Below are 54,629 nucleotides of genomic sequence, written 5' to 3'. Positions count from 1 at the left end.
AGCCCGATGCAGGCGCATATGCGCGCCGGAAATGTCGAGCCGCCCCATTTCGCCGACTGGTTGATGCTGTTCGACGAGACCCTGCGCCGGACCCTGCCCGCAGACGTTGCCGCGGCTTGGTCCGATCTGGCCCATCGTATCGGTGCCGGTCTGCGCATGGGGGTCGAGAATATGCGCCCTGCGCCGGGCGGGCGTCCTCCGATCTTGCGTTGAACCCGCGCAGGGCGTAAACAAAACGGGAACAAACCCGGAGGCTGCCATGCAGATCGACTATCTGGAATTCAGTTCCCCCGACATCGCCGCCACCAAGGATTTCTTCAGCCGCGCCTTTGGCTGGAGCTTCAACGATTACGGTCCTGAATATCAGGAACTGGCGGATGCGGGTGTCTCGGGCGGGATCGCGGCTGCACCGCTGGCCCCGCCGCTGGTCATCCTGAAGGCCGAGGATCTTGAGGCCGCATTGGCGCAGGTCAGCGGGGCAGGGGCGGAAATCACCAAGCCGATATTCAGCTTTCCCGGCGGGCGGCGCTTCCAGTTCCGCGAACCCGGCGGGACCGAGATGGCGGTCTGGTCAGAGGCCTAGCCCTTGTTCCTGGGCGGGCGGGGGCGATAGGTGGGCAGGTTCCAGCCCAGCAGCATGCTGCCTGCCCGCAGCGCGAAAACCGTGATGCCGCAGGCGATCAGCGCCCATACTCCGGGGCAGCCGATGCCGATCAGCACGACGGCGACGACCGCGCCGCCGAATGTCGCGGTGACGTAAAGCTCGCCCTGTTTCAGGATCAGTGGCAATTCATTGGCGACGGTATCGCGAGCCATGCCGCCGAAAGTGCCCGTGATGATCCCCATGGCAACCGTGACGATCGGACCGGCTCCGGCCCCGATCGCGACATCGACCCCGGCGGGGACCGCCACGGCCAATGCCAGCGCGTCCAGCCACAGGATAAGGCTGTAGCGGCTTTCGAACAGATGCGCGGTGAAAAACACCAGCACCGCGGCCAGCGAGGTCAGCACCAGCAATCCCGGCCGCCCGACCCAAAAGACCGGGTCCTGACCCAGCAGCAGGTCGCGCAGCGTGCCGCCGCCGATGCCGGTCAGCGTCGCGAAGAAGATGAAGCCGACCAGATCAAGCTGCGCGCGGCTGGCGACCAGCGCTCCGGTCAGGGCAAAGACCAGCACGCTGGCGTAATCAAGGAAAGGAACGGCGTCCTCGGGACTCACCCGGCGGCCTTTGCGGGCTTGTAGGGGGCCATTCCGGCGCGGGCCAATTCATCGGCGCGCTCGTTTTCAGGATGCCCGGCATGGCCCTTGATCCATTCCCAGCGCACCTGGTGGCGGGCCTGAGCCGCGTCCAGACGCTGCCACAGCTCGACATTCTTGACCGGCTTGCGGTCGGCGGTGCGCCAGCCATTGCGCTTCCAGCCGTGAATCCACTGGGTCACGCCATTTTTCACATAGGCGCTGTCGGTGGTGATGGTGATCTCGCTGGGGCGGGTCAGCACCTCCAGCGCGGAAATCGCGGCCATCAACTCCATGCGGTTATTGGTGGTGTCGCCCTCGCCGCCGGACAGTTCGCGCTCCTTCAGGATCGCGTCCCCGTCCATGGCGCGCATCAGCACGCCCCATCCGCCGGGGCCGGGATTGCCGCTGCATGCCCCGTCGGTCCAGGCGAAAAGCGCGTTCATGCGTCCAGCGCCTTATAGCCGGGCAGGGCGGCGATGCGGTCAAGCCAAGCGTTGATCGCCGGGAAGCGCGACATGTCGAAGCCGCCACGCGTCCCCGCCGTGCAGGTATAGCCGTAAAGGCAGATATCCGCGACCGATGCCTTGTCGCCGACCAGCCAGTCCTGTGCCGCCAGACGATCCTCCATGACCTGCAGCAGCGCATGGCCGCGATCCAGCAGCTCGGCCAGACGTTCGGGCGTGGCCAGATGGCGACGCTGGGGATAGTAGAGCAGCGCGGCCCGGACCGCGACGACGCCCTCATGCTGGTTCTGTTCCCAGAACATCCAGCTGAGCATCTCGGCGCGGGTGAAGGGATCGGCGGGGACGAAATCCGTGCCTTCGCCCAGCCAGTTCAGGATCGCGTTCGATTCCGGCAGCAGGCGGCCGTCGTCCAGTTCCAGCACCGGGGCCTTGCCAAAGGGCAGGCGGCCCTCGGCCTTGGCCGTGTCCAGCGCGGTGGTCTCATATTCGACGTCAAAGGTCGGGCAGTCCCGGCCCAAAAGCGACAGAAGCAGCCGCACCTTGTAGCTGTTTCCAGAAGAAGGCATTGAATAAAGACGCATTTTTCGATCCGACTACTGAAATCACCAAACCCTTGCGGGCCATATGGCGGGCACTATAGGCGGGAAGTCCGGGGGCGGCCAGTGCAAGCGGGATGCAACCGACCGCCCTGCAATCTCAGGAGGGCTTGTTCAGATAGGGGATGGCCCCGGCAATGTCGGTATCGTCGATCAGGCGGAAATGGCTGACCGAGCCATCCTGCCGCGCCTTGCCAAAGGGCAGGTATTCGGGGTCGCTGGTAAAGGCCAGCGCATCCTCGCGGGATGGAAACTGGATCAGCGCGATCAGGGTCTCGTCGGTGGCCTCGCCTTCCAGCGTTTCGATATTGCCGCTGCGCGACAGGTAGCGGCCGTTATGGCGCGCCGCGATGTCATGGACCTTTGCCGCGTAATCGGGAATCCAGGCATCGTCGGTGACTTTCACTTCGGCGATCAGAAAGACGGTCATTCTGGGGTCTCCTCCCTCGAGCCTCTGCCGTGGCCAGCCCGGCCCCGGTCAGCGCCGCCAGCATAAGCGGCGGAATCTGAAACGGGCAATCGGACAATGCGCCGAAGATTCAGGCGATGTCCGGTTTCGTCAGATAGGGGATCGCCCCCGCAATGTCGGTATCGTCGATCAGGCGGTAATGGCAGATCGAGCCCCTGCGCCTCGCCTCGCCATAGGGGACGTATTCCGGGTCACTCATCAGGGCCAGCACGTCATCGCGCGAGGGGAATTCCAGCAGCGCGATCCCGGTCACGTCGCGCGGTTCGCCTTCGAGCGTCTCGATATTGGTGCTGCGCGACAGGTAGCGGCCGTTATGGCGCGCGGCGATCTCATGGACACGCACGACATATTCGGGCAGCCATGCCTCGTCAGTCACCTTCAGTTCTGCGATCAGATAGACGGTCATGTCGGATCACTCCACCCAAGGGGCTGCGACCCGCTTGGCCGCAGCCGACGCGGTCAGAATAGCAGAACGCAGCCAAGGCGTCCTATCTGACCGATGGGGCAGGGTGCCGAGGCTTACGCCTCGCGCAATACGCGGGGAACTTTGAACTCGACGTTCTCGCGGGCCGTCTCGACCAGTTCCACCGTCACCTCGTAGCGGTCGCGGAAGGCGTCGACGACCTCATCGACCAGAACCTCGGGGGCGCTGGCACCTGCGGTGACGCCGACGGCACGCGCGCCTTCGATGGCCCGCCAGTCGATCTGGTCCGCGCGCATGACAAGCTGGGAATAGGCGCAGCCTGCCGCGGAACCCACCTCGACCAGACGGCGCGAGTTGGAACTGTTGGGCGCGCCGATCACGAACAGCGCATCGATCCGCCCCGCAATCGCCTTGACCGAGGCCTGACGGTTGGTGGTGGCGTAGCAGATATCTTCCTTGGCCGGACCGACAATGGCCGGGAAGCGGGCATTCAGGGCCGCGACGATGGCGGCGGTGTCATCGACCGACAGCGTGGTCTGGGTGATGAAGGCCAGACGCGCCGGATCGCGGGGCGTGATGCCTGCAACATCCTCGACCGTCTCGACCAGCAAAACCTCGCCCTCGGGCAATTGGCCCATGGTGCCCAGCACCTCGGGGTGACCGGCATGGCCGATCATCACCATTTGCAGGCCTGCGGCATGGTGGCGCTCGGCCTCGACATGGACCTTGCTGACAAGGGGGCAGGTCGCGTCGACATAGACCATCTCGCGGCGGCGGGCCTCGGCCGGGACGGCTTTTGGGACGCCGTGGGCCGAGAAGATCACCGGACGGTCCGTCGGGCACTCATCCAATTCCTCGACAAAGACCGCGCCCTTGTCGCGCAGGCTGTCCACGACGAACTTGTTATGCACGATCTCGTGGCGGACATAGACGGGGGCGCCCCATTTCTGCAGCGCCATCTCGACGATCTTGATCGCGCGGTCCACGCCCGCGCAGAAACCGCGCGGGGCGGCAAGGTACAGGGTCAAAGGCGGTTTCTTGTCCATGCTCATCACCTAGCCATCCGTCCCGCGCGCCGCAAGATCAGGCGCCGTCGAAGGCGGTCAGGGCGTGGACTTCGTGACCCAGATCCTCAAGCAGCTTGCGCCCGCCCAGTTCCGGCAGGTCGATGACAAAGGCGCAGCCGATCACCTCGGCCCCAAGGCGCTCGCAAAGCGAGATCCCCGCCGCGGCCGTGCCGCCCGTGGCCAGCAGGTCGTCGACGATCAGCACCCGGTCGCCGGGCTTCAGCGCGTCGTCGTGGATTTCCACCACGGCCTCGCCATATTCCAGCGCATAGGCCTGGCTGAGCACCGCGCCGGGCAGCTTGCCCTTTTTGCGGATCGGCACGAAGCCCACCGACAGCTGATGCGCCACCGCGCCGCCAAGGATGAAGCCACGCGCCTCAAGCCCCACGACCTTGTCGATCGGCTCGCCCGCATAGGGTGCCAGCAGCTGGTCCACGGCCATGCGGAAACCGCGCGCATCGGCGAAAAGCGTGGTCACGTCGCGAAAGATGATGCCTTCCTTGGGGAAGTCCACGATCGTGCGGATATAGTCGCGGACCTCGCGGGTGTCTCGGCTGCGCTTGGCCGGTTTTTCCATCAGGGGCGCTCCATTTCGAAAGTTTCAGTCGTGGCCGTATAATCCTTGTACCCAAGCCGGGACAACCAGCCGTGGCGGCGCAGGTCGAAGCGGCCATTCACGATGCAGTCCTCGCGCATGTGGATGCCGGTCACGACGCCCAGCACCATGACATTGGCCTCGCCGGCAAGACGGATGATCCGGGTCATGCGGCATTCAAGCGAGGCGGCGGCGCGCAGGACGCGCGGGCAGTCGATGGTCTCGCATTCGGCGGCCTCGATCCCGGCGGTCTCGAACTCGTTGGCTCCGGCGGGCAGCGCGGCCGAGCTGGCATTGACCTGATCGCGCATCGCGCCATCGGCGATGTTGACGCAAAACACCCGCGTCTCGGCGATCTGGGCCACGCTGTCCTTGGTGCCCGGACGGTCGGGCTTCTGCGAGGTCGAGGCGAACATCACCTGCGGCGGCGTATAGGCCGTCAGGTTGAAGAAGGAATAGGGGGCCAGATTGTCGCCCAGATGGCCACGGGTCGAGACCCAGCCGATCGGCCGGGGAGCCACGATGGCATTCAGCGGGTTATGGGGCAGGCCATGGCCAGCCTCGGGTCGATAGAACATCGTGCAGCCTCGCATCCGGGGGTGTCGGGTGTCGCGCTTACGTCACGCGACTATGGGAACGCTGTGCCTGCCCGGCAGTTTCCCGTCAAGCATGACCCCAACGGCACGGGTCCTGCCGCGCGCCGGGCAACTTTTTGCGCGCTGCCGGACTTGGGATGTTTTCGCGCGCGCGCATGCATGTTAGGGGGCCGCGAAACACCGCCCCCAACACGCATGCGCGCGCAGTGAATCGGGAGACTCAATGTACGAACTCTGCCCCGAAACCCCCAATGACACGCCCGAAGTCGAGGCGCTGATGGACCTGTGCTTTGCACCGGGACGGACGGCCCTGTCCTCGTATCGGCTGCGAGACGGCGTGCCCCCGGTCGAGGCGCTGTGCCTTGTCCTGCGGGACGGGTCGGGGGTGCTGCTGGGGGCGATCCGCTACTGGCCGGTGCGGGTGGGGGACAAGCCCGCGCTGCTGCTGGGGCCGGTCTCGGTTCACCCGACCACGCAGGGCGAGGGTCTGGGCGGGCTGTTGATGCGCGAAAGCCTTGGCCGGGCGCGGGAGCTGGGCTGGGCGCGGGTGATGCTGGTCGGCGATCTGCCCTATTACCGCCGCTTTGGCTTTTCCAAGCTGGAACGCGTCGAGATGCCGCCCCCCACCAACCCCGACCGGGTGCTGGGGCTGGATCTGGTCGATGGCGCGTGGCTGGGGGTCGAAGGCCATGTCAGCCGCGAAACCGGCGGCGATGTCGCGGCCGGTCTGGCCGAGATCCGCCGCGATCCCCCCGAAAGCCAGACCTGCGTCGAGATGGACGGCTCTGCCAAGCGCTGAAATCCGCCGGGATGCCGCAGGTCGATGAAACTGAACCAATCGGTTCCTATATGTTTCATCATGGCCCGCCGATTGCGGGCGAACAGGAAAGGCCAAGTGTCCTCAGGATGACCGATCATTCCCCAGTCCCGACCCGTCAGGCGGTGCTGCCGCCGATTACCGATCCGACCGTCCATGCCGAGATCGACCGGCTGGCGCGGCGCTACCTGAATGCAGGCGGCATCGGCATGGAGCTGCTCAGCGCCATCGGCGGCAAGGCCGAAGGGCTGATCGACCGCCTGCCCAAGCCCGTCCGCTCGCGAATGGACCGGCTGACCTATGCCGCGCTGAACCGCGCCTTTGACGCGGCCTCGCGGTCGCGCGGCGTGCTGACCGAGCGTGGCGATTGGTTCAACCGGATGCTGTCGACCACATCCGGCGCGGTGGGCGGTCTGGCCGGTGTCGCCGGGGCGACGCTGGAACTGCCGGTGACGGTGACACTGCTGCTGCGTGCGATCATGGATATCGCGGCTGAACATGGCTTTGATCCCGACAGCGACATTGCCCGGCGCGAGGCGCTGCAGGTCTTTGCCGCGGCGGGGCCGCTGGCGGCGGATGATGCCGCCGATCTGGGCCTGCTCACTGCCCGAATGACCATTACCGGCCAGACGGTGCAGACGCTGATCGCACGGGTTGCGCCAAAGCTGTCGACCTCGCTGGCGCAGAAATTCGCGGCGCAGGCTGTGCCGGTACTGGGCGCGGTGGCGGGGGCGGCAATCAACTACAGCTTCACCCGCTACTATCAGGAAATCGCGCGGGTGAATTTCGGGCTGCTGCGCATCTCGCAGGAAACTGGCCTGCCGCGCGAATCCGTGGTCGAGGCGCTGCTTCTGCGCATGGAGCAGATCCGCCCCGGCTCGACCCGCAAGCGGCTGCGCCGGGCCGAGGCCTAGTCCTCGGTCTCGGCTTCCAGTTGCAAGGCGGCTGGCCCGGCTTCCAGATGATCAATGCCCAAGGGCGCGCTGGGCCGGGCAAGGCGTGACCGTACGATCCAATGCAGCCGCTCTTGCGCGCGGGTGATCGCCACATAGGTCAGCCGCTTCCACAAGGGCACGCCTGCTTCGGTTCGGCCCGACCATGCGGCGGCGGAAATATCCGGGGCAAAGACCTGCACATCCGGCCATTGCGACCCCTGCGCCTTGTGGATGGTCACCGCAGCGCCATGCAGGAAGGTCGCGCCCATGCGCGCGGCGAAGGGGATGAAGGGCTCCTCGACATCGGGGATCTCGATCTTGACGATCGAGGCGGCGGACAGGCGCGGGTCCTCGGCCCCCACGACATGCAGGCGTGAAAAGCCGGGTTTGCGGCCCGGACCCAGATAGATGACCTGCGCCCCCTTGATCAGCCCGCGCGCCTCAAGGTCGATGCGCTTCTTGCGATGCTTCAGGGGCAGTTCCAGCCCGTCGCAGATCAGCGGCTCCCCCGGCAGCAACGCATCGCCCGGCGCGCCATAGGCCGAACGAAAGGCTTGGATCAGCTTGACGCGGGTGATGTTGCGCCAGACCAGAACCGGGCTAAGCGCCATCAAGTCGCTTTCGACCCGTTCGGCCCAGATCACGCGGTCGTCGCGGCGGGCGGCGTCCTGCACCAAACGCTCGAAGGTCGGAAAATCGACATCGGGATCGGCCAGCGCATGGGCCAGATCAAGGATCGGGCTGTCGTCGGTCTGGCGATGGATGCGCGACAGTTCCAACCGCTGGGATTTCGCCAGCTTGTCAAAGACCATTTCGCCTGACTGTCCGACGGGTGCCAGCTGGGCCGGATCGCCGAACAGGACAAGGATTGGAAATATCTCGCGCAGGTCCTCGAACTGGCGCTCATCCAGCATCGAGGCCTCGTCGATCAGCCCGATATCCAGCCCGTCCTCGCGCCGCTTCCAGCCCTGAATGAAATCCGAGCCGCGCAGCCCGGCGGCAGCCAGCGCGCCGGGGATCGAGGCGTGCTGCTGGTAAAAGGCATGGGCGCGGTCCAGCGCGGCATCGGTCAGCCCCTCGATCACGCCCTCGACCTGCGGACGCTCACCCGCGCCGGTCAGCCAGTCGGCAATGCGTTCGTAATCCGGGTCATAGACCGGGGTGTAAAGGATGCGGTGGATGGTCGTTGCGGGCACGCCGCGCATGCGCAGCACGAACGCGGCCTTGTTGGTCGGCGCCAAAATCGCGACGGTGCGCCGTTCCTTGCGCTTGCGGCCTTCGTAATCGCCCGAGACGATATCGACCCCGGCTGCCTTCAGCGCCTTGGTCAGTTCCGCCAGCAGCAGCGTTTTGCCCGACCCGGCCTTGCCGATCACCGCCATGACGCGTCCCTTGCCGGGCGTGGCCGGGACGACCTCCTCGGAAACCAGATCGACGCCCGATTCCTCAAGCATCGCGGCCAGCGTGTCCCAGGCTTCGGCCTGATCGTGGGAAAGGGTGGGCAGGGTCATGCGACCTTGTATCCGCTCGTGTCCAGGGCCGAAAGTCCGTTTCCCTTGCCGGCGTTGCGATATGGGTATTTGGGAAACGGTGAATGGCGGGCCGCGACGCCTGAATTTCACCGTTTCTTAAATACCCCTGCAGCGGTTAAATCCGCGGCCGACTTGCCGATCAGGCGCGGTCATCCTTGGGCGAGTTCATCACGACATGGGTGGTGATCGTCGATATCTGCGGAAAAGCCCCCAGCACTTCGGTGTGGAAGCGGCGATAGGCTTCAAGGTCGCGGACCTCGACCCGCAGCAAGTACTCCACCGATCCGGTGATGTTGTGGCATTCGCGAACCTGCCACGAGGCCAGGCAGGCACGCTCGAACGCCTGCTGGGCCTCATTCGAATGGCGCGACAGGCCCACCGTGACATAGGCGGTGAAACCCGCCTCTCGGGCCGAGGGATGAATGACCGCGCGGTAGCCGGTGATCGCACCGCGGCGTTCCAGTTCCTGCACCCGGCGCAGGCAGGCCGAGGGGGACAGGCCGATCTCGGCGGCGAGTTGCTGATTCGGGATGCGTCCATTGCGGGAAAGGATCTGCAATATCCGCGCGGATATTGCATCGGTGTCGGTATCTGGTTGCATCATATGATTGCTCTGGAAAATCTCTGATCAAAAATTGCAGGCGATTTGTAATAGAATTGCATCGCAACCCAAGAGATCCATCCCATGTCCCAACACGTCCTTCTTGCCCTTGTCGCCTTTGCCTTCGTGACCTCGGTCACGCCGGGGCCGAACAACCTGATGCTGATGGCCTCGGGGGCGAATTTCGGCTTGCGCCGGACGCTGCCGCATATGCTGGGGGTGGCGCTGGGATTCGGGGCGATGGTGGCTCTCCTCGGGCTGGGGATTGCGCAGATCATCACCGCCAACCCGGCCATCGCGCAAGTGATGAAGTGGGTTAGCCTTACCTATGTGTTATGGCTGGCATGGAAGATCGCGGGCTCGGCAGCGCCGCAATCCGATTCCGCTGCAAGCACCGCCCGGCCGATGAGCTTTCTGGCGGCCTGCGCCTTTCAATGGGTCAATCCCAAGGCGTGGATGATGGCGCTGGGCGCGCTCTCGGCCTATTCGGCCGGGGCGGGCGGAGAGTTCGCCGTGGCGCTGGTCTTTACGCTGGTCAACCTGCCGTCGGTCGCGATCTGGGCGGCAATGGGGCAGGGGTTGCGCGGCGTCCTGCAAGATCCGCGGCGGTTGCGGTTGTTCAACTGGGCGATGGCCGGGCTGCTGGTGCTGTCTGTCCTGCCGGTAATCACCGGGCACTGACCGCGATCAGGCCAGCTACGCCCGCCACGACCATGGCCATGCCAACCAGTTGGCGTGGCCTCGTGCCCTCGCGCAGGATGCGACCGGATACCAGCTGCGCCATCAGGACCTCGACCAAGGCCAAGGTTCGCACATTGGCCGCAGCCGTCAGCGCAAAGCCCAGAAACCAGAACAGTGAGGCGAAAGCGCCCAGAAAGCCCGCACGCAGCGAATCCCGCCAGTTGCGGGCAATGCCGGTCAGCGCGCGGCGATCCGCCACCCCCAGCCAGACCAGCATGATCAGGCTTTGCAGCGACAGGCTGATCAGCAGCACGGTGGCGGCGCGGGTGGCCTGATCCCCGTCCGGCAAAGCAAGGATTCCGCCCCGGAACCCGATCGCCGACAGACCGAACAGCACGCCTGCACCGATGCCGAGAGTGACCGCGCGCCATCCGCCGCCGCGCCAGTCCGTGCCCGAGATCAGCATGACCCCAAGGGTTGCGGTCCCAATCGCGGCCAGTCGCGCCGGGCCCAGCGGCTCGGACAGGATCAGTGCGCCGATCAGCGCCAGCGTCACCGGCTCGGTCTTCAGCAGCGCGGTGGTGACGCCAAAGCCGCGGGTCTTCATCGTCAGCAGCATCAGCGCTGTCGCCGCGATCTGGGCGGTACTGCCCAGCACCACCCAGCCTAGCACCGTCAGGTCGGGCAGGGGGATCGGCTTCCACAGCGACCACAGCGCCAGAAAGGCCGCCGCGAAGGGCAGGCCAAAGATGAAGCGCACCGCCGTTGCGCCGATCGTGCCGACTTGGGCTGTCAGCCCGCGCTGGGCGGCATTGCGTGCCGTCTGCGCCGCCGAGGCGATCAGCGTGGCCGCAATCCAAAGCATATCAGTCCCGGACCGCTTCCAGCATGCGGTGGACGTTGTCGGGGTCGGCATCGGGGGTGATGCCATGGCCGAGGTTGAAGATATGGGGCCCGTTCGAGAAGGCCTGCACGATGCGCCGGGTCTCGGTCGCCAGCGCCTCGCCGCCCGTGACAAGATGCCGCGGGTCCAGATTGCCCTGCACGCAGCCATCCTTCTGCACCTCGGCTGCCGCCCAATCCGCGCTGACGGAATTGTCCAGCGCCACGCAATCGGCCCCGACCGCGCGTGCGAATCCGGCATAGCGGGGGCCAGCCTCGCGCGGGAAGGCGATGATCGGGGTGTCGGGGTGCTTGGCCTTCAACGCGGCGATGATGCGGCGGGCGGGCTCCAGCGCGAAATCGTCGAAATCCTGTCCCTTGAGCGATCCGGCCCAGCTGTCGAACAGCTTGACGACCTCGGCCCCGGCCTCGATCTGGGCCGAGAGGTAGGCGATGGTCGCCTCGGTCACGCGGTCGATCAGCGCAGTGAAGGCGGCGCGGTCGGCGGCCTTGAAAGCATGGGCGGGGCCTTGATCGGGCGTGCCGCGACCGGCGATCATGTATGTCGCGACCGTCCAAGGAGCGCCCGCAAAGCCGATCAGCGTGGTTTCACGCGGCAATTCGCGGGCAAGGATGCGGACGGTTTCATAGATCGGGGACAGCGTCTCGTGGATCGCGTCCACGGGCTTCAGTGCGGCGACCTGATCGGCGTGGGTGATGGTGGACAGGCGCGGCCCTTCGCCGGTCGCGAACCACAGGTCCAGCCCCAGTGCCTGCGGGATCAGCAAAATGTCGGCAAACAGGATCGCCGCGTCGAAACCGTAGCGGCGGATCGGCTGCAGCGTCACCTCGGCGGCCAGATCCGGGTTGTAGCACAGCGACAGGAAGTCACCCGCCTGCGCGCGGGTGGCGCGGTATTCGGGCAGGTAGCGCCCAGCCTGGCGCATCATCCACACCGGAGGGGTAGGCAGGCGTTCCCCCGCAAGGGCGCGCAGGATGGTTTTCTGGGTCATGTTCACCTCGCTCGGGCCTTCATGGCGTGCGTGTCCCCGTTGTCAAGGGCGCGGGCGGGCGCTAAGCCCTTGTGCATGACCCAGATGCCCGACCCCCGGACCCCTTTACGCATCGGCACGCGCGGCTCGGCGCTGGCCTTGGCGCAGGCGCATGAAACCCGCGACCGGCTGATGGCGGCGCATGACCTGCCGCTGGATGCATTCGAAATCGTGGTGATCAAGACCACCGGCGACCGCGTGCTGGACCGCCCGCTGAAAGAGATCGGCGGCAAGGGCCTGTTCACGCGCGAGATCGAGGACGCCCTGACCGCGGGCGAAATCGACATCGCCGTGCATTCGATGAAGGATATGCCGACGGTTCAGCCCGATGGCCTGCTGATCGATTGCTACCTGCCGCGCGAGGATGTGCGCGACGCCTTTGTGTCGCGGGATTTTGCCAGCATCGCCGACCTGCCGCAGGGCGCGGTGGTGGGGTCGTCCAGCCTGCGCCGTCGGGCGCAACTGGCGGCGCGGCGGCCTGACCTGCAACTGGTCGAGTTTCGAGGAAACGTCCAGACACGTCTGAAAAAGCTTGAAGATGGCGTTGCTGTTGCGACTTTTCTTGCCATGGCGGGTCTGGCGCGGCTGGGCATGACCCATGTCGCACGCGGCGCGGTTGAGCCTGACGACATGCTGCCCGCCGTGGCGCAGGGCTGCATCGGTGTCGAACGTCGCGCCTTGGACGATCGTGCGGCCGCGTTGCTGGCCGCGATCAATCACGCTCCTTCGGCCCTGCGGGTCGAGGCCGAGCGCGCCTTCCTGCGCCGCCTTGACGGCTCGTGCCAGACCCCCATTGCCGGGCTGGCCGAACTGGTCGAGGGTGGGCTGCGCCTGCGCGGAGAGATCCTGCGCCCCGATGGGGGCGAGGTCATTGCCGCCGAGCGCTTCGGTAATCCCGCCGACGGTCCCGCCATGGGCGAGGATCTGGCCAGTGAATTGCTGTCCCGCGCGCCTTCGGACTTTTTCGACTGGAAGCCTGCGTAATCAGCCGGGCGCCAGCCGGTTCACGCATTCCACGGCCCAGCCGCCCGGATGGCGGATGAGGATCGTCAGCGATAGCGGCGCCACCGAGAATGACAGCGCGCTCGGGCCAACCGCCATCGCCAGCCCCGCGCGCACCGTGCCGGCATGGGCGATGATGGCGACGGTTCCGCGCGCCGCGTTCAGAACCGGCTGCACCCGCGCGGCCATGTCCAGAAAACTTTCGCCCTGATCGGGCCAATGGGCGGCCAGCGCCTCGGGTGACATCTCGCCCAGATCGGGCGCTCCGTCCCGCTCCCACTTGCCGAAATCCTGCTCCCACAGCGCCGGGATGAGTTGCGGCCCGAATCCCATCGCGTCGCAGGTCTGGCGGCAGCGCAGGGCGGGGCTGGACCAGACCTGCTCCGCCTGCAACTGCCCGCGCAACCAGTTCAGCGCCGCCCGGTCCGAGCAATCCGCCGCCACATCCCGCCGTCCCGCCAGCCCCGGTTGGGCCAATGGGGCATGTCGGGCGATCAGCAGGCGGGCGGTCTGGCTCATCTGCATGGGATCGCGCGGCGGCCAGCACAAGTCAACGGCGGGCTTGCCCGACTCAGGGAGCGCGGCGCAGCATCCAGATGCCTTGACGGGGGCGGGCGGGGCCCTCATAAACAGATTAAATGAACGTTTGTTCAATAACTGGGAGGGTTGGCGCTTGTTCACTTCGGGGATGGAGTTCGATCTGGGCGAGGACGTGAATGCGCTGCGCGAGATGGTACATCGCTGGGCGCAGGAGCGGCTGAAACCCATTGCCGCCGAGGTTGACCGCCAGAACGCCTTTCCCAACGATCTATGGTCGGAAATGGGCGAGCTGGGCCTGCTGGGCATCACCGTCCCCGAGGAATGGGGTGGGGCGGGCATGGGCTATCTGGCCCATGTCGTCGCGACCGAGGAAATCGCCCGCGCCAGTGCCAGCATCAGCCTGTCCTATGGTGCGCATTCGAATCTGTGCGTGAACCAGATCAAGCTGAACGGCACCGATGAGCAGCGCGCGAAATACCTGCCCGGCCTGTGCAGCGGCAAGACGGTCGGCGCGCTGGCCATGTCCGAGGAAGGCGCGGGCAGCGATGTCGTCTCGATGAAGCTGCGGGCGGAAAAGCGCAATGACCGCTACGTGCTGAACGGTAACAAATACTGGATCACCAACGCGCCTGACGCCGATACGCTGGTCGTCTATGCCAAGACCGACCCGGATGCGGGCAGCAAAGGCATCACCGCATTCATCGTGGAACGTGGCATGGCGGGTTTCTCGACCAGCCCGCATTTCGACAAGCTGGGCATGCGAGGCTCGAATACCGGTGAGCTGATCTTTGAAAATTGCGAAGTGCCGTTCGAAAACGTGCTGGGCGGCGAGGGGCGCGGCGTGCGCGTGCTGATGTCGGGGCTGGATTACGAACGGCTGGTGCTGTCGGGCATCGGGACCGGCATCATGGCCGCCTGTCTGGACGAGGTGATGCCCTATGTCCGCGACCGCAAGCAATTCGGCCAGCCGATCGGATCGTTCCAGCTGATGCAGGGCAAGATCGCCGACATGTATGTCGCGCTGAACACCGCCCGCGCCTATGTCTATGAGGTCGCGCGTGCCTGCGATGCGGGCCGCGTCACCCGTCAGGATGCGGCGGGCGCGGTGCTTTACGCCAGCGAACAGGCGATGGTTCAGGCCCATCAGGCGGTGCAGGCGCTGGGCGGCGCGGGCTTCCTGAACGACAGCACCGTCAGCCGCCTGTTCCGCGATGCCAAGCTGATGGAGATCGGCGCGGGCACATCCGAAATCCGCCGCATGCTGATCGGCCGCCAGCTGATGGATCTGGCATGAGGGTGCATTTCGCCTTGGTTCTGGCCCTGCTGCCCGTGTCGGCATGGGCGCAGGACGCGCAGGTCGACAAATCCGTGATCGCGGCCTGTTTCGACAAGGCCCCGCCCGGCGCGGTCGATCCCGACTGCATCGGCATGGCCGCCGGGATCTGCGAGGCGAAGGTGGGCTCGACCACCGTCGGCATCAGCAGTTGCGCCATGGCCGAGGCCGCGGAATGGGACACGATCCTGAACCGCGAATATAAGGCGACCCGCGACCAGTTCGCCAAGATTCCCGGCATCAGCGATCAGTTGCAGGTCGCGCAGAGGGGCTGGATCGCGCTGCGCGATGCCGATTGCCAGATCGCCTATGACCGTTTTGAGGGCGGCAGCATGCGCAGCATCGCCTCGGCCAATTGCCGGATGCAGCATACGGCGCACCGTGCCCTTGAACTCAGGAACATGCGGGAACCATGAAGCTTTCATCCAATGCCCTGCCGTCCTCGGATACGTTCCGCGCCAATCGCGAGGCGCATCTGACCGCGTTGTCCACCATCCGCGAGGCCGCGCTGAGTGCGGCGGCGGGGGGCGGTGCCAAGGCGCTGGAACGCCATGTCAGCCGGGGCAAGATGCCGCCACGCGAAAGGGTGGCGAACCTGCTGGACCCCGGCTCTGCCTTTCTAGAAATCGGCGCGACCGCGGCTCATGGCATGTATGACGACGCGGCCCCCTGTGCCGGGGTGATCGCAGGCATTGGCCGGGTTCATGGTCAGGACGTGATGGTTGTCGCCAATGACGCGACGGTCAAGGGTGGCACCTATTACCCGATGACAGTGAAGAAACACCTGCGCGCACAAGAGATCGCGCAGGAATGCCATCTGCCCTGTGTCTATCTGGTCGATAGCGGCGGCGCGAACCTGCCCAATCAGGACGAGGTCTTTCCCGACCGCGACCATTTCGGGCGCATCTTCTATAATCAGGCGCAGATGTCGGCCATGGGCATCCCGCAGATTGCGGTGGTCATGGGGTCCTGCACGGCGGGCGGGGCCTATGTCCCGGCCATGTCCGACGTGACCATCATCGTCAAGAATCAGGGCACGATCTTTCTGGCAGGCCCGCCTTTGGTCCGCGCCGCCACCGGCGAGGTTGTCAGCGCCGAGGATCTGGGCGGCGGCGATGTGCATACGCGCCTGTCGGGCGTGGCCGATTATCTGGCCGAGGATGATGCCCATGCCCTTGCCATCGCCCGCCGCGCCATCGGCAATTTGAACCGACCCCGGCCGCAGACGGTGCAATGGCAATCGCCCGAAGCACCCGCCTATGACCCGGGCGACATCCTCGGCGTGGTCCCCGCCGATCTGCGCACCCCCTATGACATCCGCGAGGTGATCGCCCGCGTTGTCGACGGCTCGCGCTTTGACGAATTCAAGGCCCGCTTCGGCGAGACCTTGGTCACGGGCTTTGCCCATCTGGAAGGCTGCCCCATCGGCATCGTTGCCAATAACGGCGTGATTTTTTCGGAAGCGGCGCAGAAGGGCGCACATTTCATCGAGCTTTGCTCGATGCGGAACATCCCGCTGGTCTTTCTGCAAAACGTCACCGGCTTCATGGTCGGGCGCAAATACGAAAACGAAGGCATCGCGCGCCACGGCGCCAAGATGGTGACGGCGGTGGCGACGACCAATGTGCCGAAAATCACCATGCTGGTGGGTGGCAGCTTCGGCGCGGGGAATTACGGCATGTCGGGGCGCGCCTATTCGCCGCGCTTCCTGTGGACCTGGCCGAACTCCCGCATCTCGGTCATGGGGGGCGAACAGGCGGCAGGGGTGCTGGCCACCGTCCGCCGCGACGGTATTGAACGTGCGGGTGGCACATGGTCCCCCGAGGATGAGGTCGAGTTCAAGCGGCCCACCATCGAGATGTTCGAACGCCAAAGCCACCCGCTTTACGCCTCGGCCCGGCTCTGGGACGATGGGGTGATCGACCCACGCAAGACCCGCGATGTGCTGTCCCTGTCGCTGCGCGCCAGCCTGAACGCCCCGATCCAGCCGACCCGCTTCGGCATTTTCAGGATGTGACGGATGACACAGGTCAGCTTCAAATTCGGCGACTCGCGTGAGCTGTGCGACCAGCTTCTGGCGCTGGTCCGCTCTGGTGCCAAGACCGCCACCTGCGGCGCCTTGCGCGATTTCGACGATGCCGAGCCCGTACCGCAGGTGGGCCGTCGCGATGTGGCGCTGGACTGGGACGGCAACCCGGCCCTGATCATCGAAACCACCGAGGTCACGCTCCGCCGCTTCTGCGATGTCCCCGAGGATTTCGCCCTGGCCGAGGGCGAGGGCGATTTCGACGACTGGCGTCAGGGCCATATCGCCTATTTCAGCCGCAATGGTGGCTATGACCCGGATATGGTGCTGGTCTGCGAGCGTTTCCGGCTGGTCGAGGTGCTGGCATGACCGCCCAGCCCCTGATCCGCGTCTGGCAAGGCGACATCACCACGCTTGGGGTCGATGCCATCGTCAATGCCGCGAACCGGACGCTGCTGGGTGGTGGCGGCGTCGATGGCGCAATCCACCGCGCTGCCGGTCCCGGCCTTCTGGAGGAATGCCGTAAGCTCGGCGGTTGCCCGACGGGGCAGGCCCGGATCACCGGCGGCTACAATCTGCCTGCCCGCCATGTCATCCATACCGTCGGCCCGGTCTGGCAGGGCGGCAACGCGTCCGAGGATGACCTTCTCGCCTCGGCCTACCGTTCCAGCCTGGCTCTTGCCCATCACCACGGCCTGACCACCATTGCCTTTCCGGCGATCTCGACCGGGATCTACGGCTTCCCGCCGGACCGCGCCGCCAGCATCGTCGTTCAGACCATCCGCAGCCATGGCGCTGGCCTGACCGTCACGCTGGTCGCCTTCGACGCGCAGACGGCCAGTGTCCTGTCCGGAGCGCTCGGATGATTTCTTCGTTTCAGAAATACCCCACGGGGGTCCGGGGGTGTGAAACCCCCGGCTCGGGGCCCAGCAACCGGGATGCCGTATGTTCCAGAAAATCCTGATCGCCAATCGCGGCGAGATCGCCTGCCGCGTCATCGACACCGCCCGCAGGCTGGGGGTACGCACGGTCGCGGTCTATTCCGATGCCGACCGTGGCAGCCGCCATGTCGCGCTGGCCGATGAGGCCGTCCATATCGGCGGCCCCGCGCCCCGCGACAGCTACCTGCGCGGCAACGCGATCATTCGCGCGGCGCTTGATACCGGCGCGCAGGCGATCCATCCGGGCTACGGTTTTCTGAGCGAGAATCCGGATTTCGTCGATGCCGTCACCGTAGCGGGTCTGATCTTCATCGGCCCCTCGGCGCAAGCGATCCGCCAGATGGGCCTCAAGGACGCCGCCAAGGTGCTGATGCAGCAGGCGGGCGTCCCCGTCGTTCCGGGCTATCACGGCGCCAATCAGGACCCGGATCATCTCGCCCATCAGGCGGATCAAATCGGCTACCCGGTGCTGATCAAGGCCGTCGCGGGCGGTGGTGGCAAGGGCATGCGGCTGGTGGAGGACCCCGTCGATTTTTCCACCGCCCTGCAATCCGCGCAGGGCGAAGCCGCTACCGCCTTCGGTAACCCCTCGGTCCTGATCGAGAAATACATCCAGCAGCCCCGCCATATCGAGGTGCAGGTCTTTGGCGACGGCCGACGCGCGGTCCACCTCTTCGAACGCGACTGCTCGCTTCAACGCCGCCACCAGAAGGTGATCGAGGAAGCCCCGGCCCCTGGCATGACCGATGACATGCGCGCCACCATGGGTGCTGCGGCGGTCCGTGCCGCCGAGGCGATAAATTACGCGGGCGCAGGCACCATCGAATTCATCGTCGATGGCCGCGACGGTCTTCGCCCCGACGGTTTCTGGTTCATGGAGATGAACACCCGCCTTCAGGTCGAACATCCGGTGACCGAACTGATCACCGGCGTGGATCTGGTCGAATGGCAGCTGCGCGTGGCCTCGGGTGAACCGCTGCCCGCATCGCAGGCGCAACTCTCGATCAAGGGCCATGCCTTCGAGGCACGGCTCTACGCCGAGGATGTGCCGGCAGGCTTCCTGCCGGCGACGGGTACGCTGGCACATCTGCATTTCCCCGCTCAGGCCCGCATCGAGTCTGGCGTCCGCCCCGGCGACCAGATCAGCCCGTGGTATGACCCGATGATCGCCAAGGTCGTCACGCATGGTGCCACCCGCGCCATCGCCCTGCGCGCATTGGAGGCGGCGCTTTGCGACACCGAGGTTGCGGGCTCGGTCACCAATCTGGACTTCCTGATCGCGCTGACCCGGCACGAGGGCTTTGGCAAGGGCGAGGTGGATACCGGCCTGATCGCCCGCGACCTGACCGCGCTGGTCAAGGCCGCCGAGCCGGATCCGGGGACGCGGGCGCTTGCGGTGCTTGGCCTTGCCGGGCTGGACGATCCGATGATCCGGGGCGGGATCACCCTGTGGCAACCCCTGCGCCGCACCATTGCGTGGGATGGGGGAGAGGCGGTGCTGGAGGTTCTTGGTCCCGGCGCGGCCCGCGTCACGCTGGACGGCACCACGCATGAGATCGGATATGAGGGCGGACGCTGGTGGGTGGATGGCCGGCCTCGACGGGCGCGGATCGTGTCCCATGCGGCGGGAACCAGCGTCTTTGGCGGGCGCTCGCTGACGCTGACCCCGCTGGATCCACTGGCGCGCGGCGGGGCCGAGACCGGGGGAGGGCTGACGCTCTCGCCCATGCCGGGGCTGGTCAAGGCGGTGTTCGTGACCGCCGGACAGCAGGTCGCGGCGGGTGATCGACTGGCGATCCTTGAGGCAATGAAGATGGAACACAGCCTGACAGCCGGGCGCGACGGCCATGTGGCCGAGGTGCTGGTGCAGGCGGGCGATCAGGTCGAGGCAGGTGCCCCGCTGGTCCGACTGGAGGAAGAAAGTGACTGACCTGACCCTGTGGCATGTGCCGCTGTCACGCTCGATGCGGGCGCTGTGGCTGCTGCATGAGATCGGCTGCGATTTCCGGGTAGAGGCGCTGGATTTCTTCGACGGCTCGATGCGCCAGCCGCCCTATGTGGGAATCCACCCGGTCGGGCGGGTCCCGGCGCTGCAGGACGGCCCCGTCACCTTGCACGAATCCGGCGCGATCACCGAATGGCTGTGCGAGACCCGCGCGCCGCATCTTGCCCGCGCGCCGGGTGCGTCGGACCGCGCCGCATGGCTGGACTGGCTGCATTTCGGCGAAACCCTTGGTCAGCATCTGGCCAACCTGACCCAGCACCACATCATGCTGCGCGAGGACTGGCAGCGCTCACCCACGGTGATGAAGCTGGAGGCCGCGCGGCTGTCTCGCGCTTTGGGGCTGGTTGAAGCAGCGCTGAAGGATCGCGACTGGCTGCTGGGGGAATTCTCGGGTGTCGATTGCCAGATCGGCTATTCGGTTTGGCTTGCCGCCCGTTTCGTGCGCTTCAGCGCACGCCCGGCGCTTGCCGCCTATGCCGCTCGCTGCGCTGCACGGCCAGCTTTTCAGGCGGCATTTCCGGCGCCCGGAACGCCCCTGATCTATACCCGAGAATTCTACGAGATTCCCGATGCAACGCGCTGAAATTTTTGAGATGGGCCCGCGCGACGGGCTGCAGAATGAAAGACGCCTGATCCCGGCGGCGAACAAAATCGCGCTGGTCGATCTGCTGTCCCGCGCAGGCTTTCGCCGGATCGAGGTGACCAGCTTCGTCTCTCCGAAATGGGTCCCGCAGATGGGTGACGCGGCCGAGGTCATGGCGGGGATCACCCGTGCCCCCGGCGTCAGCTATGCAGTGCTGACCCCGAACATGAAGGGCTATGAGGGCGCGCGTGCTGCGCGTGCGGATGAGGTCGCGATCTTTGCCTCGGCCTCGGAAGGGTTCAGCAAAGCCAACCTGAACGCGACCATCGCTGAAAGTCTGGAGCGCTTCGCCCCGGTGGCACAGGCGGCGCAAGCCGATGGCATTCCGGTCCGGGGCTATGTCAGCGTGGTGACGGATTGTCCCTATGATGGGCCGACGCCGCCCGGCAATGTCGCCCGCGTCGCAAGCGCTTTGCGCGATATTGGTTGCTATGAGGTCAGCCTTGGCGACACGATCGGACAAGGCCGTCCCGAAACCATCGACGCCATGCTGTCGGCGGTGCTGGATGAGTTGCCCGCCGAAAAGCTGGCGGGGCATTACCACGACACGGCGGGCCGGGCGCTGCAGAATATCGACGCAAGCCTTGCGCGCGGGTTGCGGGTCTTTGACGCCGCCGTCGGCGGGCTTGGCGGCTGTCCCTATGCGCCGGGTGCCAAGGGCAATGTCGCGACCGAAGCCGTGGCCGCGCATCTGGCGGCGCTGGGCTATGACACCGGACTGGACATGGCCGTGATCGAACAGGCTGCGGATATGGCCCGCGCCCTGCGAGGAGGGGAATGATGGAAACAATCCGCATCGACACCGACGCGCGCGGCGTGGCGACGCTGTGGCTGGCACGGCCTGACAAGCACAATGCCCTGTCGGCGCAGATGATCCGCGAATTGACCGAAGCCGCGCAGATCCTTGGCACCGATCCCGCCGTGCGCGTGGTGGTGCTGGCGGCCGAGGGTAAGACATTCTGCGCGGGCGGGGATCTGGGCTGGATGCAGGACCAGATGGCTGCGGATTCGGACACGCGCCGTTCAGGGGCGCGGGAACTTGCGATGATGCTGAACGCGCTGAACACCTTGCCCAAGCCCCTGATCGGGCGGGTCCAAGGCAATGCCTTTGGCGGGGGCGTCGGCATGATCTCGGTCTGCGATGTGGCCGTAGCGGTCCCGCAGGCCCGCTTTGCCCTGACCGAGACGCGGCTGGGTCTGATCCCCGCGACCATCGGCCCCTATGTGCTGGCGCGGCTGGGTGAGGGCAAGGCGCGGCGCGTTTTCATGTCGGGGCGCGCCTTTGACGCCGAAGAGGCGACGCGGCTGGACCTGATTGCAGGGGTTGTCGCGCTTGATGCGCTGGACGGGGCGATTGAGGCCGAAATCGCCCCCTACCTGTCCTGCGCACCCGGCGCGGTGGCGGCGGCGAAACGCCTTGCGCGCAGCCTTGGTCCGCGTATCGACGCGGATGTGATCGACAGCACCATCGATGCGCTGGTTGCTGTATGGGAGGGGGACGAGGCGCAGCAAGGCATCAACGCCTTCTTTGCTAAGGCAAAACCGGCATGGCAAAGCTAGCCATGCGCTAGGCGCAAGGCTGGCCTGTCCGGGGGCGCACTGACAGGGAAAGGGGCGATCTGTTATCGCAAACCTACCCCTCCCCTCAAAGTCCCGGAATGTGACGCCATGCCGCCCCAGCCGCACCTGAAACTTGCCATCCTTGCTCTTGGGCTGGGATCCTTCGCCATTGGCACCTCGGAATTCGCCGCAATGGGGCTTTTGCCTTGGTATGCCAGCGATCTGGGCATTACCGAGCCGCAAGCGGGCCATGTCATCAGCGCCTATGCGCTGGGCGTGGTCGTCGGCGCGCCGATCACCTCGATCCTGGGGGCCAGGCTGCCACGCCGGCGTTATCTGGCGGGGCTGATCGCGGTTTACGGCGTGATGAACCTGCTGGCAGCGGTGCTGCCGGGCTATGGCACGCTGGTCTTCACACGCTTTCTGGCCGGTCTGCCGCATGGCGGCTATCTGGGCGTCGCCATGCTGTTTGCCGCCGATGCCCTGCCGCGCGAGCAGCGCGCCAAGGGCGTGACACAGGTGCTGCTGGGCCTGACCATCGCCAATATCGCCGGGGTTCCGCTGGCGGGGGTGCTGGGGCAGGGCTTGGGCTGGCGCTGGGGCTTTGCGCTGCCGGGCGTTCTGGCGCTGATCGCGGGCTGGCTGATCCTGCGCCTGGCACCGCGTGTCGGTGCACCGGCCAAGGCCAATCCGCTGGGCGAATTGAAAGCGCTGAAGAACCCTGCCGTGATCCTGACCCTGCTGGTCGGCGCGGTCGGTTGTGGCGGCGTCTTTGCGGTCTATTCCTTCCTGTCGGCAGCGATGCTGGCGACGACCAATCCGCCGTCATGGGCGGTCGCGGCGCTGCTTTCGGCCTTTGGCGTCGGCATGACGATCGGCAGCATCGGCGCGGCAAGGCTGACGATCCGGCTGGGCGAGTTCCGCGCGGCCTTTGTCCTGATGGTTTTCATGGCGCTGACGCAGGGTATCGCCTCGTTGGCGGTGGGGAACTGGGTGCTGATGATCGCATCGTCCTTCATCATCGGGGTCGGGGCCTCGATGGCGGTGCCGTTGCAGACGCGCCTGATGGAGGTCGCCGGAGAGGCGCAATCCATGGCCGCCGCAATGAACCATGCCGCCTTCAACGCCGCGAATGCACTGGGCCCTTGGCTGGCGGGCATGGCGCTGGCCGCAGGCTGGGGCTGGCGTTCCTCGGGGCTGGTCGGCGTCGGGCTGTCGCTGGCGGGTCTGGTGGTTCTGGCAATCGCCTGGTGGCAGGCGCGGGCCTCAGGGCAGCCGCTCGAGGATTACCCGGCGCGAGCCTGAGGCGAATTCCCGCCGGATCGAGATGGCCAGCACCGCCATCGTGGCGATGAACAGCCAGAGCGGTCCGGCCAGCCATCCCAAGGCGCCCAACGAGAAATAGACGCAGCGCAGCCCGGAATTGAAGCTTTTGGCGGCGGTGATGTTGATCTCGGCCGCTTGCAGGGCGCGGGGCAGCGCATGGGGGTCGTCCGGTTTGTTCGGGACGGCGGCCATCATGATCGCGCAATAGCCGAACAGCCGATGCGACCAGATGAAGCGCAGCAGGGCATTGGCGACGAAAAACAGCGCCACGACGATCTTGATTTCCCATTTCAGCGCCGGGACATGCTCCATGTCGAATTGCCGCGCGACGCCGGCCAGCTGCTCGGTATTGCCGATCAGCGCCAGCCCGCCGCCAATGCCGATCAGGCAGGCCGAGGCGAAAAAGGCCGTTCCCTCGCGCAGCGAGGCGAGAATATTGCCGTCAAAGATCCGCGGCTCGCGCGTCACGAATTGCCGCATCCATTCGCGGCGGTATTCCTTCATCAGCACGGAAACCGACGGGTAGTGCTTGGGCGGGTGCTCGGTGAACCAGCCGACCGCGTACCAGGTGACGAAAAGCCATGCCACCGCGGCCAGATCGGCTGCGGTAAAGGGACCAGAGATCAGGGCGCTGCTGCTTTCCATGCCGCCAGACTAGCCGCGCCGTTCGGCGGTTGCCAGAGCATTGCCGCAGGTCTATCCAGTCAATGTTACCATTGCGTTGGAGGGGGCAAATGGCGGCAATCCCGAACAGGAACAGGGCGCGCATCTGATGCAGATGCCCCAGCCCGATCCGCGCGTCATTGCACGCCGCGAGGCTATCGCCGCGCGGCTGCGTCAGGTCGTGCCCGGCGCGGTCATCGACGACCCGGCCGAGACGCGCGCCTATGAATGCGATGCGCTGTCGGCCTATCGCTGCCCGCCCTTGGCGGTGGTGCTGCCCACCACGACCGAGGAAGTCGCAGCCGTCCTGCGCATCTGCCATGACATGGGGGTGCCGGTCGTCCCGCGCGGTGCGGGGACCAGCTTGGCGGGTGGCTCGATGCCGACGGCAGATGCCGTGGTCGTCGGGTTGTCGCGCATGAGCGCGGTGCTGGAGACCAGCCTTGAGGACCGTTTCATCCGCGTGCAGGCCGGGCGGACGAACCTGTCCGTATCCGGCGCGGTGGACGCTTCGGGCTTCTTTTACGCGCCCGACCCCTCCAGCCAATTGGCCTGCGCCATCGGCGGCAATATCGGGATGAACTCCGGCGGGGCGCATTGTCTGAAATACGGCGTCACCACCAACAATCTGCTGGGTGTGACCGTGGTCCTGATGGACGGTTCCGTCATCGAGTTGGGGGGGCCGATGGGTGAGGCACCGGGCTTGGATCTGCTGGGCGTCGTCTGCGGGTCCGAGGGTCAGCTTGGCATCGTGACCGAGGCGACGTTGCGTATCCTGCCCAAACCCGCAGGCGCGCGTCCCGTGCTGGTGGCCTTTGACGCCTCGGAAACCGCCGGGGCCTGCGTCGCTGCCATTATCCGCGCTGGCGTGTTGCCCGTCGCCATCGAATTCATGGACCGCCCCTGCATCCGCGCCACCGAGGAATTCGCCCATGCCGGCTACCCCGATTGCGAGGCGCTGCTGATCATCGAGGTCGAGGGCACGCCCCCCGAGATCGACGAACAGCTGCGCCTGATCGGGGATATTGCGGCGCGCTTTTCCCCGATCGAGTTCCGCGAAAGCAAATCCGAGGACGAATCCCGCCGCATCTGGCTGGGCCGGAAATCGGCCTTTGGCGCGATGGGGCAGATCAACGACTACATGTGTCTGGACGGCACCATCCCTGTCAGCGCGCTGCCCGAGGTTCTGGCCGGAATCGCGCGTCTGTCGGCGGAATTCGGGCTGGACGTGGCCAATGTCTTCCACGCGGGCGACGGCAACATGCATCCGCTGATCCTGTACAATGCCAACCAGCCCGGCGATCTGGAACGCTGCGAGGCACTGGGGGCCGAAATCCTGAAGCTGTGCGTTCAGGTCGGCGGCTGCCTGACCGGCGAACATGGCGTCGGCGTCGAAAAGCGCGAGCTGATGACGACCCAGTTCACCGATATCGACCTTGAGGCGCAGATGCGGGTCAAGGATGTCTTCGACCCGCATTGGCTGCTGAATGCGGCCAAGGTCTTTCCGCTGGCCGTCTCGGCCCCCCGTCGCGAGGGCATCCGCAATGCGGCCTGAAACCGAGGACGATCTGTCCCAGCTGATCCGTTCTGCCAGCGCGCCCCTGTCGCCGATCGGTGGCGGGACGCGGCTCAATCCCGGCGAGGGGCAGGGCGAGCGGCTGAATGTCTCGGGCCTGCGCGGGGTGGTGCTTTATGAGCCCGCCGCGCTGACGCTGGTGGTGCGTGCGGGCACGCCCTTGGCCGAGGTGCAGGCGGCGCTGGCTGCCGAGGGCCAGATGCTGGCCTTTGAGCCCGATGCCCGTCCCCGCTCGACCATCGGGGGCGTGGTCGCGGCCAATGCCTCGGGTCCGCGCCGGGTGCAAGCGGGGGCCTGCCGCGATGCGCTGTTGGGCGTGCGCTATGTCAACGGGCAGGGCGAGATCGTCAAGAATGGCGGGCGGGTGATGAAAAACGTCACCGGCTACGATCTGGTCAAGCTGATGGCCGGATCGCGGGGGCGTCTGGGCGTGCTGACCGAGGTGGCACTGAAAACCGCGCCGATCCCGCCTTGCGTGGCCACTTTGGCCTTGCCGGGCTTGGATGCGGCGGGATCGGTCGCCGCACTGACCACCGCGCTGACCGGGCCATACGATGTCTCGGGCGCGGCATGGTTTCCGGGGCAGGGCGCGCTGATCCGTATCGAGGGGCTGGAAGGTTCCGTCGCCATCCGTCGCCGCGCCTTGACTGAAAAACTGGCGGGTTTTGGCGAAGTGGCCGAGGGCGATGGCGCAAGCTGGTCCCGCATGGTTCCCACCGCCCCCGAGGGCGATCTATGGCGCATCATCTGCCGCCCGTCCGAGGCGCCCGTGCTGTTGGCGACCCTGCCACAACCCTTGGCGGTCGACTGGGGTGGCAGCCTGATCTGGGTGGCCCTGCCTGCGGGCGAGGTGCCCGCGTTGCCGAAATGGTCGGGCCATGCGATCCGCGTCAGCGGGGCCGCGGCCCTGACCCTGCCTTTGCCCGACCCGGTGGTCGCGCGCCTCAATGCCAGCCTGAGCGAGCGGTTTGACCCTCGCCGGATTTTTGCCAGCTAGGGTTCCATGCAGACGAATTTCACCGAAGAGCAGCTCAAGGACCCGCTGGTCGCGCGTTCGAACAAGATCCTGCGCGCCTGTGTCCATTGCGGCTTCTGCACGGCGACCTGTCCCACTTACCAAGTGCTGGGCGACGAACTCGACAGCCCGAGGGGCCGCATCTACCTGATCAAGGACATGCTGGAAAACGGGCGCGATGCGGATGAAAAGACCGTCAAGCATCTGGACCGCTGCCTGAGTTGCCTTAGCTGCATGACCACCTGCCCCTCGGGCGTGGACTACATGCATCTGATCGACCATGCCCGCATCCATGTCGAAAAGACCTATCGCCGCCCGTGGCGGGATCGCGCCCTGCGCTGGATGCTGGCGAAAGTGCTGCCCTATCAGGGGCGTTTCCGGCTGGCGCTGCTGGGTGCCAAGATCGCGCGGCCATTCGCCGGTCTGATGCCCGATCCGCGTCTGCGGGCGATGCTGGCGATGGCGCCGAAACAGTTCCCGCCGGTCAGCCGCAACGATCAGGGGCAGGTCTTCGCGCCCACTGGCGCGAGGCGGGCGCGGGTGGCCCTGATGCCCGGCTGTGCGCAAAGGGCGCTGAACACCGATATCAACGACGCGACCATCCGTTTGCTGCGTCGTGCGGGCTGCGAGGTGGTGATCCCCGAGGCCTTCGGTTGCTGCGGCGCGCTGACCCATCACATGGGCCGCGAAGAGGACGCGCTGCATTCCGCCCGCGCCACTATTCGCGGCTTCCTCGCGGCGGGGGAGTTGGACGCGATCATCATCAACACCTCGGGTTGCGGCACCACGGTCAAGGATTACGGCAAGATCTTCGCAGGCGATCCGATGCAGCCCGAGGCCGAGCGTGTGGCACGGCTGGCGCGTGACGTGACCGAGTTTCTGGACGCGCATGGTCTGCCCGAAGGCAAGACCGATGCGCTGCGCGTCGCCTATCACTCGGCCTGTTCGCTGCAGCATGGCCAACAGATCAAGACCACGCCCAAGACGCTGCTGACAAAGGCAGGTTTCAACGTGGTTGAGCCGGAAAACCCGCATCTGTGCTGCGGATCGGCAGGGACCTACAACCTGCTGCAGCCGGAACTGTCGGGGGAACTCAAGCGCCGCAAGGTCGCAACGCTTGAGGCGACATCGCCGCAGGTGATCGCGGCGGGCAATATCGGCTGCATGATGCAGATCGGATCGGGGACTGGCGTGCCGGTCGTCCATACGGTCGAGTTGCTGGATTGGGCCACGGGCGGACCAAAGCCCCGCGCTTTGGCCGAGGCTTGAAACGGGGCCCGCGCATTCCTAGCTAAGTCTTGTCGGAGGGCCCAAGGGCGCCGACGGACCTGCCCGCCCGCATAGGGGGGCAAGCCTTTGTATCGCTTGAAGAAGGATGCGAAAATGCGCAACTTTGATCTGACCCCGCTTTATCGTGCCTCGGTCGGTTTTGACCGCATGGCTGACGTCATGGACCGTGCCCTGTCGGCCGATATCGCGAGCTATCCCCCCTATAATATCGAGAAGACCGGCGAGAATGCCTATCGCATCTCGATCGCTGTTGCAGGCTTTGGTGCCGATGACCTGAATGTCGAGGTCAAGGACGGCGCGGTGATCGTCTCGGGCCGGAAATCCGCCGAGGATGAAGGCCGGACCTTCCTGCATCGTGGCATCGCGACCCGCGCCTTTGAGCGCCGCTTCACCTTGGCCGATCATGTCCGCGTCGATGGCGCGAGCCATGAGGACGGGATGCTGAACATCGACCTGATCCGCGAGATCCCCGAAGCGCTGAAACCGCGCCGGATCGAGATCGCGAAGACGCTGAAGGCGGTCGAGAAGCTGGACTCCTGATCCCGGCTTGGCGGCGGGGGCCTTGCCCCCGTTCGGCTTTGGAAAAAGTCCCCCGGACCTTTTCCGGCCAAGCCTCACCCTCTAGGATATTTGTGGAACGGTGAAATCAAGGCGTTGCATCCCGGATGCAGCGCCTTTTGTCGTTTCAGAACTTGCGGCGGGCGCGCAGGGCGGCGGTGATGGTGCCGTCGTCGAGATAGTCGAGTTCGCCCCCGATCGGGACACCTTGGGCAAGCCCGGTGATGGTGACGCCGGTCACGGCCAGGCTGTCGGCGATGTAATGCGCGGTGGTCTGGCCCTCGACCGTGGCCGAGAGCGCAAGGATGACCTCGGAGACATGTTCGTCCGCGATGCGGGCGATAAGTTGCGGGATGCGCAGGTCGTCCGGGCCGATTTCATCCAATGCCGACAGGCTGCCGCCCAGAACATGGTAGCGGCCCTTGAAGGCGCGGCCGCGTTCCAACGCCCATAGATCGGCGACCTCGGTCACCACGCAGATCTCGCCGGTGGCGCGGGCGGGGTCGGTGCAGATCGGGCAGAGGTCGGATTGGGTGATATTGCCGCAGGCCACGCATTCGCGGGCGCTTTCGGCGACATTGGCCATGAGGCTGGCCAGCTGCGCCATTTGACCCGCGCGCTTGCGGATCAGGTGCAGGACGACGCGGCGCGCCGAGCGGGGGCCAAGCCCCGGCAGGCGCGCCATCGTCGTGATCAGCGTCTCGATGTCGTCGCCGGGGCCAGTGGCCATGTCAGAAGGGCATCTTCATGTCGGCGGGCAGGCCCAGTTCGCGGGTCAGGCGGGCCATTTCCTCGGCTGCCTTGTCGGTGGCGCGGCGCTGCGCGTCCTTGATCGCGGCAAGGATCAGGTCCTCGACCACTTCCTTGTCTTCCGAACGGAAGATCGACGGGTCGATGTCGAGACCGGTCAGCTCGCCCTTGGCGGTGGCCGTGGCCTTGACCAGACCGCCGCCGGCCTCGCCGGTGACGGTCAGGCGGGTCAGCCCGTCCTGCATCTCGGTCATCTTGGTTTGCATCTGCTGCGCGGCTTCCATCATCTTTGACAGATCGCCCATATCGCCCAGGCCTTTGAACATGTCTTATTCCTCGTCCTCGAAAGGGTCCCATTCCTCGACCTCGGCTACCGGGCCTTCGGTCAGGTCATGGGGGGATTTATCCTCGCCAGCGGGGTTTTCAACCGGGGGCGGGGTGGGAACCGGGCGGATTGCGGTGATTTTTGCAGTCGGGAAGGTCGCGAAGATCGCCTGAACCGTCGGGTTCTCCATGGCGCGGAGGCGGGCTGCGACCTCGCGTGCGGCGCGCTGTTCGCTGATCGTGGGCTGGCCACCATCGGAAACCACCGTCACCGCCCAGCGTTGCCCGCCGGTCCAGCCGCGCAGACGCTCGGCCAGACGCTGGGGGAAGTCGCGCGGGGCATTGTCGGTCGGCTGGAACTCGATCCGGCCGGGCGAGTAGCGGACAAGGCGCAGATGATCCTCGACATCCAGCAGCAGCTTCATGTCGCGCATCCGGCGGATGAGTTCGATGACGGATTCGAAATCCGGGAAGGCCGCCATCGCATCGGGTGAAACCGCAATGGCCAGCGCGCCGCCATCGGGGCGGGCGGCGATGGGCGCGCGGGGGGCGGCCATGCGCGGGGCGTCGGCTGGACGCTGCGCGGGGGCCGAGGGCGCGCGGCTGAATTCGCCCGCTGCGGCCGAGGCTTGAACCTTGCGGATCAGCGCCTCGGGGTCGGGCAGGTCGGCGACATGAGTAAGGCGGATGATCGCCATTTCGGCGGCCATCATCGCGTTCGGGGCTTGACCCACCTCTTCCAGCGCTTTCAGCAGCATCTGCCACAGACGGGTCAGGGCGCGCATCGGGATGCGGGTGGCGATGTCCTGACCGCGGGCGCGCTCATCGGGGCCGATGGTCGGGTCGTCGATCGCCTCGGGGGTGATTTTGACGATCGAGATCCAATGGGTGATCTCGGCCAGATCGCGCAGCACCGCCATGGGGTCGGCGCCGTCGGCATATTGCGCCTGCAGTTCAGCCAGCGCCTCGGCGGCGGCACCGCGCAGGATCATGTCGAAGAGGTCGAGGACGCGGCCACGGTCGGCCAGACCCAGCATGGCGCGGACCTGCGGGGCGGTGGTTTCGCCCGCGCCGTGGCTGATCGCCTGATCCAGAAGGCTGGTCGCGTCACGCGCAGACCCTTCCGCCGCGCGGGTGATCAGTGCCAGCGCGTCATCGGTGATTTCCGCGCTTTCCGCCGAGGCGATGCGGCGCAGCAGCGCGATCATCACCTCGGGTTCGATCCGGCGCAAATCGAAGCGCTGGCAGCGCGACAGCACCGTGACCGGAACCTTGCGGATTTCGGTGGTGGCGAAGATGAATTTCACATGCGGCGGCGGTTCCTCAAGCGTCTTCAAGAGCGCGTTGAAGGCGCTGGTCGACAGCATGTGGACTTCGTCGATGATGTAGATCTTGTAGCGGGCCGAGGCCGCCCGGTAATGCACGCTTTCGATGATCTCGCGGATGTCGTTGACCCCGGTCCGGGATGCCGCGTCCATTTCAAGCACGTCGACATGGCGTCCCTCAGAGATCGCCACGCAATGTTCGCAGGTGCCGCAGGGCTCGGTCGTGGGGCCGCCATTGCCATCGGGGCCGGTGCAGTTCAGCCCCTTGGCGATGATCCGGGCGGTCGTGGTTTTCCCGGTGCCGCGAATGCCGGTCATGATGAAGGCCTGCGCGATGCGCGAGGCCTCAAAGGCGTTCCTGAGCGTCCGCACCATCGCGTCCTGACCCACGAGGTCGGCGAAGGTTTCAGGGCGGTATTTCCGCGCCAGAACTTGATAGGTCTTTTCGCTTTCGCTCATGGTCCGCCTTTTCTCTGCCGCGATACATTAGACGCGGGTCGACAGGGCGGCAACCTTTGCGCGGGGTCAGGAATGGGTATTTGGCAAACGGAGAATTGACCGGGTGCCTGTATCGCAGGGGCGCAAAGGGCGGCATGATCAGGGCATGAAGCGTCGTTCCCTGATCCTCGCCGCCACCGCCCTGCTGGCCGCGCCGCGTCTGGCGCGGGCGACGGCCGTCGGGCTGTTGCAGGACGCCGGGACCATGCAGCCGCTGCGCGCCATTGCCATCTGGCGTGATGGCGAGGAAGTCGCGGCGCAGGGTTATCGCGGCTATGGACCAGACCAGCCGACCAATATCAAGTCTGCCTCGAAATCGGTGATCTCGGCGTTGGCGGGGGTCGCGATTGCGAGGGGTGTTTTTTCCGGTCCGGACCAGCGGGTGGATGAGGTGCTGGCGCGCGACCTGCCGTCAGAGCCCGATCCGCGGATGGCGTCGCTGACGCTGGGCCATCTGCTGTCGATGCAGGCGGGATTGCAGCGCCAGTCGGGTCCGAATTACGGGCGCTGGGTCAGCAGCCCGAACTGGGTACGCGCGGCGCTTTCCGCCCCGTTCGAGACCGCGCCGGGCGGAAGGATGCAATATTCCACCGCATCGAGCCATCTGGTCTCGGCCATGCTGACCAGGGCCGGGGGCAAGTCCACCTTGGGGCTGGCGCGGGACTGGCTGAAGATTCCCGGCTTTGCCATTACGGCATGGGAGCGTGATCCGCAGGGGATCTATCTGGGCGGCAACCAGATGGCGATGTCGACGCGCAGCCTGATGGCCTTTGGCGCGGCCTATGCGCAGGGCGGGCAGGGGGTGATTCCGGCGACCTGGATCGAGGCAAGCTGGCAGCCGCGCACGCGATCGATCTTCAGCGGCGAGCAATACGGCTATGGCTGGTTCATCAGCCGGATCGGCGGACGCGAGGTGCGCTATGGCTGGGGCTATGGCGGGCAGATGATCTATGTCTTTCCGGGGGCCGTGCCGGTGGCGATCGCCATGACCTCGGACCCGGACCAGCCTTCGGCGCGCACGGGCTACCGGACGGAATTGCATGCGCTGGCAGGCGATCTGGTGCAAAGCCTGTGAGCGGGCGTTGACCCGGGCTGCGGCGCAGCATATCTGCGCCTCATGGCACGCGCACCCCTTTTGCAACTCACCGATATTTCGCTGACCTTCGGCGGCAATCCCGTCTTTGACGGTCTGAACATGACCGTCCAGCAGGGCGACCGGCTGGCGCTGGTTGGCCGCAACGGCTCGGGTAAGTCCACGCTGATGAAGGTCATGGCCGGTCTGGTCGAGCCTGATAGCGGTCAGGTCGTCACGCCCGCCGGCGTCAAGGTCGGCTATATGGAGCAGGACCCCGACCTGTCGGGCTATGCGACCTTGGGCGATTTCGCCCGCGCGGGCCTGCATGACGGCGAGGATTACCGCGTCGAAATGGCAGCCGAGGGGCTGAAATTCGACCCCGACCGTGCCGTAACCACCGCCTCGGGTGGTGAGCGTCGCCGTGCGGCGCTGGCCCGGCTGCTGGCCGAAGCGCCGGAGCTGATGTTGCTGGACGAGCCGACCAACCATCTGGACATCGAAGCGATCGGCTGGCTGGAAGAGCAGCTTTCCACGACCAAGGCCGGTTTCGTCCTGATCAGCCACGACCGCGCCTTCCTGCGCGCGCTAACCCGCGCGACGCTGTGGATCGACCGCAGCGAGGTCCGCCGTCAGGAACGCGGCTTCGAGCATTTCGAGGATTGGCGCGAGACGGTCTGGGCCGCCGAGGACGACGCCCGCCACAAGCTGGACCGCAAGATCAAGGCCGAGGCGCGCTGGGCCGTCGAAGGCATCAGCGCCCGTCGCAAGCGCAACCAAGGCCGCGTCCGTGCGCTGGCGGCGCTGCGCGACGAACGCGCCGGCCAGATCCGCCGTCAGGGCACCGCCTTGATGGAACTGGAATCCGGCCAGCAATCGGGCAAGCGCGTGATCGACGCCAAGGGCATTTCCAAGGCCTTCGGTGATCGCACCATCCTGAAGCCTTTCGACCTGCGCGTGCTGCGCGGCGACCGTGTGGCCTTTGTCGGTCCGAATGGCGCGGGCAAGACCACGCTGATCAAGATGCTGACCGGCGAGATCGCCCCGGATGAGGGTGAGATCAAGCTGGGCACCAATCTGGATATCGCCATCTTTGATCAGGCCCGCAGCGCCATTGATGAGACGGTCAGCCTGTGGGATGCGCTGACCGGAGACCCCGAGATGCGGGTTTCGGGACGCGCGGATCAGGTCATGGTGCGCGGCAATCCCAAGCATGTCGTGGCCTATCTGAAGGACTTCCTGTTCGACGAGGCGCAGGCTCGTGCGCCCGTGGGCAGCCTCTCGGGCGGCGAAAAGGCGCGGCTGCTGCTGGCGCGGATCATGGCACGGCCCTCGAACCTGCTGGTGCTGGACGAACCGACCAACGATCTGGACGTGGAAACGCTGGACCTGCTGCAGGATATCCTTGGCGAATATGACGGGACCGTGCTGCTGGTCAGCCACGACCGTGATTTCATCGACCGCGTGGCCACCACCACCGTCGCGATGGAGGGTGACGGCCGCGCCGTGATCTATCCGGGCGGTTGGTCGGATTACCGCGCGCAACGCCCTGAGGACAGCCCCGCATCCGAGGTGACGAAAACGGTCGCGGCTGCTCCGGCGAAACCCGATACCAAGCCGCAAGTCTCGAAATCTGGCCTGAGCTTCACCGAGAAGAAGCGGCTGGAATCGCTGCCCGGCGTCATGGAGCGGCTGGAGGCCGAGATCGGCAAGTTGAACGAATTCCTGGCCCAGCCCGACCTGTTCTCGACCGCGCCGGCGAAGTTCGCCAAGGCCAGCGAAGGTCTGGCCGAACGGCAGGCAGCGTTGGTTGCGGCCGAGGAGGAATGGCTGGAACTGGCCGAAAAGGACGCGGTCTAAGGCGGCTTAGATTGCGAAATCCGTCGCGGATACCTTAGGCCAAGGGGGCAGATGGTGACCGTCGGTCCTGCGGTAATGCCCCTTCAGGAACTGGAGGTCGCTTTTCTGGTCATCGATCGCGACGCGGTAGCGGACCGCGTCGTTCCTGATGAAAAGATTCGCGATTGAGGCGATGACATTGGCCAGTTTCAGCATGCGCTTGATCTTCAGCGGTTCGCCGTAATCATCGCCGAAGGTCTTCCTGTCGAGTTCGACGCCTGAAAGCTGCGTGCGCTTCAAGGAAATTGATAACGTCCTCAGCCCGTTCCAGTGAGTGGCGAAACTCGTGATTGCCTCGCAAGACAGCGCGGGCTGACTTCAGTTTTGCTCTCGTGGGGAATTATTCCTGGTTCGCGAAAATCGAACGCTGAACCGAAGCCCACCGGGGCTGAGTTAGATCCTGTCCCGCGAACAGGGGGCAAGTCGCTTTCCGTCAAAATGGCTAACGCGCCCTCGAAAAATGGACGGGTTGAAACCCGGTCCGCCCGCCCTGACCGGAAACGACCTGCCCAAAAAGTGCAGCCCGGGAAAAGCCGGGATCGGGTTAACATCATCCTTGTTTGATTGAGGTGATGGCATGAAATCCGCTCAATCTCTCGGGGCTGCGCAGGCGGCGCGGCTGATCTCTCTGCCCGAGAAGATCTCTGCGCCCAATCCCCTGAAGGAGGCGCTGCTGGAGCCAATCCGAGAGCGCAACGCCTTTCTGGACTATATCTTCTACGATCTGGGAACCCTGAATCACGATGAGGTCGCGCAACTGGCACCGGGCTATGCGCGGGAAGGGGCGATCCTGCTGGTCCAGCCCTCGGGACGGGGCGGGCTGAGGCTTTGGCAGGATTTCGATGCGTTCCGGGCCGAAGCGCATCGCGGCATGGCCGATTGCATCGCGGTCGCGGGTGTCGGCTCGTCGGCCTTGGGCACGGCGGCTTTCGCGCGCAATGTCGCGGATGCGATTGACGGGCCGGTGCTGGGCGTCGTTTCTGGCTATGGGCTGGCGGACCTGTTTTCCGAGTCCTTGGGCGGGTTCTTCTGGTTCGGCTGGGTCAACGCGGTCCGCCACGCCTTTGAGCCGCTGGATGCTGCGACACGGATGATGCCGTCCTCGCTTGAGGTGCCGAATGGGCAGATCAGCATGGCGATCCGGCGCAGCCTGGACGTCAAGACGCTGCTGTCGCTGCTGGGGATGATCGACGTCTCACTGCTGGTCGGCCATTCCAAGGGCAATCTGGTGATTTCCGAGGCCTTGTTCGCGCTGCTCCAGCATGATCCGGCTCGGGCCGGGGCATTGGCCCAAAACGGGCGGATCGTGACCTTCAGTGCCAAGATCGCCATGCCCAAGCCATGGACGCAGGTCATCGACGTGATGGGCGAACTTGACGGCTTCGGGCTGATGAACTCGCGGCCGATGATCGGAACGGACCGGCGGGTGAAAAGCGCCTGGCATCACACGAATACCGAGCTGCTGTTCCACCTGCCGGTCACGCAGGTCTTGCGAGAGCTGCTGTGATCAGCTTGCCTTGGTCGCGCCCTTGACCACGTTCAGCTCGCGCCCGAAACGCGAAACCAGTTCCCAGCGCACGCGGTCGCGCTGACCGGTCTGGACCCAGGGCCAGCAGGTGAAGGTATAGGTATCGCCGGTCATCGCGCTAAGCGTCAGGGTCGGTGCGGGATCGTCCAGAACGTCGGGATGATCGTCCATGACCTGACGCAGCAACGTCTCGGATTCCTCAAGGCTGTGCTTCGAGGCATCGACCTCGACTTCCAGTGACAGGCGACGGGTATCGGCCCCGGTCGAGTTGACGATCACGTCCTCCCAGATCTTGTTGTTCGGCACGATGACCTTGCGGTTCTCGGCGGTGCTGAGATGGTCGAGAACAACGAGACCTTCTCGACCTCGCCCGAGACTCCGGCTGCCTCGATCTCGTCCCCGGCATCGAAGGGGCGCAGGAACAGGATCAGCAGACCGCTGGCGAAATTGCTGATCGTGTCCTGCAGCGCAAAGGCCAGAATGAAACCGGCGGCACCCAGACCGGCCAGGATCGGCGTCATGTTGGTCCCGATCCATGACAGCCCGATCAGGAAGCCGACCAACCCGCCCAGACGCGCGATCCAGAGGCGCAGGAAGTGGCGCATCAACTTCGAGGTGAAGCGGGTCCGTTTCAGCGCCATGTTCACGATCAGACTGATCAGCCACCCCCCCGCGACGCCAATCACGGTCCATAGCAGCAGCGTACCCAGACGACGGGCCAGCCGCTGGCCGCCATCCTCGGCATTGGCCCAGACTTTCAGCGTCAGCAGCGCCGAGCGCAGGTTGGTCGTGTCGACCTGAACGCCGCCGACCTCTTTGACATAGGTGCGGTAATCGGCGGTATCCTCGGGCGCGCCGCCCTTATTCTCATAGGCGTCCATGACCTCGCGGAAGCGGTCCGAGATCGCGGTGCGCGTCTCGCGCAGCTTACCGACCTTTTCGGCCATGGCCTCCTGTTCGGGGGTCAGGACGGGCTTGGCTCCTTCCTCGGGCTTGGGCTTGTCGGCATTCGCCTTTTCGATCTCGGCGTTCAGGTTGAAGGATTCCAGCTCGGCCGCGGACAAGTCGGCCACCGCGCCTTGCAGCAACTTCAGCCAGCCCGACATTTCGGTCTTGAGCTCGGTTTTCGTCAGCGGCTGCATCAGGAAGCCCAGCTCATCTGACGAGACCATCGGATTGCCGGTCGTCACCGGGTCGGGCTTGGGATCGGATGCCGCCAGCAGTTCCTTGACCGCTGTTTTCACATCCTCTTGCGACACCTTGGGAGGCTCGCCCCCACCGCCCGGACTAAGCACCTGCGCGCTGGCCGGGCTGAGTTGGATAAGCGCCATGAACAGCGCGAGGAAGATCACGCTGACCGCAGCCCGGATGGGGTGCGGGGTGGCGGATTTCCGGGATAAGGCAGGGGTGATGGCGGCAGTGGGCATTGGCAGATGCACAGCTTTTCTCCTTGCGGCGATCGCTTGGTGTCGGCGCGGCAGGCTATCACAGGGCAGGCGATGTGGGCAGGGCGATATGTGCGTTATGTCGTCGCGGGGTGTCGACGGGCACAAAACAGGAAAGCGCACCCGTTGGATGCGCCTTTTCCCGTCAGCTTTCGGAAGTCTTGGCTCCGGCGGTAGGGATCGAACCTACGACCAATTGATTAACAGTCAACTGCTCTACCGCTGAGCTACGCCGGAACAAGTGCCAATCGAATGGCTGCGGTTTGTGTTGGCTCCGGCGGTAGGGATCGAACCTACGACCAATTGATTAACAGTCAACTGCTCTACCGCTGAGCTACGCCGGAACACGAGGGGGTGTATAGCGGCGGTGTTCGGGGTCGTCCAGTGCTTCGGTGAAATTTTTTAAGGATTTTTTAGAGGGCTGAGAAGAAAGGGTTTTTACCGGTTCAGATGGAAACGCGCGTCATGGGTCAGCGCGTTTTCGGGGCGAAGCTGGCCTTCCTCGGTCAGGGCGATCAGATGGGCCAGCACATTGCGGGTCGCGGCGGGCTGCAGGGCGGGGGGAATGTCATAGATCCGCGCGGCAAGCTCGGCGGCATTTGCCGGACCGTCGGCCAGAGCCTGCAGGATCTGCCGGGTGCGCAGTTGGCGATGGGCCAGCAGTTCGGCAATCCGGGCGGCGGGATTGTCGATCGGATCGCCATGCGCGGGACGCAGCCGGGCGGCACCTGCCGCATCCAGCCGCGCCAGCGCATGGTAATATTCAGCCAGATCGCCATCAGGCGGCGAAATCAGGGTCGAGGACCAGCCCATCACCACATCCCCGCAAAAGATCTCGTCCTGCCACTGAAAGCTGAGATGCCCGGCGAAATGGCCGGGCGTATGCAGCGCGGTCAGCGACCATTCCGGGGTCTCGATCCGTTCGCCGTCGCCCAGCAGGATGTCGGGGGTGAAATCGCGGTCGATCCCTTCGCCCCCGGCCAGCGCGCCGTCCTGCGCCAGTCGCTGCATGATCTGTGACCGTCCGGCCTCGGCAGGGCCAAAGCCAAAAATCGGCGCGCCCGTCGCCTGTGCTAGCGCATGCGCGCCTTGGGAATGGTCCAGATGGGCATGGGTGACAAGGATATGGGTGATCCGTCCGCCCGCTGCTGCCGCAAGGATCGCCGCGCGATGGGCGGGCAGGTCGGGGCCGGGGTCAATGACCGCGATCTGGTCGCGCCCCAGCAGGAAACTGTTCGTGCCCGGCCCGGTCAGGGGCGAGGGGTTGGCGGCAGTGATGGTCTGCAGGGCTTTCGGAGCGTGAGTCATGGCGATAGCCTAGACGCAGTTCAGGCAGTTGCGAAAGGCCCTGCGGGGATCAGGCGGAATGGATTTTGAATGGCTCAAGCGGATCATGCCGCGCGGACTATATGGCCGGGCGGCGCTGATCCTGTTCCTGCCGGTGGTGGTGGTGACCATCGTCGTGACGGTCATGTTCCTGCAGCGCCATTTCGAGGACGTGACGCGGCAGATGACGGTCAGCATGACCCGCGAGATATCCCTGGTCGCGACCCGCATCGATGAGGCCGAGGATGCAAAGGCCGCCCGCATCAGCGCGCTGCGCGAGGCCGGGCCCTTGGGGTTGCGGCTGATCCTGCCCGCGACCGAGCCCGCGCGCGACTGGCGCGAATATTACGATCTGTCGGGACGCGTGGTGATCGAGGAACTGCATTCCCGCGTGCCGCAGGTTCAGGGGGTGGACCTGAGCAATCACCGCGAGGTCGCGGTGACGCTGGACAGCCGTTTCGGGCAGTATCAGCTGATCTTTCCGCGGGTGCGGGTCAGCGCCTCGAACCCGCATCAGCTGCTGGTGCTGATGATCGGGACCTCGTTGCTGATGACGGCGATCGCGACGATCTTTCTGCGCAACCAGTTGCGGCCGATCAAGCGGCTGGCACGCGCCGCCGAGGAATATGGCAAGGGCCGGATCATCCCCTATCGGCCCGGCGGCGCCAATGAGATCCGCAGCGCCGGCACCGCCTTTCTGGAAATGCGCGGCCGGATCGAGCGCCAGAACGAACAGCGCAAGCAGATGCTGTCCGGTGTCAGCCATGACCTGCGCACGCCGCTGACCCGGCTGCGGCTGGGCCTGTCGATGCTGTCCTCGGATCTGCCGCCGGACCCCGAGGATATCGAGGCGCTGGAAAGCGATGTTGCGGCCATGGGCACGATGGTCGACGCCTTTCTGGAATATGCCCGTGATGAGGCGCAGGATGCGCCCCCAGCGGCCGAACCGGCACTGGAATTCGTGCGTGGCATTGTCGCCGATGCCCGGCGCGGTGGGCAGGCGGTCGAACTGGGCGAGATGCAGGGCGAACCCGAAGACCGCGCCATCTTTCGCCGCGACAGCCTGCGCCGTGCGGTCGAGAACCTGATCGGCAATGCCGTGCGCTATGGCGAGCGCGCCGAGGTCGAGGCCGCATTGGGGCCGGGCTGGTTCCGCATCTCGGTCGAGGATGACGGGCCGGGCATTCCTGCCGATCGCCGGGACGAGGCGCTGAAGCCCTTCACCCGGCTGGTTCCGGCGCGCAACCAGAACCGGGGCGAGGGGGTGGGTCTGGGCCTGACCATCGCCGCCGACATCGCGCGCGCCCATGGCGGGCAATTGCGGCTGGTCGATGGCAAGCGTCTGGGCGGTTTGCGGGCCGAGATCGTCATTCCGCGCTGAGCCGCCACAGTTGCCGTGGAACGCGTCTGGGGGTAAGGCTGTCGCAACTTGAAAAAAGAAGGACTTCAGGATGCGGGCATTCGTTTTTCCCGGCCAGGGCGCTCAGGTCATCGGCATGGGCCGCGAGTTGGCCGAAGCCTATCCGGCCGCGCGGGATGTCTTTGCCGAGGTCAATGAGGCGCTTGGCGAGAAGCTCTCGGACCTGATCTGGAACGGCGATATCGAGACGCTGACCCTGACCCAGAACGCGCAACCGGCGCTCATGGCGACCTCGATCGCTGCGTTCCGGGCGCTGGAGGCCGAGGGCTTTGGCATCAAGGATGCCGATTTCGTCGCCGGGCATTCCTTGGGTGAATATTCCGCACTTTGCGCCAGCGGCGCAATCAGCCTTGCCGATACCGCGCGGCTGCTGCGCCTGCGCGGTCAGGCCATGCAAGAGGCCGTTCCGGTCGGGCAGGGCGCGATGGCTGCGATCCTTGGGCTGGATTTTGCCGCCGTCGATCAACTGGCCCGCGACGCCGCCGAGGGCGAGGTCTGTCAGGCTGCGAATGACAACGATCCGGCGCAGGTGGTGATCTCGGGTCACAAGGCGGCGGTCGAGCGGGCCGCGGCTTTGGCCAAGGAGCGTGGCGCGAAACGCGCGCTGATGCTGCCGGTCTCGGCCCCGTTCCATTCGGCGCTGATGCAGCCCGCAGCGGCAGTCATGGCCGAGGCGCTGGCAGCGGTCGAGATCGCGGCCCCTGCGGTTCCGCTGGTTGCCAATGTGCGCGCAAGCGCGGTGACCGACCCCGGCGAGATCCGTCGTCTGCTTGTCGAGCAGGTCACCGGATCGGTACGCTGGCGTGAATCGGTCGAGTATCTGGCCGGGGCGGGTGTCACCGAGTTCTGGGAAATCGGCGCGGGCAAGGCCTTGTCGGGCATGATCAAGCGTATTTCCAAGGAAGCTGTCACGAAGAATGTCGGGGCACCTGCGGATATCGCGGCGCTGAAGGCTTGAGGGCGGCGCCGGGGGCTCTGCCCCCGGACCCCCGGGATATTTGGACAAGAAAGAAAACGAGGTCGGGATGTTTGATCTGACGGGAAAGAACGCGCTGGTGACCGGCGCATCCGGCGGAATCGGCGGCGCGGTGGCCGAGGCGTTGCATGCGGCCGGTGCGACCGTTGCGCTGTCGGGCACGCGTGAGGCCCCCTTGCGCGAACTGGCCGAAAAGCTGGGCAGCCGCGCCCATGTCGTCACCGCCAATCTGGGCGATGCGGCCGCGGTCGAGGCCCTGCCGAAGGCCGCAGCCGCGGCGATGGGCAGCGTCGACATCCTGGTGAACAATGCCGGGATCACCCGCGACAACCTGTTCATGCGCATGTCGGACGAAGAATGGTCGCAGGTTCTGGAGGTCAACCTGACCTCGAGCTTCCGCCTGTGCCGGGGCGTATTGCGCGGCATGATGAAGGCGCGCTGGGGCCGGATCGTAAACATCACCTCGGTCGTCGGCGCGACGGGCAATCCGGGGCAGGGCAACTACGCCGCTGCCAAGGCCGGTCTGGTCGGCATGTCGAAAAGCCTGGCCTCGGAAGTCGCCTCGCGCGGGATCACGGTCAATTGCGTGGCTCCGGGTTTCATCGAAACCGCGATGACCGACAAGCTGAACGACGAGCAGAAGGGCCGCATTCTGGGCCAGATTCCTGCCGGTCGCATGGGCAATGCTCAGGAAATCGCCGCGGCGGTCCTTTATCTGGCCAGTGCCGAGGCGGGATATGTCACCGGGGCCACGCTGCATGTTAACGGTGGTATGGCGATGCTGTGATCTGTGGTTTATGCGGTTGCAAGATCACGAACCCGTGCTATATCCCGCGTTCAAGGCTACAGGGCTCCGCGCCTTGGGCTCTCGTCAGCGCGAGCTGTCACATCTTGGGCGGATGCCCGCGAAAATGAGGAAGAGACATGAGCGATATTGCTGATCGCGTGAAGAAAATTGTCGTCGAGCATCTGGGCGTTGACGAGGACAAGGTGACCGAGAGCGCCTCCTTCATCGACGATCTGGGCGCCGATTCTCTGGACACGGTCGAGCTGGTCATGGCGTTCGAGGAAGAATTCGGGATCGAGATTCCGGACGACGCCGCCGAAACCATCCAGACCTTCGGCGACGCGGTCAAATTCATTCAGGGCGCGGTCTGATAGACCCCCATCCTGAACGGAACGGGCGGTGCTTTCCCAGCGGAAAGCGCCGCCTTTTTCGTTTCGGCGGCGGCGCTTGCGCCGGAACCATGGGCATGGTGGAGTGGTTGCTTGGATGAAACCGAGTGAGGAGAGCCCGATGCCCGTCAATCTTCAGGGACTGACCGACAATGCCCGCAAGACCGCGATCGCCGAGCTGAACGCACGGCTGGCCGATGCGGTCGCGCTGTCCGCGGCGATCAAGCAGGCGCATTGGAACGTCAAGGGCCGCAATTTCATCGCCGTGCATGAGCTGTTCGACCAGACCTTCAGCAATCTGCAAGTCCATGTCGACGAGATGGCCGAGCGCGTCCAGATGCTGGACGGCGTCGCCATCGGCACGGTCGAGAAGGTGGCGAAAGCCAGCACCCTCAAGGAATATCCGACCGACCTGACCAAGGCCGAGGATCACATCAAGGCGATCTGCGAACGACTGCGGGATTACGGTGCCAAAGTCCGCACGGCGATCGACACGACCGGGGATGCGGGCGATGCCAATACCGCCGATCTGTTCACGGCCGCGTCGCGGACGGCGGACAAGGATCTGTGGTTCCTGGAAAGCCATCTGGAATAAACGGTAGCGCGAATGAAAAAACCGGGGCCGCAGCCCCGGTTTTCTTTTGTCAGAAGCCTTACTTCGGCATCGGGGCGGTGATGCCCTCGACATAGAAGTTCAGGCCGGACAGTTCCTCATCCGTGGCGGTCGCGCCATCGGCCAGCCAGTCGCTGCCATCCTGCTTTTTCACCGGACCGGTGAAGGGGTGGTATTCGCCCGAGGCGATCTTGGCCTTGAGGGCTTCGGCCTCGGCCTTGACCTCGGCGGGAACGGCCTCGGTGATCTCACCGATCACGACTTCTCCGTCACCGATGCCTGCCCAGGTGGCTTCGGATTTCCAGGTTCCGTCAAGCGCCTGACCGACGCGCTTGATGTAATAGGGCGCCCAGTTGTCGACGATGGACGAGATGCGGGGCTTCGGCGCGAAGCTGGCCATGTCGGAGGCCTGACCGAAGCCGAGGACGCCTGCCTCTTGTGCTTTCGCCAGCGGCGCGGTCGAGTCGGTGTGCTGCATGAACACGTCGACGCCTTCGGCGATCAGGGCGGCGGCGGCATCGGCCTCTTTGGCGGGGTCGAACCAGCTATAGACCCAGACCACCTTCATCTCGACATTCGGGTTCACCTTGCGGGCGTGGATGAAGGCCGAGTTGATGCCCTGGATGACTTCGGGGATCGGGAACGAGCCGATATAGCCGATCTTGTTCGACTTGGTCATGCGGCCCGCAATGGTGCCGATGACGGCGCGGCCTTCGTAGAAGCGGGCGTCATAGGTCGCAAGGTTGTCCGAGCGCTTGTAGCCGGTGGCATGCTCGAACTTGATGTCGGGGAATTTCTTGGCGACGTTGACGGTCGCGTCCATGAAACCGAAGCTGGTCGCGAAGATCATCTTGTTGCCCGCCAGCGCCAGCTGGGTCAGGGCACGCTCGGCATCGGCACCTTCCGGTACGGATTCGATGAAGGTGGTCTCGACCTTGTCGCCATATTCCTTCTCGACCGCCTGACGGGCCAGATCGTGCTGGAAGGTCCAGCCGCCATCGCCGACCGGGCCGACATAGATGAAGCCGATCTTCAGCTTTTCACCTTGGGCAAGGGCGGGCAGGCTGGATGCTGCAACCAGCGCCGCGGCGCTGCCAAGTAGGGTTCTGCGATTGATCACTGTCACTCTCCTGTCAGGGTTTGGCTGCTTAGCGCAGCGCGTGGAAGGGTTGCCCGAGCGAGCCGGGGGTGGACCCGGCGCCGGAGCGTCCGAATTTCTGCCGCGCCGAGATCGCGACCAGCACGATAATCGTCGCCAGATAGGGGGCCATCGACAAAAGCTGCACCGGCACGGCGACGCCTGCCGCCTGAAGGCGCAGTTGCAGGACGGTCACGCCGCCAAACAGCCACGCGCCTGCCAGCACGCCCCAAGGATTCCATTGCGCAAAGACGACGATGGCTAGCGCGATCCAGCCCGCGCCTGCGGTCATGCCCTCGGTCCATTGCAGCACGGTGGCGATGGAAATATAGGCCCCGCCCAGTCCTGCCATCGCGCCGCCAAAGGCGATTGCCGCGATGCGGACCTTGCGGACCGGGTAGCCCAGACCATGCGCGGCGTCGTGGTTTTCACCAACCGCGCGCAGGATCAGCCCTGCGCGGCTGCGCATCAGGAACCACCAGACAGCGGGGACCGCCAGCAGGCCCAGCCAGATCATCAGGTTTAGGCCCAAGGGTCCCGCCATCATCGAGGGCGCTTTCACGCCTTCGAAGGGCTTGCCGAACATCGCGGTCAGGCCTAGCCCGAACAGCGTCAACGCAAGGCCGGTGGCGACCTGATTGGACAGCAGGAACTGGGTCAGAGCCGCAAAGATCATCGACAGCGCGGCCCCGGCAATCGCTGCGGCGACAAAGCCCAAGGCGGGGCTGCCGGTGGCATGGGCACTTGCAAAACCCGCCAGCGCGCCGCCGATCATCATCCCCTCGACGCCAAGGTTCAGGACGCCCGCGCGTTCCACCACCAACTCGCCAAGTGCGGCGAACAGGATGGGGGTGGCGGCACCCAGAAGCAGGACGAAAACGGCAATCGGGTCGATCATCAGGCGCGCCTCCGGATGCGGTAGCGGGTCAGGATGTCGAAACCCAACAGGAAGAACAGGAGCATCCCCTGGAACACCTGCACCGTGGATGCGGGCAGGTTCAGCATCATTTGCGCGAGTTCCCCGCCGATATAGGTCAGCGCCATCAGCAGGCCCGCAAGCAGGATGCCCAAGGGGTGCAGCCGGCCAAGGAAGGCCACGATGATCGCAGTGAAGCCGTAGCCCGAGCCGAAGCTTTCGGTGATCTGGCCTGCTGGTCCCGCGACCTCGAACAGGCCCGCCAGCCCCGCCAGCGCGCCGGACAGGCCAAGACACAAGGCCACCAGACGTTCGGGCCGCACACCGGCGAAGCGGGCGGCGCGGGGGGCCGCGCCAGCGGTGCGGATGCGGAAGCCAAGGATATGGCGCGACATCACGAACCACGTCACCACCAGCGCGACCACAGCCGCGATCACGCCCCAATGCAGCCCGGTATTGGCGATCAGTTCCGGGTTCGAGGCCGAGGGATATTGCTGCAGGTTGCGCGAGCCGGGGAAGTTGAAGCCTTCGGGGTTCTTCATCGGGCCAAAGGCCATCCATGCCGCGATCTTTTGCGCGACATAGACCAGCATCAGCGACACAAGGATCTCGGAGGCGCCGAACCAGTTGCGTAGCAGCGCCGGGATCATGCCCCATGCCCAGCCGCCGACCGCACCGGCGACGATCATCGCCGGGAAGATCCAGAAGGCCTCATGCGGATAGGCGGCCAGCGCCACGGCGGCACCGCAGATCGCGCCGATGATATATTGCCCCTCGGCCCCGATGTTCCAGATGCCTGCCCGGAAGCCCAAGGCCAACCCCGAGGCGATCAGGATCAGCGGCCCGGCCTTGACCAGAAGTTGCGGGCGCGAATAGCCCGATGCGGGGCCAAATAGCGGGTCCCAGAAGATCGTGCGGATCGAGGCCACCGGATCGAAGCCGAGGGCCGCGAACAGCAGCCCCCCGGTGATCATCGTGGCAATGACGGCCATGACGGGCGTCGCGACCTGCCAAAGCAGGGGGGCGCTGGCGCGCGGCTCAAGCCGGAACATGACCGACCTCCATTCCATGTGCGCCGCCAAGCATCAGGCCGATCTCATCGATGGTCAGGCCCTCGGTCGGGCGGGGCGGCGATAGTCTTCCTTCGTTCAGGGCGCAGAAGCGGTCGGACAGCTCCAGCAGCTCATCCAGATCCTGGCTGATGACAATGACGCCTGCACCCTTGGCGGCCAGATCCAGCAGCGCCTGACGGATCGCAGCGGCGGCCCCGGCATCGACGCCCCATGTCGGCTGGTTCACGACCAGAACTTTTGGCCCGCCCAGCACCTCGCGCCCGATGACGAATTTCTGCAGGTTGCCGCCGGACAGCGCGCCAGCAGCGGTGCCGGGGCCGGGGGTGCGCACGTCGAATGCCTTGATGACGCGTTCGGCAAAGGCGCGGGCGGCATTGTGGTCGATCAAGCCGCGCTTGACGATGTCCTGCCGACCGCCTGCGGTCAGCAGGGTGTTCTCGGTCAGGCTGAATTGCGGCACGGCGGCATGGCCCAGCCGGTCCTCGGGCGCGGAAAGCAGCCCTGCGGCGCGGCGCGGATCGGGACCAAGTGCCGAAAGGTCAGTGCTGGAAAGGGTGACGGTGCCATGAGGCGTGGTGATCTCACCCGAGAGCGCGGCCAGCAACTCGTCCTGACCGTTCCCGGCGACGCCGCCGATGCCCAGAATTTCACCAGTGCGCAGGGTCAGCGAGATGTTCTTCAGCGTCACGCCCTCGGTCGCGGCAGGGGTGGACAGCGCTTTGACATCCAGCACGACCTCGCCGGGCTTGCGGCCCGAACGGTCGACCAGCTTCATCTCGGCGCCCACCATCATCGCCGCCAGCTCGCGGGCGGAATGGGCGCGCGGATCGACCGTGCCCACGACCTTGCCGTGGCGCAGGATGGTGGCGCGGTCGCAATGCGTGCGGATTTCCTCAAGCTTGTGGCTGATATACAGGATCGCGGTGCCTGCGGCGGCCAGTTGGCGCAGGGTGGCGAACAGGATCTCGGCCTCTTGCGGGGTCAGAACGCTGGTCGGTTCATCCATGATCAGCAGGCGCGGGTTTTGCAGCAGGCAGCGCAGGATCTCGACCCGCTGACGCTCACCGGCGGACAGGCTGGCGATGCGGCGGGCCGGGTTCAGCGGCAGGCCATAGGCCTGCGACAGTTCCGCGATGCGGCGCGACAGTTCCGCGCGGGGCGGCGGGTTTTCCATGCCAAGGGCGATGTTTTCAGCAACCGTCAGCGCATCGAACAGCGAAAAATGCTGGAACACCATCGCCACACCAGATGCCCGCGCCGCACGCGGATCGGCGGGGGCATGGGGGGCGTCCGAGAGCTGCATATGACCTTCGTCGGGTCGAACAAGCCCGTAGATCATCTTGACGAGGGTGGATTTTCCCGCGCCATTCTCGCCCAGCAGCGCGTGGATTTCGCCCGCTCCGACCGAGAAGCTGATATCGTCATTGGCGCGCACGCCGGGATAGGTCTTGCCCAGGCCCTCGGCCCGGAAAACATCACTCACTGTTGCGCGCCTCTCTGCCCCTTTTGTAGTCACCTTTAGCGGTTTTCCGCCGGGGAGCAATTGCACAGTTGGACAGGTAGGGCCTAGATTGCGGGCATGCCGGAAATTTCACCCCGATTCATCCACCTGCGCACGCATTCCGAACATTCGCTTCTGGAAGGAGCCGTGCCGGTCAAGAAGTTAGCCGATCTTGCGGCCCAAAACGGCATGCCCGCCGTTGCCCTAACGGATTCCAACGCCCTGTTCGCGGCGCTGGAGTTTTCGGTCAAGGCGCAGGACGCGGGCGTCCAGCCGATCGTCGGCTGTCAGGTGACCCTGTCTGCCGAGGTGACCGCGCCCATCGTGCTGCTGGCCCAGAACGAGGCCGGCTGGCTGAACCTGATGGAGCTGTCCTCGTGCCTTTACCTGCGCAGTGACGGCTCGCTGCCGCATGTGACGCTGGATGAGCTTGAGGCGCGGGCCGAGGGGCTGATCTGCCTGACCGGCGGTGCGCTGGGTCCGCTTGGGCAACTGGTCGGGCAGGGGCGTCTGTCTGATGCGCGGGCGCTGCTGGAGCGGCTTTCCGTCGCCTTTCCGACGCGGCTTTACGTGGAATTGCAGCGCCACAAGGATGGCGGCGGCACGCCGGTGGCCGAGGAAGTGGCATCCGAGGGCGGCATGATCGATCTTGCCTATACGCTGGACCTGCCGCTGGTCGCCACGAATGACGTCTATTTCCCCAAGCCCGATCTTTACGACGCGCATGACGCGCTGATCTGCATTTCCGAACGCGCCTATGTCGACCAGACCGCGCCGCGCCGCCGCCTGACCCCGGATCATTACTTCAAGACCCCGGCCGAGATGGTGACCCTGTTCGCCGATCTGCCCGAGGCGGTCGAGAACACCGTCGAGATCGCCAAGCGCTGCGCCTTTGCTGTCAAGAAGCACAAGCCGATCCTGCCGCGCTTTGCCGAGGATGAAATCGAGGAATTGCGCCGTCAGGCCTGGGACGGTCTGCGCGACCGCCTTGCGATCATTCCCCATGCCGTGCCGCTGGCCGAATACGAATACCGCCTGCGGTTCGAGTTGGGCATCATCGAGCAGATGGGCTTCCCCGGTTACTTCCTGATCGTGGCCGATTTCATCAAATGGGCCAAGGATCACGGCATCCCGGTCGGGCCGGGCCGGGGCTCGGGGGCGGGTTCGCTGGTCGCCTATGCGCTGACCATCACCGACCTTGATCCCTTGCGCTACAGCCTGCTGTTCGAACGCTTCCTGAACCCGGAACGGGTCTCGATGCCGGACTTCGACATCGACTTCTGCATGGATCGCCGCGAGGAAGTCATCCGTTACGTGCAGGAGAAATATGGCCGCGACAAGGTTGGCCAGATCATCACCTTTGGCGCGCTGCTGTCCAAGGCGGCGGTGCGCGACGTGGGCAGGGTGCTGCAACTGCCCTTCGGTCAGGTCGATCGCCTGTCCAAGATGATCCCGGTCGAGGGGGTGAAGCCCGTCAGCGTCACCAAGGCGCTGGCCGATGAGCCACGCCTGCGCGAAGCCGCCAAGGAAGAGGTCGTTGGCCGCCTGCTGGATTACGCGGCAAAGCTGGAAGGGCTGCTGCGCAACGCCTCGACCCACGCCGCCGGTGTGGTGATCGGAGACCGTCCCTTGGACAAGCTGGTGCCGCTTTACCGCGACCCGGCCTCGGACATGCCCGCCACCCAGTTCAATATGAAATGGGTCGAGGCAGCCGGGCTGGTGAAATTCGACTTCCTTGGCCTGAAGACCCTGACCGTCATTCAGAACGCCGTCGACCTGATCAATGGCGGCGGGCGGCCCCTGCATGTCGCCGCCGACGGACGCCAGCTTTACCTGCCCGCCGACGGTGCGGAAAACCAGATCAACGCCATCCCGCTGGACGACAAGCCCAGCTATGACCTGTTCGCCAGCGCCCGCACGGTGGCGGTGTTCCAGGTGGAAAGCTCGGGGATGATGGATGCGCTGCGGCGCATGAAGCCCACCTGCATCGAGGATATCGTGGCACTGGTGGCGCTGTACCGCCCCGGCCCGATGGAGAACATCCCGACCTATTGCGAGGTCAAGAACGGCCTGCGCCCGCTTGAATCGCTGCATCCGACCATCGACCCCATCCTGGCCGAGACGCAGGGCATCATCGTCTATCAGGAACAGGTGATGCAGATCGCGCAGGTCATGGCGGGCTACTCGCTTGGCGGCGCCGACCTGCTGCGCCGTGCCATGGGCAAGAAGATCGCCGAGGAGATGGCCAAGGAGCGCCCGAAATTCGTCGAGGGCTGCAAGGAACAGGGCATCGACGGCAAGAAGGCGGGCGAGGTCTTTGACCTGCTTGAGAAATTCGCGAATTACGGCTTCAACAAGTCGCACGCCGCCGCCTATGCCGTGGTCAGCTATCAGACTGCATGGCTCAAGGCCAACCACCCGGTCGAATTCATGGCCGCGGTGATGAACTGCGATATCCACCTGACCGACAAGCTGGCCGTCTACAAGCGCGAGGCCGACCGCATGGGGATCGAGACGGTCCCGCCCTGCGTCAACCGCTCGGACGCGACTTTCACCGTCAAGGATGGCCGGATCGTCTATGCGCTGGGCGCGCTGAAGGGCGTCGGCGTCGAGGCGATGCGGATGATCGTCGAGGCGCGTGGCGACAGACCTTTCCGCGATCTGCATGACTTTGCCCGCCGCGTCGACATGCGCCGTGTCGGCAAGCGCCCGCTGGAAATGCTGGCTCGCGCCGGAGCCTTCGATCTTATCGAGGAAAGCCGCTCCAAGGTTCTGAAATCACTGGATGGACTGGTTGCGTGGTCGCAGGCCGTGCAAGAGGCTGCGGCCTCGAGCCAGTCCTCGCTGTTCGGCGGGGGCGAGGATCTGCCGCCGCCGCGCCCGGTCGTGGCACCGATCTGGATGCCCGCCGAAAAGCTGGGCGAGGAACATGCCGCCGTCGGCTTCTACCTGTCCGGTCATCCGCTGGACGACTACCTGCCCGCGCTGCGCCGCAAGAACGTGCAGACGCTGGCCGAGGTGACGGCTGCCGCTGCCGATGGTGCGCTGGTCGCGCAACTGGCGGGTACGGTCGCCTTCCGACAGGAAAAGAAATCCGCCCGCGGGACTCGCTTCGCCTTTGTCGGCCTGTCCGACCCGACCGGACTTTACGAGGTCACGGTGTTTTCGGATACGCTGGACGCGCACAGGCAGCATCTGGAACCCGGCGAGAATGTCGTCTTGCAGGTGCAGGTTGAACCTTCCGGCGATCAGGTCAAGCTGCTTGCCCGCAGTGTCGTGCCGCTGGATCAGGCGGTGGCCGATGCCGGCGCGAACCGTCTGGCGATCGAGATATCCGGCATCGACGCCGTCCCCGGCATCGCCGAGGCGCTGGCCCGCATCCAGTCCGAAGTCAGCGCCCCCGCCCGCGCTCGCGGCCCGATCACCCTGCGCCTGAAGGACGGCGAGGATCTGGTCGACATCGAAATCACCGAGGACGCCCCCTTGACCACCCCCGCCCGTCAGGCCCTGCGGGTCATTCCGGGCGTGTTGGAGGTGCTGGAGGAGTAGGGGGGCCCACTTGCGTTCGTTTGAACGGAAGTGGGCGCGTCGCAAGAGCAAGTGTCTCATGCTCGCAGATCGGCTTGACCTGCGAGCAATGTTCAATTGCGCATCCGTCAGATTGCCCGTGGCTGCTTATTTCAGGGACGCTCGGTGGGAATTCCCACCCTTACAAATCGCTGCTCGATCACCTTCTTGCCCCACTGATCACCGGGATGTTCCTCTGCGAGGACAAAGCCGAATGACTCGTAAAGATGCCGCGCCGCCGCGAGGCCGCTGAACGTCCATAGATGAGTTTCGGCGAAGCCATTCTCGTCGACAAAGGCAAGGGCATCGGACAGCAATTTGCGCCCGCATCCTCCACCTTGGATGCTGCCGTCGACGATGAACCAGCGAAGATGGGCAATGCCATTCCCCAGATCCTCGCCATCGATCGCGACGGAACCGCAGATCTGGCCGTTACGCCGCGCCGTCCAGATTGCGTTGCGGGGGTTGTCCAGCCGATTGCTGAACTCGGCCAAGCCACCCGCCACGACGGCCTCGAAGCGTTGTCCAAAGTTCCATGCCTTTGCATAGTACAAAGCGTGCATTTGGGTGATGCGGGCAATCAGTCCAGCCTGATATCCCCTCACGATATCAATACCGCCCTCCTGACCGGATACGGCATTGCTCAGCGCGCGGCTATAAAGGCGCAAGCCGGTCAACACGGCATCCTCCTGCTTGGGGTCCAGTTGCGCCAGCGCAGTGGCAACCTGTGCTTCCGCAAATTGGTGGATCGCCGAGACCTGCTTCTTGCCCGTCGCCGTCAATGACAGGATCTTGACGCGACCATCATCCTCACCTGCGCTTTCATGAACATCTCCGGCTTCAATCAGCTTTCTCAGCATTCGGCTGATGCTGGATTTTTCAAGATGCAGACGCTCGCCCAAATCTCGGGCGGTGACATTTCCCTGCTCGATCTCGATCAAGGCATGAACAGCCGATGGCGAAAGATCCGTTCCCGCAAACTCCCCGCCCATGAAGCCCCATTCGCGGGCGATGGTACGAGAAACCGCCCTGATTTCGCTGATTGTGGATTCACTCACCATATCGCGCCCATTTGGTTGTGCAATGCAACATTTATGGTTGTGTAACGCAACGATATGGATGGGGTCAATCCATGGTGATGCGGCGATACCTATTCCTTGGGCGTTCGGCCTGCGGTCGGTGCAAAGCAAAAAAGCCCCGCACGATGGCGGGGCTTTCCTTAAGGTCGGAACGCTTAGTTGCGCTCTTTGTCGACCATTTTGCCTTTCGAGATCCACGGCATCATGCCGCGCAGCTTGGCGCCGACTTTTTCGATCTCGTGTTCGTCGTTGATGCGGCGGGTCGCCTTGAAGAAGGGCTGGCCGACGGCGTTTTCCTGCATGAAGTCACGCACGAACTTGCCGGTCTGGATGTCGGTCAGCACGGCCTTCATGCGGGCCTTGGTTTCCTCGTAGGGCAGGATGCGCGGGCCCGAGACATACTCGCCGTACTCGGCGGTGTTCGAGATCGAGTAGTTCATGTTCGCGATGCCGCCTTCGTAGATCAGGTCCACGATCAGCTTCACTTCGTGCAGGCACTCGAAATAGGCCATTTCCGGCTCGTAGCCAGCTTCGACCAGGGTTTCAAAGCCCATGCGGATCAGTTCGACCAGACCGCCGCACAGAACGGCTTGCTCGCCGAACAGGTCGGTTTCGCATTCCTGACGGAAGTTGGTCTCGATGATGCCCGAGCGGCCGCCACCGATGGCCGAGCAATAGGACAGGGCGATGTCCTGCGCTTTGCCGGTCGCGTCATGATGGACCGCGAACAGGCAGGGGACGCCGCCGCCTTTGGTGTATTCGCCGCGCACGGTGTGGCCGGGGCCCTTCGGTGCCATCATGATGATGTCGACGCCGGGTTTCGGCTCGATCAGGCCGAAGTGGATGTTCAGGCCATGGGCGAAAGCGATCGCCGCGCCTTCGCGGATATTGTCATGGACGTATTTCTTGTAGGTCTCGGCCTGCAATTCGTCGGGCATGGTGAACATGATCAGGTCGGCCCAAGCGGCGGCCTCGGCGATGCCCATGACCTTCAGGCCTTCGGCTTCGGCTTTCTTGGCCGAGGGCGAGCCTTCGCGCAGGGCGACGACGACGTTCTTGGCGCCGGAATCGCGCAGGTTCAGCGCATGGGCGTGACCTTGCGAGCCGTAGCCCAGCATGGCGATCTTCTTGTCTTTGATCAGGTTCACATCGCAGTCGCGATCATAGTAAACGCGCATCAGCGTCTCTCCTCATATCCGATGCAGGAGTTTTAGCATTCTGGCATGAGGAGTTCAGTGCATTCTTCGCGGAATCTCTGGAAAATTTCAAATGATCATGCCAATAAATTCGCAAAGGTGAAAAAATCATGCCAGACGCGACAGACCGACGCATACTTCGCCAGCTTCTGGCCGATCCCGCAATGCCCAATGCCGAACTGGCCGAGCGCGCGGGGGTGACGACGGCCAGCCTGTGGCGCAGGCTGGAGCGCCTGCGCGAGACCGGCGTCATCCGGGCCGTGGAAACCCGCATCGACTGGCGCAAGCTGGGCTATGAGGTGCAGGTCAGCCTGCGCTTTACGCTGGACAAGACCGAGCCGCGCGCCTTCGACAAGTTCCTCGCCGCCGCGCGCAAAGTCCCAGAGGTCACGGAAATCCAGTCCTTCCTTGGCTCGGTCGATTTCCGGCTGTCGGTGATCGCGCGGGACATGGCGCATTGGCAGCAGGTCTACCGCGAAAGCATCCTGACCCTGCCGCATGTCTCGGATAGCGACGCCCTGATGCTGGTTTCCACGATCAAGGACGTACAGGAGTTGCCGCTATGACCCCCGACGCGACCGATCTGGCGATCCTGCGCCTGCTGGCCGAGGATGCCACCCGCAGCGCGGCCGAGGTCGGGCGGGCGCTGGGAATGACCCAGCCCGCGACGTGGCGGCGGATCAAGCGGCTGACCGATGAGGGCGTGATCGCCGGGCGGCGGGTGGTGATCGATCAGGCGGCGCTGGGATTCGGCGTCACGGTTTTCCTTGGCATCCGGCTGGCCGCCAAGGGCCGCGTGGGCCTTGAGGATTTCGAACGCGCGGTGACCGCCATTCCCGAGGTCCAGACCGTTCAGCACGTACTGGGCCAGTTCGACTACCGCCTGCGCATCCATGCCCGCGACATTGCCGATTTCGAACGCATCCTGCGGCGGCGGATCATGACCCTGCCGGGGGTCGGGCAGGTCGAGGCGAACGTGCTTCTGTCCGAGGAACGCCGTCCCGGTCCCCTGTAAACGGAAAAGGCCGCCCCGAAAGGGACGGCCTTCGCTGTCTTGCGACGAGCGGATGATTACATCATGCCGCCCATGCCGCCCATGTCGGGCATGCCGCCGCCGGCCGCTTTGGGCTCGGGCTTTTCGGCGATCATGGCTTCGGTGGTGATCAGCAGACCAGCAACCGAGGCCGCGTCTTCCAGCGCGGTGCGGACGACTTTGGCCGGGTCGATGACGCCGAACTTGAACATGTCGCCATATTCTTCGGTCTGGGCGTTGAAGCCGAAGGCCTTGTCGTTCGACTCGCGGACTTTGCCGGCAACGACAGCGCCGTCGACGCCAGCGTTTTCAGCGATCTGACGCATCGGAGCTTCCAGAGCGCGGC

59 protein-coding genes and 2 tRNA genes (1 of these 61 running past the window's edge) are annotated in these 54,629 nt (G+C 65.2%); 31 read left to right on the top strand and 30 right to left on the bottom strand.

Annotation, left to right across the window (positions count from 1 at the left end; translation table 11 throughout):
- Both IB235_RS07755 and IB235_RS07750 read left to right on the top strand, forming a co-directional pair.
- A protein-coding gene (locus tag IB235_RS07755) for a group III truncated hemoglobin (protein WP_192336286.1) crosses the window boundary here: on the top strand, positions 1-213 show its 3' portion. The gene continues 192 nt to the left of window position 1, outside the view; 213 of the gene's 405 nt are visible here — the last part of the coding sequence; the start codon falls outside the window, past its left edge; the stop codon is at positions 211-213.
- 46 nt (positions 214-259) lie between these two features.
- Positions 260-583 carry a VOC family protein gene (locus IB235_RS07750; RefSeq protein WP_192336285.1) on the top strand — a complete coding sequence of 108 codons (324 nt, stop codon included), beginning with the start codon at positions 260-262 and terminating at the stop codon, positions 581-583.
- Here the strand turns inward: IB235_RS07750 and IB235_RS07745 are convergent.
- From IB235_RS07745 to IB235_RS07710, 8 genes are all read right to left on the bottom strand, one after another.
- A complete protein-coding gene (locus tag IB235_RS07745) occupies positions 580-1,218 on the bottom strand; it encodes a trimeric intracellular cation channel family protein (protein WP_192336284.1) in 639 nt (212 codons plus the stop codon). The two genes, IB235_RS07750 and IB235_RS07745, sit on opposite strands and share 4 nt — an antisense overlap.
- Positions 1,215-1,682 (bottom strand): ribonuclease HI, encoded by a 468-nt coding sequence (gene rnhA, locus IB235_RS07740; RefSeq protein ID WP_155039549.1) that lies wholly within the window; start codon positions 1,680-1,682, stop codon positions 1,215-1,217. Before rnhA ends, IB235_RS07745 begins: the two co-directional genes overlap by 4 nt.
- Positions 1,679-2,284 carry a glutathione S-transferase family protein gene (locus tag IB235_RS07735; protein ID WP_155039548.1) on the bottom strand — a complete coding sequence of 202 codons (606 nt, stop codon included), beginning with the start codon at positions 2,282-2,284 and terminating at the stop codon, positions 1,679-1,681. Before IB235_RS07735 ends, rnhA begins: the two co-directional genes overlap by 4 nt.
- A gap of 115 nt (positions 2,285-2,399) precedes the next feature.
- Entirely contained in the window at positions 2,400-2,729 is a 330-nt protein-coding gene (locus IB235_RS07730; RefSeq protein ID WP_192336283.1) for a DUF1330 domain-containing protein, read from the bottom strand.
- A gap of 109 nt (positions 2,730-2,838) precedes the next feature.
- Entirely contained in the window at positions 2,839-3,174 is a 336-nt protein-coding gene (locus IB235_RS07725) for a DUF1330 domain-containing protein (RefSeq protein WP_192336282.1), read from the bottom strand.
- Positions 3,175-3,287: 113 nt separating this feature from the next.
- Positions 3,288-4,238 carry a 4-hydroxy-3-methylbut-2-enyl diphosphate reductase gene (gene ispH / locus IB235_RS07720; RefSeq protein ID WP_192336281.1) on the bottom strand — a complete coding sequence of 317 codons (951 nt, stop codon included), beginning with the start codon at positions 4,236-4,238 and terminating at the stop codon, positions 3,288-3,290.
- Positions 4,239-4,275: 37 nt separating this feature from the next.
- Positions 4,276-4,836: an adenine phosphoribosyltransferase gene (locus tag IB235_RS07715; RefSeq protein WP_192336280.1), complete on the bottom strand. Its 561-nt coding sequence runs from the start codon at positions 4,834-4,836 to the stop codon at positions 4,276-4,278.
- Complete coding sequence (locus tag IB235_RS07710) at positions 4,836-5,432, bottom strand: flavin reductase family protein (RefSeq protein WP_155039543.1); 597 nt, start codon at positions 5,430-5,432, stop codon at positions 4,836-4,838. Before IB235_RS07710 ends, IB235_RS07715 begins: the two co-directional genes overlap by 1 nt.
- 241 nt (positions 5,433-5,673) lie before the next feature.
- On the opposite strand from IB235_RS07710, the gene IB235_RS07705 reads away from it, so the two are divergent.
- Both IB235_RS07705 and IB235_RS07700 read left to right on the top strand, forming a co-directional pair.
- A complete protein-coding gene (locus IB235_RS07705) occupies positions 5,674-6,249 on the top strand; it encodes a GNAT family N-acetyltransferase (RefSeq protein ID WP_155039542.1) in 576 nt (191 codons plus the stop codon).
- 107 nt (positions 6,250-6,356) lie between these two features.
- Complete coding sequence (locus tag IB235_RS07700; protein WP_192336279.1) at positions 6,357-7,181, top strand: EcsC family protein; 825 nt, start codon at positions 6,357-6,359, stop codon at positions 7,179-7,181.
- Here IB235_RS07700 and IB235_RS07695 read toward each other — a convergent pair.
- The gene (locus IB235_RS07695; RefSeq protein WP_192336278.1) at positions 7,178-8,713 is read right to left on the bottom strand and encodes an ATP-dependent RecD-like DNA helicase; all 1,536 of its coding nucleotides are present in this window, start codon (positions 8,711-8,713) and stop codon (positions 7,178-7,180) included. The two genes, IB235_RS07700 and IB235_RS07695, sit on opposite strands and share 4 nt — an antisense overlap.
- A 160-nt stretch (positions 8,714-8,873) precedes the next feature.
- Positions 8,874-9,335, bottom strand: coding sequence for an Lrp/AsnC family transcriptional regulator (locus IB235_RS07690; RefSeq protein WP_155039767.1), 462 nt, complete (start codon positions 9,333-9,335; stop codon positions 8,874-8,876).
- Between the two features lie 84 nt (positions 9,336-9,419).
- On the opposite strand from IB235_RS07690, the gene IB235_RS07685 reads away from it, so the two are divergent.
- Positions 9,420-10,016 (top strand): LysE family translocator, encoded by a 597-nt coding sequence (locus IB235_RS07685; protein WP_192336277.1) that lies wholly within the window; start codon positions 9,420-9,422, stop codon positions 10,014-10,016.
- On the opposite strand, the gene IB235_RS07680 is transcribed toward IB235_RS07685, so the two are convergent.
- Positions 10,003-10,881 carry a DMT family transporter gene (locus tag IB235_RS07680; RefSeq protein ID WP_192336276.1) on the bottom strand — a complete coding sequence of 293 codons (879 nt, stop codon included), beginning with the start codon at positions 10,879-10,881 and terminating at the stop codon, positions 10,003-10,005. The genes IB235_RS07685 and IB235_RS07680 overlap by 14 nt on opposite strands.
- Before the next feature lies 1 nt (position 10,882).
- Positions 10,883-11,911, bottom strand: a complete 1,029-nt coding sequence (gene hemE, locus IB235_RS07675) for a uroporphyrinogen decarboxylase (protein ID WP_192336275.1) — start codon at positions 11,909-11,911, stop codon at positions 10,883-10,885.
- A 75-nt stretch (positions 11,912-11,986) separates the two neighbouring features.
- Here hemE and hemC point away from each other — a divergent pair, with 75 nt between their 5' ends.
- Positions 11,987-12,934: a hydroxymethylbilane synthase gene (gene hemC / locus IB235_RS07670; RefSeq protein ID WP_192336274.1), complete on the top strand. Its 948-nt coding sequence runs from the start codon at positions 11,987-11,989 to the stop codon at positions 12,932-12,934.
- On the opposite strand, the gene IB235_RS07665 is transcribed toward hemC, so the two are convergent.
- Positions 12,935-13,471 (bottom strand): histidine phosphatase family protein, encoded by a 537-nt coding sequence (locus tag IB235_RS07665; RefSeq protein ID WP_225612109.1) that lies wholly within the window; start codon positions 13,469-13,471, stop codon positions 12,935-12,937. It abuts the gene before it with no gap.
- Between the two features lie 169 nt (positions 13,472-13,640).
- Between IB235_RS07665 and IB235_RS07660 the strand changes: the two genes are divergently transcribed.
- From IB235_RS07660 to IB235_RS07615, 10 genes are all read left to right on the top strand, one after another.
- A complete protein-coding gene (locus IB235_RS07660; protein ID WP_225612124.1) occupies positions 13,641-14,786 on the top strand; it encodes an isovaleryl-CoA dehydrogenase in 1,146 nt (381 codons plus the stop codon).
- Positions 14,783-15,241: a lysozyme inhibitor LprI family protein gene (locus tag IB235_RS07655; protein WP_192336271.1), complete on the top strand. Its 459-nt coding sequence runs from the start codon at positions 14,783-14,785 to the stop codon at positions 15,239-15,241. Before IB235_RS07660 ends, IB235_RS07655 begins: the two co-directional genes overlap by 4 nt.
- A complete protein-coding gene (locus tag IB235_RS07650) occupies positions 15,238-16,842 on the top strand; it encodes a carboxyl transferase domain-containing protein (protein ID WP_192336270.1) in 1,605 nt (534 codons plus the stop codon). Before IB235_RS07655 ends, IB235_RS07650 begins: the two co-directional genes overlap by 4 nt.
- Before the next feature lie 3 nt (positions 16,843-16,845).
- Complete coding sequence (locus IB235_RS07645) at positions 16,846-17,220, top strand: ASCH domain-containing protein (protein ID WP_192336269.1); 375 nt, start codon at positions 16,846-16,848, stop codon at positions 17,218-17,220.
- Complete coding sequence (locus IB235_RS07640; RefSeq protein ID WP_192336268.1) at positions 17,217-17,717, top strand: O-acetyl-ADP-ribose deacetylase; 501 nt, start codon at positions 17,217-17,219, stop codon at positions 17,715-17,717. Before IB235_RS07645 ends, IB235_RS07640 begins: the two co-directional genes overlap by 4 nt.
- A gap of 79 nt (positions 17,718-17,796) precedes the next feature.
- Positions 17,797-19,722 (top strand): acetyl/propionyl/methylcrotonyl-CoA carboxylase subunit alpha, encoded by a 1,926-nt coding sequence (locus IB235_RS07635; protein WP_192336267.1) that lies wholly within the window; start codon positions 17,797-17,799, stop codon positions 19,720-19,722.
- Positions 19,715-20,380 (top strand): glutathione S-transferase, encoded by a 666-nt coding sequence (locus IB235_RS07630; protein ID WP_192336266.1) that lies wholly within the window; start codon positions 19,715-19,717, stop codon positions 20,378-20,380. The genes IB235_RS07635 and IB235_RS07630 overlap by 8 nt, the downstream gene beginning before the upstream one ends.
- Positions 20,367-21,221, top strand: coding sequence for a hydroxymethylglutaryl-CoA lyase (locus tag IB235_RS07625; protein WP_192336265.1), 855 nt, complete (start codon positions 20,367-20,369; stop codon positions 21,219-21,221). The genes IB235_RS07630 and IB235_RS07625 overlap by 14 nt, the downstream gene beginning before the upstream one ends.
- Positions 21,218-22,000, top strand: a complete 783-nt coding sequence (locus IB235_RS07620; protein ID WP_192336264.1) for a crotonase/enoyl-CoA hydratase family protein — start codon at positions 21,218-21,220, stop codon at positions 21,998-22,000. The genes IB235_RS07625 and IB235_RS07620 overlap by 4 nt, the downstream gene beginning before the upstream one ends.
- Positions 22,001-22,108: 108 nt before the next feature.
- A complete protein-coding gene (locus IB235_RS07615; protein ID WP_155039527.1) occupies positions 22,109-23,305 on the top strand; it encodes an MFS transporter in 1,197 nt (398 codons plus the stop codon).
- On the opposite strand, the gene IB235_RS07610 is transcribed toward IB235_RS07615, so the two are convergent.
- Positions 23,267-23,971: a DUF599 domain-containing protein gene (locus tag IB235_RS07610; protein ID WP_155039526.1), complete on the bottom strand. Its 705-nt coding sequence runs from the start codon at positions 23,969-23,971 to the stop codon at positions 23,267-23,269. The two genes, IB235_RS07615 and IB235_RS07610, sit on opposite strands and share 39 nt — an antisense overlap.
- A gap of 127 nt (positions 23,972-24,098) precedes the next feature.
- Between IB235_RS07610 and IB235_RS07605 the strand changes: the two genes are divergently transcribed.
- The 4 genes from IB235_RS07605 (at position 24,099) to IB235_RS07590 (ending at position 28,410) form a co-directional block, all read left to right on the top strand.
- Positions 24,099-25,544: an FAD-linked oxidase C-terminal domain-containing protein gene (locus tag IB235_RS07605; RefSeq protein ID WP_192336263.1), complete on the top strand. Its 1,446-nt coding sequence runs from the start codon at positions 24,099-24,101 to the stop codon at positions 25,542-25,544.
- The gene (locus IB235_RS07600) at positions 25,534-26,562 is read left to right on the top strand and encodes an FAD-binding protein (RefSeq protein WP_192336262.1); all 1,029 of its coding nucleotides are present in this window, start codon (positions 25,534-25,536) and stop codon (positions 26,560-26,562) included. Before IB235_RS07605 ends, IB235_RS07600 begins: the two co-directional genes overlap by 11 nt.
- A 6-nt stretch (positions 26,563-26,568) precedes the next feature.
- Positions 26,569-27,849 (top strand): glycolate oxidase subunit GlcF, encoded by a 1,281-nt coding sequence (gene glcF, locus IB235_RS07595; protein WP_192336261.1) that lies wholly within the window; start codon positions 26,569-26,571, stop codon positions 27,847-27,849.
- A 114-nt stretch (positions 27,850-27,963) separates the two neighbouring features.
- On the top strand, positions 27,964-28,410 hold the full coding sequence (locus IB235_RS07590; protein ID WP_192336260.1) for an Hsp20 family protein: 447 nt from the start codon (positions 27,964-27,966) through the stop codon (positions 28,408-28,410).
- 145 nt (positions 28,411-28,555) lie between these two features.
- Here the strand turns inward: IB235_RS07590 and recR are convergent, their stop codons facing one another.
- From recR to IB235_RS07575, 3 genes are read right to left on the bottom strand one after another with little or no spacing between them, the layout of a single operon-like run.
- Complete coding sequence (gene recR, locus IB235_RS07585) at positions 28,556-29,158, bottom strand: recombination mediator RecR (RefSeq protein ID WP_155039521.1); 603 nt, start codon at positions 29,156-29,158, stop codon at positions 28,556-28,558.
- A gap of 1 nt (position 29,159) precedes the next feature.
- Positions 29,160-29,504 (bottom strand): YbaB/EbfC family nucleoid-associated protein, encoded by a 345-nt coding sequence (locus IB235_RS07580; RefSeq protein WP_155039520.1) that lies wholly within the window; start codon positions 29,502-29,504, stop codon positions 29,160-29,162.
- Positions 29,505-29,507: 3 nt separating this feature from the next.
- A complete protein-coding gene (locus IB235_RS07575) occupies positions 29,508-31,286 on the bottom strand; it encodes a DNA polymerase III subunit gamma/tau (protein WP_192336259.1) in 1,779 nt (592 codons plus the stop codon).
- 145 nt (positions 31,287-31,431) lie between these two features.
- Here IB235_RS07575 and IB235_RS07570 point away from each other — a divergent pair, with 145 nt between their 5' ends.
- Both IB235_RS07570 and IB235_RS07565 read left to right on the top strand, forming a co-directional pair.
- A complete protein-coding gene (locus IB235_RS07570) occupies positions 31,432-32,400 on the top strand; it encodes a serine hydrolase (RefSeq protein ID WP_192336258.1) in 969 nt (322 codons plus the stop codon).
- 42 nt (positions 32,401-32,442) lie between these two features.
- Positions 32,443-34,257 carry an ABC-F family ATP-binding cassette domain-containing protein gene (locus tag IB235_RS07565; protein WP_192336257.1) on the top strand — a complete coding sequence of 605 codons (1,815 nt, stop codon included), beginning with the start codon at positions 32,443-32,445 and terminating at the stop codon, positions 34,255-34,257.
- Positions 34,258-34,263: 6 nt separating this feature from the next.
- On the opposite strand, the gene IB235_RS07560 is transcribed toward IB235_RS07565, so the two are convergent.
- Positions 34,264-34,536, bottom strand: coding sequence for a hypothetical protein (locus tag IB235_RS07560; protein ID WP_192336256.1), 273 nt, complete (start codon positions 34,534-34,536; stop codon positions 34,264-34,266).
- 337 nt (positions 34,537-34,873) lie between these two features.
- Between IB235_RS07560 and IB235_RS07555 the strand changes: the two genes are divergently transcribed.
- Positions 34,874-35,803 (top strand): hypothetical protein, encoded by a 930-nt coding sequence (locus tag IB235_RS07555; RefSeq protein WP_192336255.1) that lies wholly within the window; start codon positions 34,874-34,876, stop codon positions 35,801-35,803.
- Here the strand turns inward: IB235_RS07555 and IB235_RS25805 are convergent, their stop codons facing one another.
- From IB235_RS25805 to IB235_RS07530, 5 genes are all read right to left on the bottom strand, one after another.
- Positions 35,804-36,130, bottom strand: a complete 327-nt coding sequence (locus IB235_RS25805) for a mechanosensitive ion channel domain-containing protein (protein ID WP_192336254.1) — start codon at positions 36,128-36,130, stop codon at positions 35,804-35,806.
- Positions 36,100-37,263 carry a mechanosensitive ion channel domain-containing protein gene (locus tag IB235_RS25800; RefSeq protein WP_192336253.1) on the bottom strand — a complete coding sequence of 388 codons (1,164 nt, stop codon included), beginning with the start codon at positions 37,261-37,263 and terminating at the stop codon, positions 36,100-36,102. Before IB235_RS25800 ends, IB235_RS25805 begins: the two co-directional genes overlap by 31 nt.
- A gap of 168 nt (positions 37,264-37,431) precedes the next feature.
- Positions 37,432-37,506 (bottom strand) — tRNA-Asn (locus tag IB235_RS07540).
- Positions 37,507-37,538: 32 nt separating this feature from the next.
- Positions 37,539-37,613 (bottom strand) — tRNA-Asn (locus IB235_RS07535).
- A gap of 94 nt (positions 37,614-37,707) precedes the next feature.
- Entirely contained in the window at positions 37,708-38,577 is an 870-nt protein-coding gene (locus IB235_RS07530) for an MBL fold metallo-hydrolase (RefSeq protein WP_192336252.1), read from the bottom strand.
- A 58-nt stretch (positions 38,578-38,635) separates the two neighbouring features.
- On the opposite strand from IB235_RS07530, the gene IB235_RS07525 reads away from it, so the two are divergent.
- The 5 genes from IB235_RS07525 (at position 38,636) to dps (ending at position 42,762) form a co-directional block, all read left to right on the top strand.
- A complete protein-coding gene (locus IB235_RS07525) occupies positions 38,636-39,976 on the top strand; it encodes an ATP-binding protein (protein WP_192336251.1) in 1,341 nt (446 codons plus the stop codon).
- Between the two features lie 70 nt (positions 39,977-40,046).
- Positions 40,047-40,973 (top strand): ACP S-malonyltransferase, encoded by a 927-nt coding sequence (gene fabD / locus IB235_RS07520; RefSeq protein WP_192336250.1) that lies wholly within the window; start codon positions 40,047-40,049, stop codon positions 40,971-40,973.
- Between the two features lie 67 nt (positions 40,974-41,040).
- Positions 41,041-41,778 (top strand): 3-oxoacyl-ACP reductase FabG, encoded by a 738-nt coding sequence (gene fabG / locus IB235_RS07515; protein WP_192336249.1) that lies wholly within the window; start codon positions 41,041-41,043, stop codon positions 41,776-41,778.
- Between the two features lie 137 nt (positions 41,779-41,915).
- Entirely contained in the window at positions 41,916-42,149 is a 234-nt protein-coding gene (locus IB235_RS07510) for an acyl carrier protein (RefSeq protein WP_028720942.1), read from the top strand.
- Between the two features lie 139 nt (positions 42,150-42,288).
- Positions 42,289-42,762, top strand: coding sequence for a DNA starvation/stationary phase protection protein Dps (dps, locus tag IB235_RS07505; RefSeq protein ID WP_155039509.1), 474 nt, complete (start codon positions 42,289-42,291; stop codon positions 42,760-42,762).
- A gap of 58 nt (positions 42,763-42,820) precedes the next feature.
- Here dps and IB235_RS07500 read toward each other — a convergent pair whose 3' ends face one another.
- From IB235_RS07500 to IB235_RS07485, 4 genes are read right to left on the bottom strand one after another with little or no spacing between them, the layout of a single operon-like run.
- Complete coding sequence (locus IB235_RS07500; RefSeq protein ID WP_192336424.1) at positions 42,821-43,897, bottom strand: BMP family ABC transporter substrate-binding protein; 1,077 nt, start codon at positions 43,895-43,897, stop codon at positions 42,821-42,823.
- Between the two features lie 31 nt (positions 43,898-43,928).
- Entirely contained in the window at positions 43,929-44,816 is an 888-nt protein-coding gene (locus tag IB235_RS07495) for an ABC transporter permease (RefSeq protein ID WP_192336248.1), read from the bottom strand.
- Positions 44,816-45,886 (bottom strand): ABC transporter permease, encoded by a 1,071-nt coding sequence (locus tag IB235_RS07490; protein WP_192336247.1) that lies wholly within the window; start codon positions 45,884-45,886, stop codon positions 44,816-44,818. The genes IB235_RS07495 and IB235_RS07490 overlap by 1 nt, the downstream gene beginning before the upstream one ends.
- Positions 45,873-47,390 (bottom strand): ABC transporter ATP-binding protein, encoded by a 1,518-nt coding sequence (locus tag IB235_RS07485; protein ID WP_192336246.1) that lies wholly within the window; start codon positions 47,388-47,390, stop codon positions 45,873-45,875. The genes IB235_RS07490 and IB235_RS07485 overlap by 14 nt, the downstream gene beginning before the upstream one ends.
- Before the next feature lie 96 nt (positions 47,391-47,486).
- On the opposite strand from IB235_RS07485, the gene dnaE reads away from it, so the two are divergent.
- Positions 47,487-50,957, top strand: coding sequence for a DNA polymerase III subunit alpha (gene dnaE / locus IB235_RS07480; RefSeq protein WP_192336245.1), 3,471 nt, complete (start codon positions 47,487-47,489; stop codon positions 50,955-50,957).
- Positions 50,958-51,088: 131 nt separating this feature from the next.
- On the opposite strand, the gene IB235_RS07475 is transcribed toward dnaE, so the two are convergent.
- Positions 51,089-52,036 (bottom strand): helix-turn-helix domain-containing GNAT family N-acetyltransferase, encoded by a 948-nt coding sequence (locus IB235_RS07475; RefSeq protein ID WP_192336244.1) that lies wholly within the window; start codon positions 52,034-52,036, stop codon positions 51,089-51,091.
- 173 nt (positions 52,037-52,209) lie between these two features.
- Complete coding sequence (ilvC, locus tag IB235_RS07470; RefSeq protein WP_155039505.1) at positions 52,210-53,232, bottom strand: ketol-acid reductoisomerase; 1,023 nt, start codon at positions 53,230-53,232, stop codon at positions 52,210-52,212.
- Positions 53,233-53,360: 128 nt separating this feature from the next.
- Here ilvC and IB235_RS07465 point away from each other — a divergent pair, with 128 nt between their 5' ends.
- The gene (locus tag IB235_RS07465; RefSeq protein ID WP_155039504.1) at positions 53,361-53,816 is read left to right on the top strand and encodes an Lrp/AsnC family transcriptional regulator; all 456 of its coding nucleotides are present in this window, start codon (positions 53,361-53,363) and stop codon (positions 53,814-53,816) included.
- A complete protein-coding gene (locus IB235_RS07460; protein ID WP_155039503.1) occupies positions 53,813-54,265 on the top strand; it encodes an Lrp/AsnC family transcriptional regulator in 453 nt (150 codons plus the stop codon). The genes IB235_RS07465 and IB235_RS07460 overlap by 4 nt, the downstream gene beginning before the upstream one ends.
- A gap of 56 nt (positions 54,266-54,321) precedes the next feature.
- Here the strand turns inward: IB235_RS07460 and IB235_RS07455 are convergent.
- Positions 54,322-54,629: TCP-1/cpn60 chaperonin family protein (locus IB235_RS07455; RefSeq protein WP_304612852.1), on the bottom strand; the 308-nt coding region annotated here is incomplete at its 5' end.

The organism is Paracoccus sp. PAR01 (assembly GCF_014851995.1).
GTDB classification, from domain to species: domain Bacteria; phylum Pseudomonadota; class Alphaproteobacteria; order Rhodobacterales; family Rhodobacteraceae; genus Paracoccus; species Paracoccus litorisediminis.
Note: the sequence above shows the minus strand (reverse complement) of the source record. Positions and strands in the feature narration are given on the sequence as shown.

Bases quoted from the DNA above. Each gene is read 5' to 3' on its own strand.
- IB235_RS07715 (WP_192336280.1), bottom strand. From the start codon at position 4,836: ATGGAAAAACCGGCCAAGCGCAGCCGAGACACCCGCGAGGTCCGCGAC.
- recR (WP_155039521.1), bottom strand. From the start codon at position 29,158: ATGGCCACTGGCCCCGGCGACGACATCGAGACGCTGATCACGACGATG.
- IB235_RS07495 (WP_192336248.1), bottom strand. From the start codon at position 44,816: ATGATCGACCCGATTGCCGTTTTCGTCCTGCTTCTGGGTGCCGCCACC.
- IB235_RS07620 (WP_192336264.1), top strand. From the start codon at position 21,218: ATGATGGAAACAATCCGCATCGACACCGACGCGCGCGGCGTGGCGACG.
- IB235_RS07555 (WP_192336255.1), top strand. From the start codon at position 34,874: ATGAAATCCGCTCAATCTCTCGGGGCTGCGCAGGCGGCGCGGCTGATC.
- fabD (WP_192336250.1), top strand. From the start codon at position 40,047: ATGCGGGCATTCGTTTTTCCCGGCCAGGGCGCTCAGGTCATCGGCATG.
- IB235_RS07530 (WP_192336252.1), bottom strand. From the start codon at position 38,577: ATGACTCACGCTCCGAAAGCCCTGCAGACCATCACTGCCGCCAACCCC.
- IB235_RS07700 (WP_192336279.1), top strand. From the start codon at position 6,357: ATGACCGATCATTCCCCAGTCCCGACCCGTCAGGCGGTGCTGCCGCCG.
- IB235_RS07635 (WP_192336267.1), top strand. From the start codon at position 17,797: ATGTTCCAGAAAATCCTGATCGCCAATCGCGGCGAGATCGCCTGCCGC.
- IB235_RS07600 (WP_192336262.1), top strand. From the start codon at position 25,534: ATGCGGCCTGAAACCGAGGACGATCTGTCCCAGCTGATCCGTTCTGCC.
- IB235_RS07685 (WP_192336277.1), top strand. From the start codon at position 9,420: ATGTCCCAACACGTCCTTCTTGCCCTTGTCGCCTTTGCCTTCGTGACC.
- IB235_RS07735 (WP_155039548.1), bottom strand. From the start codon at position 2,284: ATGCGTCTTTATTCAATGCCTTCTTCTGGAAACAGCTACAAGGTGCGG.
- IB235_RS07605 (WP_192336263.1), top strand. From the start codon at position 24,099: ATGCAGATGCCCCAGCCCGATCCGCGCGTCATTGCACGCCGCGAGGCT.
- IB235_RS07705 (WP_155039542.1), top strand. From the start codon at position 5,674: ATGTACGAACTCTGCCCCGAAACCCCCAATGACACGCCCGAAGTCGAG.
- IB235_RS07710 (WP_155039543.1), bottom strand. From the start codon at position 5,432: ATGTTCTATCGACCCGAGGCTGGCCATGGCCTGCCCCATAACCCGCTG.
- dnaE (WP_192336245.1), top strand. From the start codon at position 47,487: ATGCCGGAAATTTCACCCCGATTCATCCACCTGCGCACGCATTCCGAA.
- fabG (WP_192336249.1), top strand. From the start codon at position 41,041: ATGTTTGATCTGACGGGAAAGAACGCGCTGGTGACCGGCGCATCCGGC.
- IB235_RS07650 (WP_192336270.1), top strand. From the start codon at position 15,238: ATGAAGCTTTCATCCAATGCCCTGCCGTCCTCGGATACGTTCCGCGCC.
- IB235_RS07525 (WP_192336251.1), top strand. From the start codon at position 38,636: ATGGATTTTGAATGGCTCAAGCGGATCATGCCGCGCGGACTATATGGC.
- IB235_RS07625 (WP_192336265.1), top strand. From the start codon at position 20,367: ATGCAACGCGCTGAAATTTTTGAGATGGGCCCGCGCGACGGGCTGCAG.
- IB235_RS07690 (WP_155039767.1), bottom strand. From the start codon at position 9,335: ATGCAACCAGATACCGACACCGATGCAATATCCGCGCGGATATTGCAG.
- IB235_RS07615 (WP_155039527.1), top strand. From the start codon at position 22,109: ATGCCGCCCCAGCCGCACCTGAAACTTGCCATCCTTGCTCTTGGGCTG.
- IB235_RS07490 (WP_192336247.1), bottom strand. From the start codon at position 45,886: ATGTTCCGGCTTGAGCCGCGCGCCAGCGCCCCCCTGCTTTGGCAGGTC.
- IB235_RS07655 (WP_192336271.1), top strand. From the start codon at position 14,783: ATGAGGGTGCATTTCGCCTTGGTTCTGGCCCTGCTGCCCGTGTCGGCA.
- ispH (WP_192336281.1), bottom strand. From the start codon at position 4,238: ATGGACAAGAAACCGCCTTTGACCCTGTACCTTGCCGCCCCGCGCGGT.
- IB235_RS07660 (WP_225612124.1), top strand. From the start codon at position 13,641: ATGGAGTTCGATCTGGGCGAGGACGTGAATGCGCTGCGCGAGATGGTA.
- dps (WP_155039509.1), top strand. From the start codon at position 42,289: ATGCCCGTCAATCTTCAGGGACTGACCGACAATGCCCGCAAGACCGCG.
- ilvC (WP_155039505.1), bottom strand. From the start codon at position 53,232: ATGCGCGTTTACTATGATCGCGACTGCGATGTGAACCTGATCAAAGAC.
- IB235_RS07510 (WP_028720942.1), top strand. From the start codon at position 41,916: ATGAGCGATATTGCTGATCGCGTGAAGAAAATTGTCGTCGAGCATCTG.
- IB235_RS07570 (WP_192336258.1), top strand. From the start codon at position 31,432: ATGAAGCGTCGTTCCCTGATCCTCGCCGCCACCGCCCTGCTGGCCGCG.
- IB235_RS07680 (WP_192336276.1), bottom strand. From the start codon at position 10,881: ATGCTTTGGATTGCGGCCACGCTGATCGCCTCGGCGGCGCAGACGGCA.
- hemE (WP_192336275.1), bottom strand. From the start codon at position 11,911: ATGACCCAGAAAACCATCCTGCGCGCCCTTGCGGGGGAACGCCTGCCT.
- IB235_RS07695 (WP_192336278.1), bottom strand. From the start codon at position 8,713: ATGACCCTGCCCACCCTTTCCCACGATCAGGCCGAAGCCTGGGACACG.
- IB235_RS07610 (WP_155039526.1), bottom strand. From the start codon at position 23,971: ATGGAAAGCAGCAGCGCCCTGATCTCTGGTCCCTTTACCGCAGCCGAT.
- IB235_RS07645 (WP_192336269.1), top strand. From the start codon at position 16,846: ATGACACAGGTCAGCTTCAAATTCGGCGACTCGCGTGAGCTGTGCGAC.
- IB235_RS07465 (WP_155039504.1), top strand. From the start codon at position 53,361: ATGCCAGACGCGACAGACCGACGCATACTTCGCCAGCTTCTGGCCGAT.
- IB235_RS07580 (WP_155039520.1), bottom strand. From the start codon at position 29,504: ATGTTCAAAGGCCTGGGCGATATGGGCGATCTGTCAAAGATGATGGAA.
- glcF (WP_192336261.1), top strand. From the start codon at position 26,569: ATGCAGACGAATTTCACCGAAGAGCAGCTCAAGGACCCGCTGGTCGCG.
- IB235_RS07725 (WP_192336282.1), bottom strand. From the start codon at position 3,174: ATGACCGTCTATCTGATCGCAGAACTGAAGGTGACTGACGAGGCATGG.
- IB235_RS07475 (WP_192336244.1), bottom strand. From the start codon at position 52,036: ATGGTGAGTGAATCCACAATCAGCGAAATCAGGGCGGTTTCTCGTACC.
- IB235_RS07575 (WP_192336259.1), bottom strand. From the start codon at position 31,286: ATGAGCGAAAGCGAAAAGACCTATCAAGTTCTGGCGCGGAAATACCGC.
- IB235_RS07640 (WP_192336268.1), top strand. From the start codon at position 17,217: ATGACCGCCCAGCCCCTGATCCGCGTCTGGCAAGGCGACATCACCACG.
- rnhA (WP_155039549.1), bottom strand. From the start codon at position 1,682: ATGAACGCGCTTTTCGCCTGGACCGACGGGGCATGCAGCGGCAATCCC.
- IB235_RS07750 (WP_192336285.1), top strand. From the start codon at position 260: ATGCAGATCGACTATCTGGAATTCAGTTCCCCCGACATCGCCGCCACC.
- IB235_RS07665 (WP_225612109.1), bottom strand. From the start codon at position 13,471: ATGAGCCAGACCGCCCGCCTGCTGATCGCCCGACATGCCCCATTGGCC.
- hemC (WP_192336274.1), top strand. From the start codon at position 11,987: ATGACCCAGATGCCCGACCCCCGGACCCCTTTACGCATCGGCACGCGC.
- IB235_RS07590 (WP_192336260.1), top strand. From the start codon at position 27,964: ATGCGCAACTTTGATCTGACCCCGCTTTATCGTGCCTCGGTCGGTTTT.
- IB235_RS07730 (WP_192336283.1), bottom strand. From the start codon at position 2,729: ATGACCGTCTTTCTGATCGCCGAAGTGAAAGTCACCGACGATGCCTGG.
- IB235_RS07460 (WP_155039503.1), top strand. From the start codon at position 53,813: ATGACCCCCGACGCGACCGATCTGGCGATCCTGCGCCTGCTGGCCGAG.
- IB235_RS07565 (WP_192336257.1), top strand. From the start codon at position 32,443: ATGGCACGCGCACCCCTTTTGCAACTCACCGATATTTCGCTGACCTTC.